The 50330-nt window shown below is 32.6% G+C and carries 48 protein-coding genes; 36 read left to right on the top strand and 12 right to left on the bottom strand.

Annotated features, from left to right (window positions below):
* The 13 genes from eno to J6D32_RS06815 all read left to right on the top strand — a co-directional run.
* A partial coding sequence (gene eno / locus J6D32_RS06755; RefSeq protein ID WP_503004035.1) for a phosphopyruvate hydratase occupies positions 1-579 on the top strand: 579 nt, incomplete at its 5' end.
* Positions 580-1065: 486 nt separating this feature from the next.
* Positions 1066-2178 (top strand): AI-2E family transporter, encoded by a 1113-nt coding sequence (locus J6D32_RS06760; protein WP_006785197.1) that lies wholly within the window; start codon positions 1066-1068, stop codon positions 2176-2178.
* A 227-nt stretch (positions 2179-2405) separates the two neighbouring features.
* Complete coding sequence (locus J6D32_RS06765) at positions 2406-3380, top strand: sodium:calcium antiporter (protein ID WP_006785198.1); 975 nt, start codon at positions 2406-2408, stop codon at positions 3378-3380.
* A gap of 58 nt (positions 3381-3438) precedes the next feature.
* A complete protein-coding gene (secG, locus tag J6D32_RS06770; RefSeq protein ID WP_009606382.1) occupies positions 3439-3669 on the top strand; it encodes a preprotein translocase subunit SecG in 231 nt (76 codons plus the stop codon).
* A gap of 192 nt (positions 3670-3861) precedes the next feature.
* Complete coding sequence (gene rnr, locus J6D32_RS06775) at positions 3862-6207, top strand: ribonuclease R (protein ID WP_006785200.1); 2346 nt, start codon at positions 3862-3864, stop codon at positions 6205-6207.
* 36 nt (positions 6208-6243) lie between these two features.
* Positions 6244-7734 carry a CapA family protein gene (locus J6D32_RS06780; protein ID WP_006785201.1) on the top strand — a complete coding sequence of 497 codons (1491 nt, stop codon included), beginning with the start codon at positions 6244-6246 and terminating at the stop codon, positions 7732-7734.
* Between the two features lie 26 nt (positions 7735-7760).
* Positions 7761-8228 carry an SsrA-binding protein SmpB gene (gene smpB, locus J6D32_RS06785; RefSeq protein ID WP_006785202.1) on the top strand — a complete coding sequence of 156 codons (468 nt, stop codon included), beginning with the start codon at positions 7761-7763 and terminating at the stop codon, positions 8226-8228.
* A gap of 99 nt (positions 8229-8327) precedes the next feature.
* Entirely contained in the window at positions 8328-9779 is a 1452-nt protein-coding gene (locus tag J6D32_RS06790) for a phytoene desaturase family protein (protein WP_006785203.1), read from the top strand.
* A 116-nt stretch (positions 9780-9895) separates the two neighbouring features.
* Positions 9896-10297 carry a hypothetical protein gene (locus J6D32_RS06795; protein WP_006785204.1) on the top strand — a complete coding sequence of 134 codons (402 nt, stop codon included), beginning with the start codon at positions 9896-9898 and terminating at the stop codon, positions 10295-10297.
* 171 nt (positions 10298-10468) lie between these two features.
* Positions 10469-10996 (top strand): DUF4358 domain-containing protein, encoded by a 528-nt coding sequence (locus tag J6D32_RS06800; protein ID WP_006785205.1) that lies wholly within the window; start codon positions 10469-10471, stop codon positions 10994-10996.
* A gap of 73 nt (positions 10997-11069) precedes the next feature.
* Positions 11070-12485, top strand: coding sequence for an MBOAT family O-acyltransferase (locus tag J6D32_RS06805; RefSeq protein ID WP_129821672.1), 1416 nt, complete (start codon positions 11070-11072; stop codon positions 12483-12485).
* Between the two features lie 12 nt (positions 12486-12497).
* A complete protein-coding gene (locus J6D32_RS06810) occupies positions 12498-13625 on the top strand; it encodes a DHHW family protein (protein WP_287467446.1) in 1128 nt (375 codons plus the stop codon).
* Positions 13626-13642: 17 nt separating this feature from the next.
* The gene (locus J6D32_RS06815; RefSeq protein WP_229040187.1) at positions 13643-14026 is read left to right on the top strand and encodes a hypothetical protein; all 384 of its coding nucleotides are present in this window, start codon (positions 13643-13645) and stop codon (positions 14024-14026) included.
* Positions 14027-14057: 31 nt separating this feature from the next.
* On the opposite strand, the gene J6D32_RS06820 is transcribed toward J6D32_RS06815, so the two are convergent.
* The 3 genes from J6D32_RS06820 to J6D32_RS06830 all read right to left on the bottom strand — a co-directional run bounded on the left by J6D32_RS06820 (position 14058) and on the right by J6D32_RS06830 (position 16759).
* Complete coding sequence (locus J6D32_RS06820; RefSeq protein ID WP_006785209.1) at positions 14058-14876, bottom strand: ABC transporter permease; 819 nt, start codon at positions 14874-14876, stop codon at positions 14058-14060.
* Positions 14860-15618, bottom strand: a complete 759-nt coding sequence (locus J6D32_RS06825) for an ABC transporter ATP-binding protein (protein ID WP_287467447.1) — start codon at positions 15616-15618, stop codon at positions 14860-14862. The genes J6D32_RS06820 and J6D32_RS06825 overlap by 17 nt, the downstream gene beginning before the upstream one ends.
* A gap of 115 nt (positions 15619-15733) precedes the next feature.
* Positions 15734-16759 (bottom strand): ABC transporter substrate-binding protein, encoded by a 1026-nt coding sequence (locus J6D32_RS06830; RefSeq protein WP_006785211.1) that lies wholly within the window; start codon positions 16757-16759, stop codon positions 15734-15736.
* Positions 16760-17106: 347 nt separating this feature from the next.
* Between J6D32_RS06830 and J6D32_RS06835 the strand changes: the two genes are divergently transcribed.
* The 6 genes from J6D32_RS06835 to surE all read left to right on the top strand — a co-directional run bounded on the left by J6D32_RS06835 (position 17107) and on the right by surE (position 23145).
* Entirely contained in the window at positions 17107-18150 is a 1044-nt protein-coding gene (locus tag J6D32_RS06835) for an ABC transporter ATP-binding protein (protein ID WP_006785212.1), read from the top strand.
* A 9-nt stretch (positions 18151-18159) separates the two neighbouring features.
* A complete protein-coding gene (locus tag J6D32_RS06840; protein ID WP_009606689.1) occupies positions 18160-19071 on the top strand; it encodes a carbohydrate ABC transporter permease in 912 nt (303 codons plus the stop codon).
* A gap of 12 nt (positions 19072-19083) precedes the next feature.
* On the top strand, positions 19084-19926 hold the full coding sequence (locus J6D32_RS06845; protein ID WP_006785214.1) for a carbohydrate ABC transporter permease: 843 nt from the start codon (positions 19084-19086) through the stop codon (positions 19924-19926).
* A gap of 111 nt (positions 19927-20037) precedes the next feature.
* Complete coding sequence (locus tag J6D32_RS06850; RefSeq protein WP_006785215.1) at positions 20038-21357, top strand: ABC transporter substrate-binding protein; 1320 nt, start codon at positions 20038-20040, stop codon at positions 21355-21357.
* Positions 21358-21474: 117 nt separating this feature from the next.
* Positions 21475-22416, top strand: a complete 942-nt coding sequence (locus J6D32_RS06855) for a DHH family phosphoesterase (protein WP_006785216.1) — start codon at positions 21475-21477, stop codon at positions 22414-22416.
* 12 nt (positions 22417-22428) lie between these two features.
* Entirely contained in the window at positions 22429-23145 is a 717-nt protein-coding gene (gene surE / locus J6D32_RS06860; protein WP_006785217.1) for a 5'/3'-nucleotidase SurE, read from the top strand.
* A gap of 38 nt (positions 23146-23183) precedes the next feature.
* Here surE and J6D32_RS06865 read toward each other — a convergent pair whose 3' ends face one another.
* On the bottom strand, positions 23184-24434 hold the full coding sequence (locus J6D32_RS06865) for an HD domain-containing phosphohydrolase (protein WP_006785218.1): 1251 nt from the start codon (positions 24432-24434) through the stop codon (positions 23184-23186).
* Between the two features lie 158 nt (positions 24435-24592).
* Between J6D32_RS06865 and J6D32_RS06870 the strand changes: the two genes are divergently transcribed.
* On the top strand, positions 24593-24991 hold the full coding sequence (locus tag J6D32_RS06870; RefSeq protein ID WP_006785219.1) for a GtrA family protein: 399 nt from the start codon (positions 24593-24595) through the stop codon (positions 24989-24991).
* A gap of 304 nt (positions 24992-25295) precedes the next feature.
* On the opposite strand, the gene pdxR is transcribed toward J6D32_RS06870, so the two are convergent.
* Positions 25296-26768 (bottom strand): MocR-like pyridoxine biosynthesis transcription factor PdxR, encoded by a 1473-nt coding sequence (gene pdxR / locus J6D32_RS06875; RefSeq protein WP_006785220.1) that lies wholly within the window; start codon positions 26766-26768, stop codon positions 25296-25298.
* 141 nt (positions 26769-26909) lie between these two features.
* On the opposite strand from pdxR, the gene pdxS reads away from it, so the two are divergent.
* The 3 genes from pdxS to J6D32_RS06890 all read left to right on the top strand — a co-directional run bounded on the left by pdxS (position 26910) and on the right by J6D32_RS06890 (position 28849).
* The gene (gene pdxS, locus J6D32_RS06880; protein WP_006785221.1) at positions 26910-27788 is read left to right on the top strand and encodes a pyridoxal 5'-phosphate synthase lyase subunit PdxS; all 879 of its coding nucleotides are present in this window, start codon (positions 26910-26912) and stop codon (positions 27786-27788) included.
* A 1-nt stretch (position 27789) separates the two neighbouring features.
* Complete coding sequence (gene pdxT, locus J6D32_RS06885; RefSeq protein WP_006785222.1) at positions 27790-28365, top strand: pyridoxal 5'-phosphate synthase glutaminase subunit PdxT; 576 nt, start codon at positions 27790-27792, stop codon at positions 28363-28365.
* Positions 28366-28450: 85 nt separating this feature from the next.
* Positions 28451-28849, top strand: coding sequence for a rhodanese-like domain-containing protein (locus tag J6D32_RS06890; RefSeq protein ID WP_006785223.1), 399 nt, complete (start codon positions 28451-28453; stop codon positions 28847-28849).
* 21 nt (positions 28850-28870) lie between these two features.
* Here J6D32_RS06890 and J6D32_RS06895 read toward each other — a convergent pair whose 3' ends face one another.
* Positions 28871-29779 carry a helix-turn-helix domain-containing protein gene (locus J6D32_RS06895; RefSeq protein WP_006785224.1) on the bottom strand — a complete coding sequence of 303 codons (909 nt, stop codon included), beginning with the start codon at positions 29777-29779 and terminating at the stop codon, positions 28871-28873.
* Between the two features lie 150 nt (positions 29780-29929).
* Here J6D32_RS06895 and J6D32_RS06900 point away from each other — a divergent pair, with 150 nt between their 5' ends.
* From J6D32_RS06900 to J6D32_RS06910, 3 genes are all read left to right on the top strand, one after another.
* Positions 29930-30061 (top strand): hypothetical protein, encoded by a 132-nt coding sequence (locus tag J6D32_RS06900; RefSeq protein ID WP_006785225.1) that lies wholly within the window; start codon positions 29930-29932, stop codon positions 30059-30061.
* A 223-nt stretch (positions 30062-30284) separates the two neighbouring features.
* A complete protein-coding gene (locus J6D32_RS06905) occupies positions 30285-30545 on the top strand; it encodes a hypothetical protein (protein WP_055164601.1) in 261 nt (86 codons plus the stop codon).
* Positions 30546-30595: 50 nt separating this feature from the next.
* Complete coding sequence (locus J6D32_RS06910; RefSeq protein WP_009606697.1) at positions 30596-31276, top strand: hypothetical protein; 681 nt, start codon at positions 30596-30598, stop codon at positions 31274-31276.
* 101 nt (positions 31277-31377) lie between these two features.
* On the opposite strand, the gene trhA is transcribed toward J6D32_RS06910, so the two are convergent.
* Entirely contained in the window at positions 31378-32025 is a 648-nt protein-coding gene (gene trhA / locus J6D32_RS06915) for a PAQR family membrane homeostasis protein TrhA (RefSeq protein WP_006784804.1), read from the bottom strand.
* 167 nt (positions 32026-32192) lie between these two features.
* On the opposite strand from trhA, the gene J6D32_RS06920 reads away from it, so the two are divergent.
* The 3 genes from J6D32_RS06920 to J6D32_RS06930 all read left to right on the top strand — a co-directional run bounded on the left by J6D32_RS06920 (position 32193) and on the right by J6D32_RS06930 (position 35878).
* Entirely contained in the window at positions 32193-32768 is a 576-nt protein-coding gene (locus J6D32_RS06920; RefSeq protein WP_006784805.1) for a DUF1836 domain-containing protein, read from the top strand.
* Positions 32769-33091: 323 nt separating this feature from the next.
* Positions 33092-34372, top strand: a complete 1281-nt coding sequence (locus tag J6D32_RS06925; RefSeq protein ID WP_006784806.1) for an L-cysteine desulfidase family protein — start codon at positions 33092-33094, stop codon at positions 34370-34372.
* A gap of 99 nt (positions 34373-34471) precedes the next feature.
* The gene (locus J6D32_RS06930) at positions 34472-35878 is read left to right on the top strand and encodes a flotillin family protein (RefSeq protein ID WP_006784807.1); all 1407 of its coding nucleotides are present in this window, start codon (positions 34472-34474) and stop codon (positions 35876-35878) included.
* A 27-nt stretch (positions 35879-35905) separates the two neighbouring features.
* Here J6D32_RS06930 and J6D32_RS06935 read toward each other — a convergent pair whose 3' ends face one another.
* The 4 genes from J6D32_RS06935 to J6D32_RS06950 form a co-directional block, all read right to left on the bottom strand.
* A complete protein-coding gene (locus J6D32_RS06935; protein ID WP_229040185.1) occupies positions 35906-36478 on the bottom strand; it encodes a lipofamily protein in 573 nt (190 codons plus the stop codon).
* 112 nt (positions 36479-36590) lie between these two features.
* Positions 36591-37454, bottom strand: coding sequence for a class II fructose-1,6-bisphosphate aldolase (gene fba / locus J6D32_RS06940; RefSeq protein WP_006784809.1), 864 nt, complete (start codon positions 37452-37454; stop codon positions 36591-36593).
* A gap of 208 nt (positions 37455-37662) precedes the next feature.
* A complete protein-coding gene (locus J6D32_RS06945) occupies positions 37663-38823 on the bottom strand; it encodes an AI-2E family transporter (protein ID WP_006784810.1) in 1161 nt (386 codons plus the stop codon).
* Positions 38824-39037: 214 nt separating this feature from the next.
* Positions 39038-40378, bottom strand: coding sequence for an MATE family efflux transporter (locus tag J6D32_RS06950; RefSeq protein ID WP_055164592.1), 1341 nt, complete (start codon positions 40376-40378; stop codon positions 39038-39040).
* 92 nt (positions 40379-40470) lie between these two features.
* Between J6D32_RS06950 and J6D32_RS06955 the strand changes: the two genes are divergently transcribed.
* From J6D32_RS06955 to J6D32_RS06985, 7 genes are all read left to right on the top strand, one after another.
* On the top strand, positions 40471-41109 hold the full coding sequence (locus tag J6D32_RS06955; protein WP_006784812.1) for a Crp/Fnr family transcriptional regulator: 639 nt from the start codon (positions 40471-40473) through the stop codon (positions 41107-41109).
* A gap of 111 nt (positions 41110-41220) precedes the next feature.
* The gene (locus J6D32_RS06960; protein WP_006784813.1) at positions 41221-43656 is read left to right on the top strand and encodes a heavy metal translocating P-type ATPase; all 2436 of its coding nucleotides are present in this window, start codon (positions 41221-41223) and stop codon (positions 43654-43656) included.
* Positions 43657-44233: 577 nt separating this feature from the next.
* The gene (locus J6D32_RS06965) at positions 44234-44932 is read left to right on the top strand and encodes a response regulator transcription factor (RefSeq protein WP_006784814.1); all 699 of its coding nucleotides are present in this window, start codon (positions 44234-44236) and stop codon (positions 44930-44932) included.
* On the top strand, positions 44907-47126 hold the full coding sequence (locus J6D32_RS06970) for a sensor histidine kinase (RefSeq protein WP_009606652.1): 2220 nt from the start codon (positions 44907-44909) through the stop codon (positions 47124-47126). Before J6D32_RS06965 ends, J6D32_RS06970 begins: the two co-directional genes overlap by 26 nt.
* Positions 47127-47209: 83 nt before the next feature.
* A complete protein-coding gene (locus J6D32_RS06975) occupies positions 47210-48334 on the top strand; it encodes a VanZ family protein (RefSeq protein WP_006784816.1) in 1125 nt (374 codons plus the stop codon).
* On the top strand, positions 48331-49209 hold the full coding sequence (locus J6D32_RS06980) for a ribokinase (RefSeq protein ID WP_006784817.1): 879 nt from the start codon (positions 48331-48333) through the stop codon (positions 49207-49209). Before J6D32_RS06975 ends, J6D32_RS06980 begins: the two co-directional genes overlap by 4 nt.
* Positions 49210-49221: 12 nt before the next feature.
* Positions 49222-49704, top strand: a complete 483-nt coding sequence (locus J6D32_RS06985) for a VanZ family protein (RefSeq protein WP_006784818.1) — start codon at positions 49222-49224, stop codon at positions 49702-49704.
* 9 nt (positions 49705-49713) lie between these two features.
* On the opposite strand, the gene J6D32_RS06990 is transcribed toward J6D32_RS06985, so the two are convergent.
* On the bottom strand, positions 49714-50330 hold a 617-nt coding region (locus J6D32_RS06990; protein WP_287467453.1), incomplete at its 5' end, for a LysR family transcriptional regulator substrate-binding protein.

Consider the following 50330-nt stretch of genomic DNA (forward strand, 5'->3'; position numbering starts at 1 on the left):
ATGATCGCTATGGACGTTGCTTCTTCTGAGTTCTACAAAGATGGAAAATACGTTTTAGCTGGTGAAGGTGGAAAAGTATTCACATCTGAAGAATTATGTGACTTCTACGCTGAATTATGTGAAAAATATCCAATCATCTCAATCGAAGACGGTTTAGACCAAGACGACTGGGCTGGATGGGATTATTTAACTAAAAAAATCGGAGATAAAGTTCAATTAGTTGGAGACGATTTCTTCGTAACTAACACTGAGCGTTTAGCTGAAGGTATCGAGAAAAACGTGGCTAACTCAATCTTAATCAAAGTTAACCAAATCGGTACATTAACTGAAACTTTCGAAGCTATCGAAATGGCTAAGAAAGCTGGATACACTGCAGTTGTATCTCACCGTTCAGGAGAAACTGAAGATGCTACAATCGCTGACATCGCAGTTGCTACAAATGCTGGACAAATCAAAACAGGTTCTATGTCTCGTACAGACCGTATTGCAAAATACAACCAATTATTACGTATCGAAGATGAATTAGGACAACAAGCTGTTTACAACGGAGTTAAATCTTTCTATAACTTAAAAAAATAATTTAATTTATTAAATTAAATCGCACACGATTGTTTTTAAGTTAGGGATTTATAACCTAATTAATCATGCACATATATTGAAGCCCATCTAGGTTTAGGTAACTAAATCTAGATGGGCTTTTTTTGACAAAAAAACATTTTCAAAATAATTGTGGATTTAACAAAATATGCTAAACTATACTTATATATAAGTCTTCTATACTTAGAAAAAATGCGACCTATTAGTAGAAGATACCTTTTAAATGGGAGAGATTCCATTTGATTTTATTACACCTTTGGTGAATTAACCTTTAGACAATAGAATACTGCTTTAATAAAAATTACCATAGGATGGAATTAATCTATATAATATAGGTTCGCTAGTATTTGGTGTGAAAAACAATCCGCAACTGATAGGAAGAAATTTTTATTTCAATATACAGTTCTAGAGTGTTTAACCAGTTTAAAATTGTTAAAAATATATGACATGATTGAAAGGATGAGACAAATGAAAAAATCAGAAGAAACTTTGAATTTTAAATTGATTAATCGAGTTGTCTTATTAATTGGGATCTTAGTTGGGGTTCAGGTTATTAAAATATGTTTTCCGATTATTAAACCTGTTATTTCAGCATTAAATTTAATTATTAGCCCATTTATTATTGCGATTTCTCTAGCATATTTACTCAATCCATTAGTCGATTTCTTCTGTCGCTTACATTTTAAACGTTCATACGCGATACTTGTAACCTTTGTTTCAATTGTCGGTGGGTTATTTTATGCTATCTTTAGCTTAATTCCGTATTTAATTGTTAATATTCAAGAAGTACTTAATAGTATGCCAATGTTGATTGAAAAAGTGGAGCTTCTTATTTCTAATTTAAATCTAGATTATATTGATATTTATAAGTTTGATTTTAGTTCTCTGTTTAGTGAAAATTCAAAATTCTTTACCCTTTTTTCATCATTTTTATCACGAGCAGGTAGTTGGTTATCAAGTGCAAGTAGTAGTTTTACGATGATTATAGGGATGTTATTCCTAGTTCCTATTTTGTTATACTATATTTTAAATAACTTCTATGAACTGCGTAATCGAATTAAAAACTATTTAATAACTCACCGTCATATTCAATTTTTTAATATTTTAAAAGAATCGGAAGAAGTTGTGAGGGGATATGTGTCAGGAACATTAGCAGTATCACTTGCTTTATCGATAATTGCATCTATTTATTTTGCCTTAATTGGATTAGATAACGCGGTTGTATTTGGTGTTTTAATTGGATTTTTAAATATTATTCCTTATGTGGGACAAATTATTGGTACGATTCCAGCTGCTCTTTTTGGTTTAACAGTTTCGATTTGGACGCCAGTGTATGTCATTATCGGAGTATTAGCACTTAATTTTATTGAAGGAAACTTTATTAAACCACTTGTGTTCTCTAAAGCAGTAGACTTTCATCCAATTATTTTGTTAACACTTATTATTATTGGAGGACAAATTTTTGGGGTAATTGGGATGATTTTCATTATTCCGATTGCAGGTATTATAAAAATTATCTTACGTTATAGTAAAGACGTCTATTTTGAATACCGTAGTAAAAAAAATAATGAATTGAATTAGTTTAAAGGTCATTTCATAATCATGGAATGACCTTTTCTATATTAAAACAAAAATATATTTCACCATTATAAATGAGTCTCGGGCCTTATATATGCAAAAATAATCAAACTTCAAAAAATCATGTCTTTTCTACATATAATTGTTTAGTTAATCATAGAGTTTATAGATAAGAAATCTACTTTACCTTATGTAAATAATGAAGTAATGATTGTAGGAGGAGTTGTTAGATGGGATTGTTATTATTGCAGTATGTGGGATTATCGTTTTTAGTCGTCTTTTCATCAATTAAAATTTCAGAATGTGTAGATGAACTTGATCAGAGAACTAAACTCGGGGGAGCTTTAATAGGAGGAATTTTATTAGCTGGGGTTACATCCTTACCAGAATTGATTACAAGTATTTCATCAACAATGATGTTAAATAACCCAGATTTAGCATTCGGAAACATTCTTGGAAGTAATGCTTTTAATGTTTTTATTTTAGCGGTTGGAAATATTGTTTTTATTAAGCACATGTTATTTAATAACATAGGACGCTCTAACACGATGACAAATGTTATTAACTGTAGTATTTATATTATTATTTTATTTACGTTTTTTAGTCCAACGATTACACAGGTGGGACATGTTGGAACAGCATCTATTTCTATTGCGGTGTTATATTATTTAAATTTAAAATTAGCTTCTAATTTAGAGTCTAACGACAATCAAAGTAGCGATTTGCCAAATCCATCAGAATCAATGCTTAACTTAATTTTACGCTTCGTATTCTTTGCAATTGTTATTGTGATCAGTAGTTTATTAGTTTCAATTACGACAGATAACATTGCAAGGGAGACTGGTGTTGGTTCATCTTTTGTGGGAGCAATCTTTTTAGGGGTGGCAACATCATTACCTGAGATGACTAGTTTAATTAGTTTAATTAGAATGCGTAACTATGATATTGCAGTTGGGAATATTGTTGGAAGTAACTTGTTTAATTTTGGAATTATTGCTTTGACAGATGTTTTATATTTCTCGGGTAATATCTTTGAAATTGCCGATATCTCCAATTCATTGTTAGTTTTTGTTGGCTTGGCAGAATCTATTGTATTAGCTTTTGTGTTATTTGGTATTAAGATTAAAAATAAATTTTTATACGCAATTCCTTCTGTTTTGATTATTCTAGTTTATTGTTACTATATTACGACATCCTTGAAATAATGGTTGAAATTGTATAATAGATGTGATACAGTTTTGATATATACAAGGAGGGTTTAGGATGTTTAGTTTAGGTGTTGTAGACGTATTATTTATGATTGTTTCAGTAATCCTAATTGTCTTAGTTGCATTACAAAGTTCTAAACAGGGATTAAGCGATTCATTAACAGGTGGAAATAGTGAGTTATTCAAGAATCAAAAAGAACGTGGAGCAGAAGCTTATATTGTTCGTGCAACTTATATTTGTTCAATTATTTTTATCGTTTTAGGACTAATTATTTTTATGAAATAATATACTAGCTCATATTCGAAGAATATGAGTTTTTTTAATGTCAAAATACGTAGTAGCAATAAATTATATAATATTGGTACAAACTAAACATAGGTCAAATACAAGAGAACTTTGTATTCTCGGATTCTAAAAAATGGTTAAATATTTAACCGAGTATGATAGAATAGTAGTTATGAGTTGGAGGTGTGCTATTTGCGCAATACAGTATTAGAGTTATTAGGATCAAGTCATTATGAAGCAATGACAATTGATGAGTTAGTAGATTATTTACAAATTGAAGGAACAGAAGCTTTTAAAGAATTCGTTAAATTAATGGTAGCCCTTGAAGATGAAGGGGTTGTCGTACGTTCAAAAAATGATCGTTATGATTTAGCACGTGAATTAGGTTTTTATAAAGGAATTATTTCTATTCATCCAAAAGGATTTGGGTTTGTTGAAATAGATGATATGGATGACGTTTATATTCGTAATGAAGATTTAAATGGAGCCTTACATAAAGATACGGTTTTAGTTAAAATCTTACCATCTTCTAAAGGTGATAGTTTAGAAGGAGAAATCGTTCAAGTTTTAGAACGTGGAATGAAAGAGTTTATTGGGACTTACTATGAAATTAAACAAGTAGGTTATGTTAAACCAGACAACTCACGTTATCATGCTGTTGTAGCAATTCCTAAAAATAAAAGTAAAGGGGCTGTTCGCGACCATAAAGTCCGTGTTAAGATTGTTGACTACTTAGAAAATAATGTTGTTAAAGCAGAAGTTTTAGAAATTCTTGGACATAAAAACGATCCAGGTATTGATATTTTATCTGTTGTTTATAAATATGACATTGTACCTGAATTTTCAAAGGATGCATTAGAACAAGCTGCTGCTATTCCTACGGAATTAGATGCAGACAGCTATAAAGGTCGTCGTGATTTACGTGGTGAAACCATTGTTACAATTGATGGCGATGATGCTAAAGACTTAGATGACGCTGTTCATGTAAAAATGCTTGATAATGGAAACTATTTATTAGGTGTTTCAATTGCAGACGTTTCGTATTATGTAACCGAAGGGTCTCCATTAGATCGTGATGCGTATTTTAGAGGGACTAGTGTGTATTTAGTTGACCGCGTTATCCCAATGATTCCACATCGTTTATCAAATGGAATTTGTTCATTAAATCCTCAAGTTGATCGTTTGACGATTACTTGTGAAATGGAGATTTCACCTAAAGGTGAAGTGGTTAACCATGAAATCTTCCCTTCTGTAATTAATACAACAGAACGTATGACTTATCACAATGTGAATTTGATTTTACAGGGTGAGGATCAAGAGGTTTTAAATCGTTATGAAGCGTTAGTACCAAATTTCCATCTAATGTATGAGTTATCTCAAATTCTACGTAAAGCTCGTCATGATCGTGGATCAATTGATTTTGATTTAGATGAAGCAAAAATTATTGTAGATGAGTATGGTTTTCCAACAGGTGTTGAACTTCGTGACCGTGGGATCGCAGAGCGCATTATTGAAGATTTTATGTTAGCAGCTAATGAAACAGTTGCTGAACATTTCCATTGGATGGATGTTCCATTTATTTATCGAGTTCATGAACATCCAAAACCTGAAAAATTAGAGCGTTTCTATAAGCTAGCTCGTGCTTTAGGTTATGAGATTAAAGGAACAAGAGAACATGTTCATCCAAAAGCATTGCAAATGATTACGGAAGCCGTACAAGGAAAACCTGAGCATGCTGCAATTAATACAATGATGCTTCGTTCATTACAAAAAGCAAAATATAGTGAAGAAAGTTTAGGACATTTTGGATTGGCTGCAGAGTTCTATACTCACTTTACATCACCGATTCGTCGTTACCCGGACTTAATTGTTCATCGATTAATTCGTCGATATTTGTTCGAACAGGACTTATCAAATGAGACTTTAACATATTATAATACTATTATGCCTGAAATTGGTCTTCAAACTTCAAAACGTGAGCGTGATGCAATCGATGCAGAACGTGAAGTGGAGGATATGAAAAAGGCAGAGTATATGACACAATTTATTGACGAAGAGTTTGAAGGTGTTATTTCATCTGTTACGAAATGGGGAATGTATGTCGAACTACCAAATACGGTAGAAGGGCTAGTTCATGTAAATGATTTAACAGATGATTATTATGAATTTGATGAAGATAATTTAGCATTAATTGGACGTCGTACGAAAACCATGTACAAACTTGGGGATGTTGTAAAAGTTGTTGTAGTAGCTGCAAGTAAAGAGGAAAGAACTATTGACTTCCAATTAGTTGGTATGAGTAAGAGCCGTCCTAAACGTTCATTTAAACGTATTGATACACGAGGTGCATCAGGAGCAAATGATCGAAGAAGAGATGGCAAACCTAAAACATCTTCATCATCAAATTCGAGAAATAATCGTAATAAAAAATCATCTGATCGTTTCAATGATAATAAGAAACCAAAAAGAAAAAATAATAAAGGTTCAAAAAACTTTTCGAATCAAAAAAGTAATAGTCAAAAAAAATCTAATAAATAATAGTTTGGCTAATTAGTGAAAGGGTGCAGGTAAATCATGATGAAGAAGTTAAAAGGTATTAAGTGGTTCAATGTCATTTTGTTCCTATTCGTCATGGTTGGTTTATTAGTTTTAGCTCAATTTTTTGTTCGTCCTAATATGGAAGGATGGGATGTTGAGCGTGTTTTACATTATGAAGCTGCTAATGATATAAATATTATTTATGATTATATTTATTCAGACGAAGTGGATTATGGGATCGTTGTTGATCAACAAAAATGTGAAAATGAGGAGACTTGTGATGTTAAATTAACGATATCAAAAGGAAGAGATGTCTCAAAAAACACAGAAACAGAAATTAGAGCCTACCTAGATGAATTGATTGCTACGGGATTAATTACAGCAAATGAAGTCAATTATCATGACTCAATGTACTCAAATGATGTAAAGCCTGGATTTGCAGTTTATTATGAACCAGATCCTATTAAACAGCGTATTGATATTAGCTTTTCTTTAGGACCCGAAATACGTGTCTATAAAGCTTCTATGGTTGCTGTAGGTGATATTTTACTACATGATACCGTATTTAATGATTTTAGATTAGAAGGAGATTTGTTTGATTTTTCTCCATTACTTGAAAATGTAAAATCATATATTGAACCAGCAGACTTTGCTTTTGCAAATCAAGAGTCAAATATTGGAGGTATAGAGATTGGATTATCTTCATATCCAAACTTTAATAGTCCATATGAAATTGTTCGAGATCTTGTTGGCATTGGATTCAATATGTTTTCAAGAGCTAATAATCACACATTAGATAAGGGAGAAAATGGCGTGATTTTGGCTGAATCATACTGGCAAACCTTAAATGGAATTATTTCAGCTGGATCAACTGATTCACAAGAAAAACGTGATCAAATCCCTGTGATTGAACAAAATGGAATTAGATTAGCATTACTAGCATATTCTTACGGATTTAATGGATATAGGGTTCCAGAAGATAAACCTTATTTAGCTAATGAGTTCAGTTATGAACAAGCGGAACAAGATATTCAAAAAGCTAAAGAAGTTGCAGATGTTATCGTGGTTTCAATGCATTGGGGTACTGAATATCAAGATACACCAAATGAAACACAGTTAGAACAAGCCAAGTGGCTAGCAGATCAAGGTGTAAATGTTATTTTAGGTGAACATCCTCATGTTTTACAACCTGTTGATATCTTGGTTGGACGTGATGGAAATGAAACATTAGTTGCGTATTCATTAGGTAACTTTATTTCAGGTCAAACAGGACTTGCTAAATTAGTAGGTGGAATTTTAAAGTTTGATATTATTAAAACAACGATTGGTGATGAAGTGAAAATTGAAATTTCGCAACCTCAATTAATGCCAACCTATAACTATGCTGAAAATGGAACAGTTAATTATCAATTAGTTCCATTAGTTGAATCTGATCAACGTGATTATTTTGAAACGGTTCAAGCTTTAATGGAAAATTACTCGAATGTAGTTGATGTTGTAGATTACATTACTTACGATGAAAATTAGTTGGAGAGCTTAAAGGTGGTGTAAGAATGCCAAAAGGTGTGGGATCAACGCTTGCGCAAAATAAAAAAGCAGGACATGATTATTTTATTGAAGAAACATTTGAAGCGGGAATTGTGCTGCAAGGAACTGAAATCAAATCGATTCGTGCCGGTAAAGTCAATTTAAGAGATTCATTTGTTCGTATTGATCGTAATGAAGCTTTTGTACATAATATGCACATTTCTCATTATGAACAAGGAAATCGATTTAATCATGATCCATTACGTACAAGAAAACTATTATTACACAAACGTGAAATAGCAAAATTAATTGGAACACAAAAAATGGGTGGTTATTCACTTATTCCATTAAAGTTATACATTAAAGATGGATATGCGAAATTATTATTTGGTATTGCAAAAGGGAAGAAAAATTACGATAAACGTCAAGATTTAAAGGCCAAAGATGCAAATCGTCAAATTGAAAAAGCATTGAAAGACCGTCAAAAGTATTAATTGAAAAAGACCTTGAGCTTAAGCTTGGGGTCTTTTTTGCATGATTTTTAAAAATTAACAAATAAATATAATAACAATAAACTGAGAGGCGGTTTACAGATGATTGAAGCACAAAAAAAAGTTATTATTGTTGGTGCTGGAATAGGAGGATTAGCCAGCGCTTTAAGGTTGTTAAGCAAAGGTTATGAAGTCGTCATATACGAAAAAAATGAAAGAGTCGGCGGGGTTGTAAATCAGTTTTATCAAGATGGATACACATTCGATTTGACAGCTTCTTTATCTCTAATTCCTCAAAATTTCTCGCAACTTTTTGACGATTTAAATTTAAAAAACGAGCTTGAAATGCTTTCGCCTAAGCTTTTGTATCGAGTCTTTAGCGCTAAGGGGGAAAAATTAGATTTTAGTACTAATTTGATACAGTTGACTCAAACATTAGAATCTATCTCTAAAAAAGATAGCATCGGCTATTTGAATTTGATGACAGATATTTATCAGAAATATCAACTGATTGAAGAGAATTTTTTGACTCAATCTTTTGAAAAAAAGAAAGAATTTTTTAATTTAGAAAATATGAAAAATATCTTTAAAATTCATCCTCTTCAAACGACTGAAGATTATGTCTCTCAATTTATTGAAAGTGAGATTCTTCAAAACTATTTATATTTTCAGGCAATGTATATTGGGTCATCTCCATTCGATAGTTCAAGTACATATAGCTTACTTCCAGGCGTTACTCAACTGTATGGGTTACCATACTTTAAAGGGGGAATGTACGCCTTTGTACAAAGGTTAGAGTCTTTAATTTTAAAACTGGGTGGTAAAATTTATTGTAGCCAGGAAGTAACGGAGTTAGTGACGGAAGGTAAACATGTGAAAGGGGTTAAAATAGGAGAAAAATTAGATAAAGCTGATCTTTTTTTAGTCAATTGTAATGGTTTTGAATTAAAAGATAAGTTGTTAGAAAATAAAGATAAGTTATCTTGTTCAGCCTTTATTTTATATCTTGGTATTAAAAAAGAATTACCTCAACTAAATGTTCATAATATTTATATAGGCGATGAATTTAAGAAAAATATTGAGACAGTATTCAAGGGGAATTTACCTGATAAACCATCTGTCTATATTTATTGCCCAAGTCGATTGGATTCTTCAATGGCCCCTAAAGGATGTGAATCGTTGAATATTATGATGAGGGTTCCTAATTTAACGTCACATATTTCTTGGAATGATGAAATCGTAATCCTGTTAAAACAAAAAATTTATCATATTTTAGAAGAGGTTTTAAATTGTGAGAATCTACAGCAATGGATTGAAGTGGAACAATTTTTGACGCCGAAAGATTTAGAAGAAAAGTTTGGTGAGGTTAAGGGATGTGCTTTTGGACTAGGGCATCATCTATTACAAACTAATTATTTTAGACCTCATTATCGAAGTGAAAAGTATGATAATTTATTTTTTGTTGGTGCTTCTAATCATCCTGGAACAGGGATTTCATTAGTTTTAAATAGTGCTAAGCTTGTCGTAGAAGAAATTGATAAGCATATCTTATAATTTAAAACATATAATTTTTGATGTAGACGAAATCAAGCACCAACGAGTGGTAAACTATGTTATAATAAATTAATGCCAAACCTAAAAGCATTATAAAACGGTTAAGGGGGGATTGTATGTTAAAAAGTGAAACTCTTAAAATCATCGAATTTGCTAAAGGTGAAATAAAAAAACCAGTATTGATTCGATATACGATAACAGTTGATTTAAACAGTCCAAAAGTATACGATGAAGATGCACTTAAGCTAATAGGCTCTGTCAAAACATTACCAGATAACATCTATTTAGCTGAATTTGTTTACGAAGTAACTGATTCACGTTTAACTCATCTTAACCGCCAAAAAATTACAATTAAAATAAACGAAAAAAATTATTTTACACTTGTACTAGATGATGATTTAGATATCTTCTTCTCATTGTTGAGATTATACAAAAATTATGAAGCTGAAGTAGAGGCTTATGAACAAACAATCACTCAAGGCATGTTGTTAAAAGTTTTAGAAACATATTATTCTTAATCAAAAAGAGATGAGTATTCATCTCTTTTTTTGTTAATTATTAATAATTATTTAAAATTATAATAAATAAGCTATAACTTTTGGAACAAAATAGGCAATAGGGTCGTCTAATTTAATGTAAAGAGCTAAATTTGGAATTCTATTTGAATCAAAATATTAGGAGGAACAATTATGAAAAAATTAAAGATGATGTTAATGGCTTTATTAGTAACAGTTGTAGCGGTAGGATGTAGTAATTCAAAAGAAGGAGAATCAGCTAGTAATACGTCCGCGACACCTGAAGAAATCATGAATAAAATTCAAGAAACATTAGCAAGTGATTACGATATGCAACTTCAAGATGGTGTATTACCAGGATTTCAAGTGATTGATATGACAGATTCATTACAGTTAGGAATGTATGCGGATCATTTTAATACGGCAGATATTGAATCTGGATATATGTTATTACCAATGATGAATGTTAAATCTTCTTTAATTATGGTTGTAAAAGCTAAAGATGAGAAAGCATCAGAAAGTGTTAAAGATGGGTTTGAAAAAGTATTATCTGATCAAGAAGCAACATGGTCAATGTACTTACCAGATCAATATGAATTAGTTCAAGAAAACCAAATTAAACAACAAGGAAACTATTTATTATATGTAACAAGCGATGTAGCAGACAAAATTGTAAAAGTATTTGAAGAGTCAGTAAAATAATTTCTTTGAAAAAAAGATTGTTGATTGCTAAATGCTTCAACAGTCTTTTTTCTTCTTTGGGTGGTGATGAAGGATGGTTTTTAGTAGTCTTGTCTTTTTATTTATTTTTTTACCAATTACGTTGTTGTTATATTTTATCGTTCCAAGACGTGTCCGTAATTTTATTTTACTACTAGTGAGCTTAGTTTTTTACGCATGGGGAGAACCTATTTATGTTGTTTTAATGATATTCTCAACCATTGTTGATTTTATTCATGGGTTACTTGTAGAAAAATATCAAGATCAACCTAAAAAGGCAAAGCGTGTGGTATTATCCTCAGTAATTATTAATTTAGGATTACTAACATTTTTTAAGTATTCGGGGTTTATCATTACAAATATTAATACGATTTTTGGAACAACTTTTTCAACTCCAGACATTGCTCTTCCAATTGGGATTTCATTCTATACGTTCCAAACAATGTCTTACACGATTGATATCTTTAGATGTGATGCTCGTGCACAACGGAATATCGTTGATTTAGGAGCTTATGTTGCAATGTTTCCACAACTTATTGCAGGACCCATTGTTCGTTACCGTACCGTGGCTGAACAATTAAATCATAGACAAGAAACAATCGAACGTTTTGCGGATGGAGTCAGACGATTTATTATTGGACTTGGGAAAAAAGTTTTATTAGCAAATAATATTGGTTTGCTTTGGGATAGCATTTCAACAACTGAAGTCACAAATTTAACAGTTTTATCTGCCTGGTTGGGGGTTATGGCCTTCGGACTTCAAATTTATTTCGACTTCAGTGGATATTCAGACATGGCTATTGGACTTGGTAAAATGCTTGGATTTGAATTGTTAGAAAACTTTAATTATCCATATATCTCACAAAGTATCACAGAGTTTTGGAGACGTTGGCATATCTCACTCGGTTCTTGGTTTAGAGATTATGTTTATATTCCACTTGGCGGGAATCGTAAAGGAAAGTATCGTACCTATTTAAATGTTTTTATTGTTTGGTTTTTAACAGGCCTTTGGCATGGGGCGAGTTGGAATTTCGTGTTTTGGGGACTTTATTTTGGAAGCATTATTTCAATTGAGAAGGCCTTTTTAATGAAGTGGTTAAATAGAGGTCCAGCTTTTATTCGTCATTTCTATACCATCTTCTTATTATTAATCGGATGGGGATTATTCGCTTTTGATAATTTTGAACATTTATTGAATTACTTCAAAGTTATGTTTGGAATGCAAGGAGAAGGTCTTTATAATCAGATGACGTTGTTTTACTTAGCTTCTAATGCCATTACCCTCATTGTGTTAATTATCGCTTCTACGCCTTTAATGAAGCTAATTTATGGTTATGCCACACGCACGTCTAAATTCAAATGGCTTTTTGAACTAATCATTATGCCATTAATCTACTTTTCGATTTTATTTATTTCAACAGCTTACTTAGTTGATTCGTCTTATAATCCGTTCTTGTACTTTAGATTTTAGGAGGTGAGGATGATGGATAAAGTTAAGAATTTAGTTTATAGTTTGATGTTTTTAATTTTTATTTTTGGAATAAGTTTATGGAATATGATAACGCCAGATAAAAGTATTTCTGAAAGTGAAAATCGTCCTTTACAGCAATTTCCTAAGTTTACATGGGAAAGACTTGCATCAGGAAAATTTACGAGTGGATTTGATGAGTACATGACGGATCAATTTGTATTTAAGGATGATTGGGTAGGGGTAAAATCTGATGTCGAGCGTTTACTTTTAAAGGGGAAAAATAATGGAGTTTATTTTGGAAAACAAGGCTATTTACTAGAAGAATTTTTGACGCCCGGAAAATACTTTATAAGAAACTTAGATTCAATAAATGCCTTTCATAAAAAGTTGCCCTATTTGAATACAGAAGTCATGCTCATTCCAACGGCAGTTGAAATTTATAAAGAGTTATTGCCACGATATGCACCAACATATGATCAAAATCTGATGCTTAAACAAGCAAGTGCTACATTATCAGTTGATTTAATTGATGTGTATTCGGTTCTAGAAGCACATAAATCTGAATATATTTTCTATAAAACCGATCATCATTGGACGACACTTGGGGCTTTTTATGCTTATCAAAGTCTAATGGGTGCAATAGGTGAACAAGCTTATCATTTAGAGGATTTTAATATTAAACAAGTCAGTGATTCATTTTATGGAACATATTATTCAAAGGCAAATAACCACCATTTACAACCTGATTCGATGGATATCTTTATTCCAAAAACTGACGTGAGTTTTTCTGTGAGTTTGAATGGAGAAGAAGTTAGTTTAGATGGTTTATACGATTATAATTACCTTAATCAAAAAGATAAATACTCAATGTTTTTAGGAGGAAATCAGCCTTTAACCATTGTAAAAAGTAGTATAAATAACGGTAGAAAACTTGTTGTGTTTAAAGATTCATATGCTCACAGTTTAGTACCATTTTTAGCGTTACATTTTGAAGAAATTCACTTAATTGATTTAAGATATTTCAATATGAATCCATATGAATATATTAGAGATGAATCATTTGATCAGGCATTGTTTTTATATAATTTATCAACATTTGGATCAGAACCTAACTTAATAAAATTACAGTCTTATAACTAAGTGGGGGGGAACATTTAGTGAGGAAAATATATCTGTCATGTTTAAGTTGTTTAGTGGGATTCATGGGCTTAAGATATTATTTTGGGTTAACATCATTAAATGGGCCATTTTTTAAGGGATATGGATTAGTCTGTTTAATCATTGCAGTTTTATTACTGAGTTGCTATTTTAAAGATTTACCTCAAAAGTTAGTAAGGCGTCTAACAATAATTAATTTGATTGCTTTATTTGGCGTTCAATTAATCCCACTTTCAACATTTGTTTTTACTTTTGAATGGAATGTTGAACTCATCTTGCCAACGTTAATTGTATTATTTGAAGTAATGGGATTTTTTTATAGGGCATTAACATCATTAATTGGTTATATTTCACTCAAAAGAGCACGATTAAAAGTTAAATAAGGTGATTCTAGCACATAGAATCACCTTATTTTTATTTATTAGCTCCTTGGCGTTTTTTAAGTTTTTTTTCATAGTAGCCTAGAAGTTGATACATTAAAAGTGTACAGATTGCAAGGACTAAGATTCCCATCATAACAAGGCTTAAGTTAAATACTTGGCCACCATATACGATTAAATATCCAAGTCCAGCACGAGAAGCGATAAATTCCCCAACGATAACCCCGACCCAGACCATACCAATATTGATTTTTAACAGGTTAATCATATTACTTGTATTTGATGGTAAGACGAGTTTCGTTAAAATTTGAAACTTACTAGCTCCGAAACTTTTCATAAGTTTAATCTTATCCTCATCAACTGTTGAAAAATAGTTATAGGCAGATAAAATAGTGACAGCAATAGAGGTAATAATCGAGATGACGACAATCCCTTTTACTCCAGTTCCGACCCAAACGATTAAAATGGGCGCAAGAGCTGTTTTTGGCAAAGCATTTAGTACGACAAGAAATGGATCGAAAATTTTGGCAAGTTTTTCTGACCACCATAAGCAAATAGCAATAAATAATCCAGAGCAGGTCCCGATAATTAAACCAACAATTGTTTCATATAATGAAATACCAAGATGTTTGAAGATTTCTCCATTTGAAACATATTTGACGAGAATATTCCAAACAGCTGATGGTTTGCTAAATAAGAAATCATCAATAAATCCTAGTTGAGCGCCGACTTCCCAAAAAATTAGGAAAGCGACGAGTAGAAAAATTTGAAGAAAGTGAATATTGAATGCCTCTTTTTTACGGTCTTTTAAGTATTTTTGATAGCCAGGAGTTCCATTAATTTGTTTCTTCATCATTTTGCAACTCCTTCCAGAATAAATCAAAGTAATCTTTAAACTCAGGAGCAGTTCGGGAGCTTAAAGGTGTTTTTTCAGGATCAAGTGTCAAGTTGATCGGACGCATGCTTTTTATTGTCGTTGGACGATGACTTAAGACAGCAACATGGTCTGCTACTGAAATAGCTTCAGAGATGTCATGGGTTACTAAAATTGCTGTTTTATTTTCACTTTTAATAATTTTATAAATATCATCGGTAACGATTAATCTTGTTTGATAATCAAGTCCTGAAAAGGGTTCGTCTAGTAATAAAATATCAGGGTTTAATGCCAGTGTTCTAATTAGGGCAGCACGTTGCTTCATCCCACCAGAAAGCTCCCGAGGATAATTATTTCTAAAATCCCATAAATCATAAATTTGTAGTAATCGCTTAATTTCTTCCATTGCTTCATCTGTCAATTTGTTTTGAATTTCTAGGCCTAAGGTGATATTTTTCATAATAGTTCGCCACTCAAATAGATGATCCTTTTGAAACATATATCCGATTTTTTTGTTATAGGTATTAATCTCTCCACTTGTGGGTTCTAGTAAGCCAGAAATCATGTTTAAAATTGTAGATTTTCCACATCCTGAAGGTCCGAGTAAGACTAAAATTTCACCTTCTTCAACTGAAAAGGTGATATCATTTATAATATTTCGCTCTTCTTCAACTGAGTAAAAATCTTTATAAACATGGCTCACATCTAGAATTTTTGACATATAAGGTCACCTCCATTTTCTCATATGTCCTACTTTATAATATTAGGTAAAAGAATAAAGGGTACCTAATATCAAAAAAGATTTACTCCCTATTTTGATTAGGGAGTAAATCTTTTTATTTGATATTATTAATTGCATTTTCAGCATAGCTTGTATCGACGATTGTTTCATAAGGCGCACGATTATCAAGTTGTCCTGCTAATTCCATAACATCCATTAGGTTATTTAAGCTATCTTCTTTTAAAACAGGATCAGTTGCCCAGGCATCAATAGATTGATAACGTTCAACAACTGTTACTAAGTCCTCAATTTCCATATCAGGGAAAAATTGATGAATTGATTGTGCAATTTCTTCACTTGTATGTGTTGAAACCCATAACTGCGCTTTATAAATAGCATTTGTAAATGATTGGATGACATCACTATTTTCTTTTAAGTATGATTCGGTTGTTTGGTAGCAAGTATAAGGAATGTCACCACCTAGTTCACCAATTGATGCAACGATGTAACCTTTACCTTCTTTTTCCATAGTTGTTGCTAATGGTTCGAAAAGTGTTACATATTCAGCGTCAAGTCCTGTAAAAGCTCCTGCCATGGCATCAAATGAGATATCAGTACGCACATTAACTTCTGCTGTTTTATCGTCTGGACGAGCATCAAGACCTTGTGATTTTAAGACATATTCAAGTGTCATTTCAGGCACTCCACCTTTACGACCACCGATGACTTCAGTTCCTTTCATTTCATCAAAAGAAAAGTTTTCATGAGGATTTTTAGCCACTAAGAAACTACCATCACGTTGAGTGATTTGTGCAAAATTTATGGCAAGGTCTTTTCCACCTTCGTTGTAGACATAAATAGAAGCTTCAGGTCCCATAAATCCAATTTGCACATCGCCTGATAGTAAAGAGGCCATTGCTTTATCAGCACCTCCAGCATTAATTAATTCAACTTCTAATCCTTCTTCTTCTAGGAATCCTTCACTAATGGCAACGTAGTGTGGTGCATAAAAAACAGAGTGAGTTACCTCAGCAACTTTGATTTGAGTTAATTCATCAGATGACTTGTTACATCCAACTAATGTAGCTGTTGCAAGTGCCATCAATCCTAAAAACGAAGTAACACGTTTAATTGATTTCATATTAGCCCTCCTATTTGCCGAAATTTTAACTCTCGGTCTAATACATCATATTTTAACTTGGGCGAATGTGTGCACACGAAGTATTAAAAATTTTTTGAGTTAAGTAATAAAGTCTGCTTGATTGGGCATAATTGTAAGAGGAAAAAGAATAAAATAAAGTAATTTCGACAAGAATAGATAAAATTAATTAGAAATTAACATAAATTCCATTGACTTGTGATACTAAAATTCATTAGAATACTGTTTGGATGTTATTTTTCTAATAGAAATAGTAAATGAGAATTTTTACAAAGTATCCATATAAAAACAAGTCGCAAAACGGATGCATAATTTTGGAGGTTAGTTCGATGGAAGTAAGATTAGAGGGCATTACCAAAAGCTTTGGAGATTTTACGGCAGTTAACAATTTAAACGTAACAATTGAAGATGGAACACTTGCTGGTCTTTTAGGACCATCTGGATGTGGAAAATCTACAACACTTTATATGATTGCTGGATTAGAAAAACCAACAAGTGGTCGTATTTATTTCGGTGACGAAGATGTAACGGATTTACCACCAGAAAAACGTGGAATTGGATTAGTATTCCAAAACTATGCTTTATATCCACATATGACGGTACGCCAAAATATCATGTTCCCACTTGAAAATGCTAAAGTACCAAAAGCAGAAGCATTAAAAATTGCTCAAGAAATGGCTGATTTAGTTCAAATTGGACACTTAATGGATCGTAAACCTGGAGAATTATCAGGTGGTCAGCAACAACGTGTAGCAATCGCACGTGCTATTGCGAAAAAACCTCGCGTTTTATTATTAGATGAGCCGTTATCAAACTTAGATGCTCGTTTACGTTTAGAAACTCGTGAAGAAATTCGTCGTATTCAACAAGAAACTGGTATTACAACAATTTTCGTAACACACGATCAAGAAGAAGCAATGAGTATCACAGATGCAATTGTTTTAATGAAAGATGGAGTGTTACAACAAAAAGAAGCACCTCAAGAAATGTATCGTAAACCAGCTAATCAGTTCGTTGCCTCATTCATGGGAACACCACCAATGAGCTTTATGAATGGACGTATTGAAAATGGAAAAGTAATGGTTGGTGGATCTGTATTAGGAGATGCAACTGGTTTAAATAATACAGATGCAATTGTTGGAGTTCGTCCTGAGTCATGGCGCCTTGCACAAGAAAATGGTGTTGATGCAACAGTTGTTATGGTTGAAGTAATTGGACGTGACAAATTAATGACAGTAACAATCGATGGACAAAAAGTTCGCTGCTTAATTGATTCAGAAAATGAAGTTAATGTTTCAGATATCGTTAAATTAACGGTAAAACAACAAAATATTCATTTATTCGATGCAACGAACGGTCACCGTTTAGCGTAGGGGGCAACTATGAATAAAAAACTATCAAATGCTACCCGAACAACCATCAAACACAATTTTTTAGGTTATTTGTATTTATTACCAACATTAATCATTACAGCTGTTTTCGTAGTTTATCCATTAATTATGTCATTCCGTATGGGATTCTATGAAAAATATAATTATTATACAGATGAAGGAAGTGGATTCGGTTTAGCAACGTTTAAATTCGTCTTAACAGATCCTAGTTTCCATCAAGCATTAAAAAATACATTTTTAATTGTAGTAATCGCGGTTCCGGTTTCAATGATTATTGCATTAGCAATTGCATTGTTATTAAATACTGGAATTAAGGCAAGTAAGTTTTTCCAAGCGATTTATTTCTTGCCATATGTAACTTCAGTTATTGCCATTGGGATTGTATGGAGTTGGTTATTCCATAGTGACTTTGGATATATTAATCAGTTTTTAGGAATGTTTGGTGTTGATCCAATTCAATGGCTAAATGATCCAAAAATGGCAATTTGGGCATTAATCATCTTCAATATTTGGAGTGGACTAGCCTTTAAGATTGTTATTTTCTTATCAGGATTACAAAATATTGATCCACAATATTACAAGGCAGCGCAAATCGATGGAACACCTAAATGGAAAGTATTCTCTCGTATTACATTACCTTTATTATCGCCAACTGTATTTTTCTTAACAATGACTTCAGTCATCGGAAGTTTTAAGGTGTATAATGAAGTATTTGCGTTATTTGGTGGAAAGCCAGGACCTGCAAATAGTTGTATGACGGTTGTATACTACATTTATGATATGTTCTATGGTTCATCACAAGTACATAAAGCTGCAGCAGCTTCAATTATTTTATTCGTTATTATTTTAGCTGTAACGCTTGTACAAATGGTATTAAGTAAGAAGTTAGTTCATTACAAATAGGGAGTGTGCTCAATGGAAAGTAATACAAAAAAAGTTACCTCAACATGGGCTAAAGTATTGATTTACATTGCGTTATCACTTGGAGCAATTATCATGCTTTTCCCATTCATCTTCATGATTTTAACATCATTTAAAACATATTCAGAATCTATTGCTGTTCCACCAAAATTATTACCTGAAATTTTCCAATTTGAAAATTATAAAACAGCAATGGAAATGGCACCTTTTGATGTTTATTTTAAAAATACTGTTATTTCAGCAGTTGGAAATACAGTATTAACCATTTTCGTAACAATTTTTGCAGCATTTGCGTTTACACGTTATAAATTTTTCGGAAGTAACACAATTTTCACTTTATTATTAGCAACGATGATGGTTCCAGGTGAAATGTTAATTATCCAAAACTATCAAACTGTATCAGCATTAGGATGGATTGATTCATTCAAAGGATTAATTCTTCCATATATTGCGAATGTCTTCTATATCTTCTTATTAAGACAATACTTTATGCAAATTCCAGAACAATTATATAAAGCAGCAAAAATTGATGGATGTAGCGATTGGAAATACTTATGGAAAATCATTATTCCAAATACGATTAGTGCTGTCGCAACAATTGGTATTTTAAACTTTATCGCAAGCTGGAATGCATTCTTATGGCCATTATTAATTACAAATAAAGATAGTATGCGTGTTTTAACAATCGGGTTAACTCACTTTACAAATGAATCAGGATCACAAGTTCATTTACAAATGGCTGCTGCAACAATCATTATTGTTCCAGTTGTGATTATTTACTTATTCTTACAGAAATACATTATCAGTGGGGTAACTCGTGGAGGATTAAAAGGATAGTCCTTGTATACTAAATTATTATGAAGTAGGTATTAAATGGGGTATTAAAGGAGATAATCCTTTTATACATAGATAAATAACTCAATGAATTGTGAGTAGGAGGACTACAAAGTGAAAAAATTATTTACATCATTATCACTTTTAGCTGGTGTAACAACTTTAGTAGCTTGTTCAAGTGGGAAAGACACAGGAACAACTAATGAATCTACAGCTGAATTAGTGACTACAATTGAATCACCTGTAACAATCGAATTCTGGCATGCAATGTCAGGAACAAATCAAGAAGCAGTAGATGCATTAGTAGAGCAATTCAATACGACAGTTGGGGCTGAAAAAGGAATTACTGTAAAATCAGTTTATCAAGGTGCTTACAATGATTTAAAAACTAAAACAACAGCTGCTTTAAAATCTGGTTCAGCTCCAGCAATTTCACAAGCATATCCTGATTGGGTTGCAGAATATTTACAATCAGGTGCAGTTGTAGCATTAGATGATTATATTAATGATAAAGAAGTTGGAATTTCTGATTTTGATGATATTATTGAAGCTTATCGTGCAGAAAATAGCCAATATGAAGGTGGAAAATTCTATTCTTTACCTTTCAACAAATCAACAGAAGTTTTATACTATAACAAAACATTCTTCGAAGAAAATGGATTAGAAGTTCCAACAACTTGGGAAGAAGTTGAAGCTGTTTCAGCTAAAATTACTGAATTAACTGGTAAACCAGCATTCGGTCATGATTCATCACAAAACTACTTCATTACAATGGTTCAGCAATTTGGTGGAGAATATACAAATTCTAAAGGTGACATTTTATTCTCAGAAGATAATGCACAAGCAGCTATTGAAGCTTTAACATTAATGCAACGTAATACTGATGCTGGATACTGGCGTTTAGCTGGAGAAGATAAATACATGTCTGGTCCATTCATGAGTAATTTAGTTCAAATGTATATTGGTTCTTCTGCTGGTTATTCTCATATTGCTTCAGCTGAATTCGAAGTTGGGGTAGCACCAATTCCTCAAGTTTCTAAAGAAACTGAAGCTGTTATTCAACAAGGAACTAACGTTGTAGTATTTAACCAAAATAAAACTCCTGAAGAAGTTTATGCAGCATATGAATTTGCAAAATACTTATCTTCATATGAAGGAAATTTATACTTCGCAACTCATACTTCTTACTTACCAATCCGCCAATCAGTTATTGATTCAGCAGATTATCAAGCATATGTAACAGAGTCTAATGATCAAACGAAAATTGTAGGACCATCTCAAGATAGTGCTTTCTTCTATGATCCATCATTCTTCACTGATACATTCTCTTCTTACAATGTACGTACAGCAGTTGGTCAAGCTGTTGAGCAAGTTGTATTAAATGGAGTATCTCCTGAACAAGCAGTTCAAGATGCCTTAAATCAATTAAAATAATTTGATTATGAATAGAGGTAGAATTTCTACCTCTATTTTTTCTTTATAATTTGATAGAGTGTCATAATTTGACGTATAATTAAAGTAGGTAATCATTTTTATATTAGGAGGTTCAATATGTCAATTCAACAAGAGATTTTAAAGAAAATTGAAGAATTTGAAACAATTATTATTCACCGTCACGTCATTCCAGATGGAGATGCATATGGTTCATCATTTGGATTAGCTGAAATCATTCGTGAAAGTTTTGAGGGGAAGAAAGTTTACCTTGTAGGCGAGGAAGTAGCTTATTTAAATTACATTGGTCATACAGAAGAAATTGAAGATGAACTATATAACAATGCTTTAGTTATCATTACAGATACATCGAACGCAGCACGTATTTCAGATGAACGTTGGAAATTAGGTGCTTTCAAAATTAAAATCGATCATCATCCATTTAGCGATGAATATGCAGATATTGAGTGGATTGATACAAGTTATACATCAACTTGTGAAATGATTACAGATTTATTAGTTAAGAATAATTTAAAAACAAATGATAACGGTGCTCGTTGCTTATTCAATGGAATTGTATCAGATACAGGACGCTTCTTATTCCGTGGAGTAAGTGAGCAAACATTCCGTTATGCATCAGAATTATTAAAATATAATTTTGATATGGTAGAGTTATACTCAAAAATGTATACACAATCTAAAGAATTAGCACGTTTTAAAGGTTATGCGGTTTGTAACTTTGAAGAAACGGCTCATGGTGTTGGGTATTTAAAATTAACAGATGAATTATTACAATCTTTAAACGTAAATGAATTAGCAGCTTCAGCTAACGTTAATACGTTGGCAAACATTGAAGGAATTAAAATTTGGGCATTTTTTGTTGAAAATGCTGAAGGAAATGATATTCGCGTTAATTTACGTTCAAGTGGGGCAGCCGTTAATGAAATTGCTAAAAAATATGGCGGAGGTGGTCATGTGCAAGCAGCAGGTGCTCGTGTAATGGATTGGGAAACTGTTGATGCGATGATTGCTGACTTGGATGAATTAGCTCAAAATAACTAAGGAGATGATGTCATGAAAATTTTAATTACAAATGATGATGGAATAAAAGCGCCAGGAATTGCAGCCTTAGCTGAAATTGCATCAAAATTTGGTGATATTTATGTGATTGCTCCTCATCAAAATAATAGTGCAGTAGGACATGGAATTACAATGCGCCGTCCCTTAAAAGCTTATATTGAATCAATTCCTTATACCAAACTGGCTTATGGAATTGATGGGACACCAGCTGATTGCGTGAAATATGCCCTTGGTCATTTGAAGATTCAACCCGATTTGGTTTTATCAGGTATTAATGATGAACGTAATGTTGGGACTGATGTTTTATATTCAGGAACAGTATCGGGTGCGCTTGAAGCAAATCTTTGTGGATATCCTTCTATTGCTGTATCAACAACAGAGTCAAACTTTGAGGTAGTAAAAAAATATTTGCCTCAACTATTTGAAAAGCTATTTTCTCAAAAATTAGAATCAAATATTACATTTAATATTAATTTCCCTTCATTAACGGAACCTAAAGGAATTAAAGTTGCAAGTTTAGGAGTTACACGTTATGATGAAGTTTATGTTGAAGAAGATGGTGGCCATAAATTATCAGGTCCATTTATCGATATTGAACAATCTGAGGATACAGATGTAAAATCTATTCAAAAAGGTTATATTACTATTACTCCGTTAAAAATTAAGCTAGATGATGATGATAAAATAAAAGAATTACAAAAATTATTTTAATTTAATATAAAAAATCCTGAGATTTTTTCTCAGGATTTTTAACATGCTATTTTTTGTTTAAATAAAGCTTGATATTCTTTTTTTAAATCTGTATAGCGGTCCAGATAAGGTTTAGAATCAATACTTAATTCGTAAACTAAAGTATCGTAATGAGTAACGATAAATTCTACAATATCAGCATCAATTTTATAGTCACGTGCTAAGTTCTCTAAAATATTGATAATTTTCTCTTTTGGAAATTCTTGTTTATAGCTTCTCACGCCAAGGAGAGCACTCATAATATCAGCAATACTAATAATGCGAACCGGAATTGAAAGTTGATGATCTTTTAAACCAAAAGGATAACCGCTACCATCTAATTTCTCATGATGATAAGCTGCCATTTCAACGATATCTTTAGAACAGATACAATTTAAAATGTCATATGTAATCGTAACATGTTGTTTCATAATTTCCATCTCACTAGAAGTAAGTTTTGTTGGTTTTTCTAAAATTTCGATGGGAGTAGCGATTTTTCCAATATCATGCATCGTCGCTGCAAATGCAAGATTCGTTACCACTTCATCATCAAGTCCTAGTTTTATTGCGATAATCTTTGATAAACTAGTCACTGTTATAGTATGGATGAGCGTACTCTCACTTCTAAAATCAATCATATACATCATCATTCTAACGTATTCCATCGTTGTTTCTTTAGAGGGCTCGAAATGATTTAAAAAATGATATAATTCCTTTAAATATCGCCCATCTATTACTTTGCTTATTAATTCTTCTGATTGATTAACTTCTTTAAAATAGTCGAGAAGGGAAGAGTTTAGAGGAGAATGTAAAATCTTTTTCAAGGCTTCATCTGTGATATATGATTTACGATGAATAAATAATGATATCTTATCTAGGAGATTTAAGAGAATAGTCTCATCTTTATAAGGAAAATCTAGTTTTTCATATTCTATTATAGAATCGTGATGATGGAGGATAATATCTGATAAATGAGATAAAGGTGAAAAATATTTAATAAATAAAGAACCACAGATTGAATGCAGATGTGGATTTGGTGAAGTATTATAAAGAAATTCACTAAAATCTTTTGTTTTATAAGTACCAATATCATGGAATAAAGCAATGAGAGTAAGGTTAACGAGCTCTTCCTCAGTATATTTTCCTGTATGTTGAAGAGTTTTCCAGTAAAGAAAAGCTACTTGTTCACAGTGTCGGTCTAATCTAGTATCAATGTAGTTAAAACATTTTTGAAAAACTAACATAATGTCTTTAAATGTAAAGTTGTTCATCTGTATCCTCCGCGTCTATTCATGTAAATATTTTATCATAATTTGTATTTTAAATGTAAAAAAATGTATAGTATGCAGATAAGGGGATTTTTCTTTCTTTTCAAATTTAAAATTAACGTGTAAAATTATTATGAAATGATAAGCAGGAGGAAATTATAATGAAAACTGTATTAGATAAGTTACAACAAAATGAAAAGATTTTTCAATTTATTAAGTTTGTAATCGTTGGTGGTTTTGCAACAGTTATTCATTACGGAGTGTATTTAGCACTTGAATATGGAATTTCTGTAAATGCCAATATTGCCTTTACAATAGGATATATTATCAGCTTTATCTTTAACTACTTTGCTTCAACAGCCTTTACATTCAAAACAGAAGCAAGTGCATCAAATGGAATCAAATTTGCTGGCGCACATTTAATCAACTATTTTGTTCAAATGATCTTACTAAACATATTCCTTGCAATCGGAATCAACCAATCATTTGCACCAATTCTCGTATTCCCAATCGCCATGATCATCAACTTCTTCATGGTACGATTCGCACTTAAGAAGTAGGGACCCGGCTACGTAGTAAGCCTCAGGCGAGCTCGTAGCTATCCTCAACTGGTGGGCAGGGAGTCCTCGGGGGAGCGAACAATCCACCGCTGCTGAGTCTATAAAGGATTATAGCCTGATACAAATAACTTTTAAAAATGCGAAGTTAGGTGTCCATAATTGATGGGGGATAATAAGTAATAGCTCTTTTCTATTTCTAAATATAATGAAACAATAAAAAAAGTCTCTATCTTTGCATTTAAGATAGGGACTTTTTTATTAATCGATAAGTCGACGTAAATTTTTTTGTATTAAGGTGACTCTTTTAAATTAATGGCGAAATATAGGTAGACTGTTTTTTCTTATTGTTCATTAGATGAAGACACTGTTTTAAAATATCAATTCCTTTGATGATGTCCGCTTCTGTACATGCTGCAAAACTTAAACGCATATATTGATTTAGATGAGTATCTTCCGTTGGACTGAATAGTTTTCCTGGGGTCGTAATTAGTGAATGAGATAAACAAAGATCATAAAGTTCATTAGCATTAAGATGTGGCGGCAGTTGAATCCAAAAATGAAGGCCACCATGTGGAATATGAAATTTGACATCATATGCTTTTAATTTATTTAATTCTTGAACCATGATATCGTATTTTTTCTTATAAATAATTCGCATTTGATTAATATGTTCATCCCATTGACCTTCACGTAAATATAAATCTACTGTACGTTGGATTAATCCAGATGATGAAATATCTGTATGATGTTTGGCATTCATAATATCTGTAGAGAGGGGAGAGGGAACAAGGATAAATCCAATACGAAGACCAGGCATCATAATTTTAGAGAAACTTTTTATATAAATAACACGTTCATTTTGATCTAGACTTTTGAAACTGATATTGCTAGCATCAGGTTCATAATTTAGCTCAGACATTGAATCATCCTCAACAATATAGAAGTCGTATAGTTGCGCGAGTTCTATTAAACGTTTCATTTTTTTTAAGGAATAAGTCACGGTACTAGGGTTTTGATATTTAGTCATGACATATAAAAGTTTTGGTCGAACAGTTAGTAGTGCTGCTTCTAATTCAGAAAGATTAAGGCCATCCTCTTCTAAGCTGATTCCTTTAATTAAAACATCTCGAGATTTGAAAACAGCTAAAGCTCCTGTATAGGTTGGGTCTTCAACGAATACACAGTCACCGCTTCCAAGAAGTGTTTTACCAATAATATCAATTCCTTGTTGGGCACCTGATACAATTTGAATTGAGTTAGGTGAAACCTCAAGTTTTTGATGGCGTTTTAGGTATTGGCATAAACTTTCACGAAGAGGTTCATATCCATTACTTTCTTGATATCCAAAGGCGTATCCCTGATCTCGATCGAGAACATAATTTAGATAATGTTTAAATGAGGCAATTGGAAAGATGCTTGGTTCAGGTGTGGCACTCGCAAAGTTAATTTGGTTGTGTTCTAAATGCAGATGCTGACTTGTAATTTGTTGCATTGATAATTTAGGTGAGGGAATTGAGGGAGGAATGATTTGTTTTTCTTTAACGTAATAACCGCTCCCTTTTTTTGCAATGACAAGTCCAAGTGTTTCAAGGTGTTTATACGCAGAAACAATCGTTACATTATTAACTTCGAGTAGAGTAGCTAATTTTCGAATAGAAGGAAGAGAGCGACCACCTTCTAATTGTTGGTGTTGAATCATAGTTGCTACTTGATTAGCGATTTGTAAATACATGGCTTCAGATTTATTCTTATCTAATTGTATGGGTACAGGTAACATTGTATTACTCCTTTTAAGTAATTGTATTGATTTATTAGGGATTATTTGGTATAAAATAATTGTTAGAAATCATTTTAATAATAATTGTTTCGATACAATTATTATATTGAAGATGAGTAAAAATGTAAAGGAGTGAGGAAAATGAGTGAACGTTATGAATTAAATAAGAATCTAGCTCAAATGCTAAAAGGTGGCGTTATTATGGACGTCGTAAATGTTGAGGAAGCTAAAATTGCAGAAGCTGCGGGGGCAGTTGCTGTTATGGCACTTGAACGAGTACCGTCTGATATTCGTGCGAAAGGCGGAGTAGCTCGTATGTCTGATCCTAAAATGATTAAAGAAATTCAAGAAGCAGTTAGTATCCCAGTAATGGCTAAAGTGCGCATTGGTCATTTAGTAGAAGCTCAAGTGCTTGAAGCACTTGAAATTGATTATATTGATGAAAGTGAAGTATTAACTCCAGCTGATGATGAATTCCATATTGATAAAACAGAGTTTAACGTACCATTTGTATGTGGGGCTAAAAACTTAGGGGAAGCACTTCGTCGTATTGGAGAAGGAGCCTCAATGATTCGTACGAAAGGAGAAGCGGGAACAGGAAATGTTGTAGAGGCAGTTCGCCATATGCGTACGATGAATAAAGAAATTCGTGAAATCCAAGCAGCAAGCAAACAAGAGTTAATGACAATAGCGAAAAATATGGGAGCTCCATATGACTTAGTGTGCTATGTTCATGAGCATGGAAAATTACCAGTTGTAAACTTTGCTGCAGGTGGAATTGCGACACCAGCTGATGCTGCCTTAATGATGCAACTTGGATGTGATGGGGTATTCGTAGGATCTGGAATTTTTAAATCAGATAATCCACAAAAACGTGCTGAAGCAATCGTTAAAGCTACTACTTATTATAATGATCCAAACATCATTGCACAGGTTTCAGAAGGATTAGGAGAAGCGATGAGTGGAATTGACATTCGTCAATTACCTGAAAATGAACAATACGCAAAACGAGGATGGTAGTATGAAAAACATTGGAGTCTTAGCTGTCCAAGGTGCCGTACAAGAGCATATGAACCTTTTAAGCCAACTAGACGATGTAAATCCACTTCTAGTAAAATATGAAGATGAGTTGGAAAAAATCGATGGTTTAATTATTCCAGGAGGAGAAAGTACCGCTATCGGACGGCTATTACGTGATTTTAATTTATTAAAACCACTGCGGAAAAAAATTAAAGATGGTTTACCTGTTTGGGGGACATGTGCTGGAATGATTATCCTGGCTAAAGAACTTGCTAAAGATTCAACAGTTCATTTAGGATTAATGGATATTGAAGTTGAGCGTAATGCTTATGGGCGACAATTAGGAAGTTTTAAAACGGAAGTGGAAATTGAGACAGTATCGTCCTCTAAAATTCCATTAGTGTTCATAAGAGCGCCATATGTTACTAAGGTAGGACCAGAGGTTTCAGTCATACTAGAACTTAATAATCATATCGTAGCATGTAAACAAGATAATATGCTTGTTACTTCATTTCATCCTGAATTAACGAACGATTTAAGTTTTCATCAGTATTTTTTAAATATGATTGATAAATAAAAAAAATGACCATTTCGGTCATTTTTTTATTTAGATAGAGAATACTAAAAGAAAATAAAAATATTTTAAAAGAGAAGGAATCAACATGAGAAAAGCAATCGGAAAATTATTATTTTGTTTAGTTTTTATATTTTTAATGACAGTAGCTATTTTAGATTATGAATCAACTCAATCTGCTGCTTTGATGCAACAGACTAGTCCCCAAATTATTCAAAGAGAGTCGGCAGAAGAGCTAATGGATAATACAAAAGAAATCCTTATTATTGATGTCCGTGATGCAGATGAATACGAGAAAGGTCATATTCGCAATGCCATAAACATACCATATAATCAATTAGAGCAACATCTTGATGAACTTATGGCCTATCAAGATACACCGATTATTATTTACTGTCAAAGTGGTAACCGTAGTAAGATAGCTGGTGAAAAATTAGAGGAACTTGGATTTACTAAAGTTTATGTGATAGAAGATAAAATGGATTAAAAAAAACCTACAATAGTAGGTTTAAGCAATATCAATTCCAAGTGCTTTATATTGTTCAATAACGCGCTCAATTTGATTACGTTTCCCTTGCATTTCATATAAAGTCACGAAAAATTTAGCACATGTTGTTGCTTCTTCCATTAAACCTTGATCCGCTAGAATGCTTCCCTTGCACATAAATAAATCGGCAACAACCGCAAAAGAACGTTCCTGTAAACAAGTTTTAATTCCTATTTCACAGACTTCAAGTGCTTTATCATAGTAATCTAGTCGATAATAAACATTGGCTAGGTTATAATACATACGGCCTAGTAAATTAATATCGTATTTATGATAATATTTTAAATAGTTCTCAATGATTAAGGGTAATAATTGAGAAGCTTCAACTAATTTATTATTGATAATATAGAATAGAATAATAATAGTATGAATAATATTTAATTCATTTAGGGTACGGAATCCCACACAAGCTTCTTCTAAATTTGTAAAGTTCATAGTTAGTTTTAACAAATCAATGTAGTATTCAATAGTTGGACTTTCATATTGGGGAAGATGAAATTTAGCAGCACCTTCATACCATCCTAAATATTGTTGAAAGTCTACTGGTGGATTAGGATGAAGAGAACGGTATTGATCGATTAATTCCATTAACGGAACAAAGTCTTTCTCGTAGAAATAATAATCTAATTGTTGCTTTAATTCAATGACTTCCATCGGATTTTCGTGGTTGGCAAAAAGCAGAAAAGGTTCTAGGTTCTCATTTAATTTTTTTGATAATGCACTGAGTAAAAATCCCGTTGGTAAATTCTCATTTTGCTCAATTCGAATAAGCTGGCGCTTTGTACAAATACCATCAGCTAACTTTTCTTGACTCAATTGTTTTTTTAATCTTAACTCTTTCAATACATTTCCGAAATAAATTTCGTTCATGAGCGTCCTCCTAACCCCCAGTATTTATTATTCTTATAATAAATAAACATCATGTGCTAAAAAGTAGAAAGTGAAAAAATAGTCACTTTACGTCTTATTTAATTTATTATATCATGAAAATAGCAAAAGTTGAGAGGAGAGACAAAGACAATGAAAAAAAATTTAAAACAATTAGTTGTTGCATTTGTATTAGGATTAGTATTAGTTCAAGGAGTTACTACAGTACAAGGTAGTCAACAACCTTCAACTCGTGCATCAATCGAACTTCCTTGGTGGTTATAATCAATAATTAAAAATTAAATTGGGGATATGAGATAGAGGGGAAAAGATGTGAATCATGATTCACATCTTTTTTTTATATTTAATTAAAAAATATAAACTCTTTAGAGGAATAGAATAGGTTAAAAATCAATAATAATACCCCAAATTTGTGTGATTTACATGACCAAAAATCCTTCCGTTTAATATATTATAGTGTAGCTCGAATTTGAAGGGGGGGATAGAAATGACTATTAAACGTTCTTATTACCCTCAAGATACGGATAATCCAGTTAAATTATTTGAGCCAACGACGCAAACATTTACATTTGATAAACGAGATTTTAAAGAATTTTGTTCATTGGATAATATTTCTGTTATCGTCACAAACGTTGAAAATCACCATTATGAACATGAATACATTTATGAATATATAGACGTAAAAGAGTTACATTGTTATCATCATGGAAAGCGAGATGGTAATAGTTATAATTTGAATGACGAGTAGAAATAGTGATGTAATTTTTATAATTATTCAAGTTAAAGGAGATAGAGCTTATGAAACAATATCCACGTTGTCAGGCTAAACACCAACAAGAAAGTAAACCATCTTTGTTTGATGAAGAAAAATTTTTCTCAGATGAAAAATTATTTGGGAGAGATGAATTAGAAAGAACATCTAACGCTAAATGGTATCCTGCGGATGTTAAAGGTGGTAAACATAATCTTTGGGACGACAATGCCGAAACTATTGAGTCACACCATTTTTGGGAAGGGGAAGAAGATAAAGCAGAACCTCTTTGGCCAGGTAGGGATGAAGAAATGGAGTTAGAACATCTTTGGGAAAATGAAAGTCAATGTAGTGAAGAAGATCAAAGTGCTGTAACAGATTCTCTTTGGGAAGGTCAAGAGGATGAAGAACATGAAATGTTGAATGAAGAGAAAGGATGTGAAGGTAAAAAACATCCGGAACCTTGTCATCATCATGAAGATTGCAAAGTCATTCGAGAAAAACCTGTTTATTGTAAAGAAGAAAAAAATTATTATCATAAAGTAAAACATATTATTCCTGTTATTTGTAAAAAAGTCGAAAACCATCACTATAATCATGAATATATTATCAAAAAAGAAGTTATCAAAAAAGAACATCATTATGATCATGGAAAACGTGATGAAGATTGGTGTAAAGTTGCCGGATGCTGCAACAATCATAAAGATGATTGCGGTTGCGAAGAATAAAATAGGTTATGAAGTGATGAGGTTAAGATTGAGTCAATCTTAGCCTTTTTATATAAAAAAGGTATCTTTACTTTTAAGATACCTTTTAATGTATATCGAACTTATATAACAAATAAATAAATGCATAAAAAATGACAAAGACTACCGAGTAAGATAAAAATATGAAAGATTTCATGGAACCCAAGGTATTTAAATTCCAAGCATTTGGGTTTAAGCGCATAAATAATTCCACCAACAGTGTAAAGAATCCCTCCAGCAATTAATAAGCTAAGACCGGTTGCACTTAAAGACGCTAAAAGTGGTTTAAAGACGAAAATGGCCATCCACCCCATAATGATGTAAATAGATGTAGAAAGAATGCGAGGACAATTGAACCAGGCCATTTTAAAGGTAATTCCGCAAATAGCAATAGCTATAATGACAAAGAATAATACCCATCCAGACCATCCATTAAGTGCGATCAAACAAAACGGTGTATAAGATCCTGCAATAAGAATGAAAATCATACTATGATCGAGACGTTGTAAAAAGTTAATGACGCGATCAGATGAAATGATCATGTGATAAGTGGCTGAGGTAGCATATAACAAGATCATACTGATTCCAAAAATAATCACTGCTGTGATGCCAATAGCATTTGGATTTTCGCAAGCTACTTTGATAATCATAGCAATAAGAGCAATAAATGATAGAATGGCACCAATTAGGTGAGTTATTGCATTAATAGGTTCGCGCATATAATTACTCATTTTTTATCCTCCTTACTTCGTTATGTGGTTTTTGAAACTACATCTACGTTTGTCTATATTATATGGTTATTAAGTAATGTTGTCAACATTTACATTATGTGAAACTATGATATAATTCATGTATATAATAAAAAGTAGTTTTAGATACTATATAACAGGTGATAAAAATGAATTTTGATGAGAAAATTAAGCAACTTCATTTAGAAAGACAGTTGAAATTAGAAGATTTACCTCAAGTCGATTTATATATGGATCAAGTTATTCAATTATTTCAAAATGTTTACGGTGAAACACTTCGAAATGACTCAGAAAAAGTTTTGACAAAAACAATGATTAATAATTACTCTAAGGGAAAATTATTATTTCCAATTCAAAATAAAAAATACACTAATGAACATTTAATTTTAATGAGTTTTATTTATCAACTAAAAGGCGGTTTATCAATCAGTGATATTAAGACATCTTTAGATGAAATTAATGAAAAAGTTATTGAACAATATGAATTTCCATTAACATCAATTTATGAAACATATTTGAAGTTGGTAGACAAGAATGTCGAAATATTCAAACAGAATGTTTTACAGAGCGTAGATGAAGTTTCACATGAGATTAATCAATTAGAGGGAATTCATCTAGAATCAATGGAAAAATTTCTACTATTATCTTCTCTTGTGAATATGAGTAATATGTACAGACGGTTAGCTGAATCATTAATTGATGATATGAAAAAGGAAGAAAATTAGCTATCGTATACTAGGGATTGTGTGGATAGAATAGATAAATCCAGATAAGTTTTTTATGATTTAAAAAAATCCACTTTATCTAATGGTGAAAGAAAACTACGAATCCACAAACTTATGATGTGGGATAGGTAACTAGTTTTAAAAAGTTCTATGAATTCAGACAGATTCTGAAGATTTGGGTTCTCTAGTTTTTTCATATAAGTCCATCTTCAACTGCTAGGTAAAAACATTTCTGATTCATATGGATGGTTATTGAAGTCTTAATTTGATAGAATGTGAGAGTAAGATTTTGAGAAAATTTAATTAGTAGGGAGAGGGCGACTATGTCTTTAACTAAACAATCGTATCATGCATTTCTTGCTATTTTAAAAGAAGAACTTGTACCTGCTCTTGGATGTACAGAACCAATTGCCATTGCTTATGCAGCAGCTAAAGCACGTGAGGTATTGGGGATATTTCCTGAAAAAATTATAGTTAGATGCAGTGGAAATATTATTAAAAATGCTAAATCGGTTGTAGTCCCTAATACAGGCAACTTAACAGGAATTGAGGCAAGTGCTATTACTGGTGCAATTGCAGGTGATTCAAGTAAAGGTCTTGAAGTGATTGAATGTGTAAATGAAAGTCAAATTCAAGAGGTAGGGAAGCAACTGCGCCAAAATTTATGTATAGTTGAACTAATCGAGAATGATGCAAATTTACATATTATTATGGAGATGGTTGCCGGTGATCAATCTTCGTTAGTAGAATTAATTCATACGCATACAAATGTGTGCCGTATTGAAAAAAATGGTGAAGTTTTATTATCTAAACAATTTAACAAAGATGACTTTAATTCTGCGTTAGCCGATCGTTCGGTTTTAAATGTAGCGGATATTTATGAGTTTGCCAATACAGTGGATTTATCTGATTTGAATGAAATGCTTGCTAAGCAAGTTAAATATAATTTAAGTATTGCCAAAGAAGGTTTATCTAATCAGTATGGTGTTAATGTTGGGAAAATGATTTTAGAATGTTATGGTGATGATGTTAAAACCAAAATGAAAGCTTATGCGGCAGCGGGATCTGATGCTCGTATGTGTGGATGTAGCTTACCAGTTATGACGACATCTGGAAGTGGAAATCAAGGAATGACGGCATCATTACCTATTATTATTTACGCTCGTGAAAAAGGATTAACAGAAGAACAAATGTATCGTGGATTAATTTTGGCGAGTCTTGTGACCATTCATCAAAAAACGTTTATTGGACGTTTATCAGCTTACTGTGGTGCTGTAAGTGCAGCCTGCGGTAGTGGTGCAGCCTTAACGTATTTAAAAGGTGGAACTCTTGAACAAATTGAAATGACGATTACAAATACATTAGCTAATATTGCAGGAATTGTTTGTGACGGAGCTAAAGCATCATGTGCGGCTAAAATTGCGTCAAGTTTAGATGCGGCTATTATGGCACATTATTTAGCTTTAAGAGGCGTGGCATTTGATGAAACATGTGGAATGGTGCAATCTAATATCGAAAGTACAATTGAAGCTTACGGACGTCTAGGCCGTGAAGGAATGAAACAAACGGATATTGAAGTTTTAAATATTATGTTAGCAAAATAAGTGAAAAGGGCTCAAAATCTTATATTTTGGGCCCTTTTGTTCTATTTAATAGGGATTATTAATATGGTTATAACAGAGTAAGTGTGAGGGGGATGAGGGATGTTAGAATCGATAATGCCAATGTTAAAGTGGGTTATTTTAATTGTGGTAATTTTAATTCTTTTATGCATGGTTTGGAAAAAGGCACCGCAGGATAAGGCAATTGTTGTAACAGGGTTAAAACGTCGTGTTATTAGTGGTAGTGGTGGAATTGTGATTCCTTATTTAGAACAAATTTCACGAATTTCACTTGAAAATATGAAAGTGGAAGTTAAGACCCATGAATCATTAGATAGTAATGGAGTTCCAATTGATACAGATGGAGTTGCAATTATTAAGGTTAATTCAGATCCTAAGTGTGTTTTACTTGCAATGGAACAATTTAATACGGGTCGTGAAAAAGAAACGATTAATGTTATTAAAGAAACTGTCCAAGATGTTCTTGAAGGAAAGTTACGTGAAATTGTTTCTAAGATGTCGATTGAGGAAATTTATAGAGATCGAGAAATGTTTGCAAATGAAGTTGAGAATGTGGCAAAAGATGATTTAGAAAAGATGGGGCTTGAAATTAAAACATTTACAATTCGAGATATTGATGATACAAAAGGCTATTTAACTGCACTTGGAGCGAAACAAATTGCGGAAGTAAAAAAGAATGCAGCGATTGCAGAAGCGGAAGCTGAGCGTGATCAAATGCAAAAAACTTCAGAAGCTAAACGCTTAGGAACGGAAGCACAGTTAAGGGCTGAAACTGAAATTGCTCGTGCAAAGAAAGAAAAAGAATTACAAATTCAGTCTTTTAAAGAAGAAGAACAAAAAGCGCAAGCAAAAGCCGATTTTGCTTATGAAGTAGAACAAAATATTGTAAAGAAAAATGTGATTGAAGCATTAAAAAATACTCAGTTATTTGAAGAGCAACGTCAGACTGAGATTGCAATGCAACAAGCTTTAAAACAAGAAAAAGAATTAGAGGCAACCGTTAAAAAGGTAGCGGAAGCACAGAAGTATAAAGCAGAACAAGAGGCCGAAGCAGAGCGTTATAAGTTGATTAAAAAGGCAGAGGCTGAAGCAGAGTCAATTCGGATAAAGGGAGCTGCAGAAGCGGAAGCAACACGTGTTAAAGGACAGGCATTAGCAGATGCGATGAAAGCAGAGGCGGAGGCGATGCGTGAAAAAGCTGAAGCTTATAAACAATACGGCGAAGCTGCGGTGATTCAAATGGTAGTAGAAAGGCTACCAGAAATTGCGCAACATATTTCAGCTCCGCTCGCACAAACTGAAAAAATGGTTATCATTGATAATGGTGGTGGCGGTGGGGCTGCAAAAGTCTCACAAAATGTAACGAAGATGATTGCTGAGGTTCCAGAAGTTGTGGAATCTTTAACGGGAATCAATTTAATTGACTTAATTTCTTCTATTCAACATAAATCTGAAAGTGATGAAACGGAAGAATTAAATGAAGCATAAGAAAAAGAGCCAATAGGCTCTTTTTCTTTATTTTTGAAGTTCCATAGCACCTGTCACTTTTGAAGTATCATCCATTTTAAAGCTATCTTTAGCTGCTTGGTCTTTGAAATAAATATTTCCATTAACTGTTGCATCAACTAATTCAAAGTTGTTACAGTCAACGTAAATATCACCCGCTACAGTCCCACCTTTAATACGAGAACCATCTTCTTTGAATGTCATTTTAGGTGCAGTTAGAGTATAGCTTGCTGTTTTATTACGGTTTTCATCTTGATTATACAGAGCTAATAAACGAGGTGTTTCAACGCCATCTTTTTTTAATCCACCTTCAAATGTTAAATCTTTTGTTGTATTCATATCTTTAGTAATGATAACAATCCAACTTTCTTTAACAGCTTTTTCTAGTGTTGCTTCATCTGTTACCCAAGAAGGTCCAGTTGTTGCATCTGCTAGCTCACCTGTATTTGGATTTGTTGTTGGAGATTGAGTGGTAGAATTATTAGTTGTCTCATTAGTATTAGTGTTATCTGCTTTACTACCACATCCACTTATTAAAGTGGCTAACGTGAATAAGGATAAAATAACTGTTTTCTTTTTCATATAAATCGTCCCAATCATTTAAAATTTAAATCCAATATTAATGTATCCAGATTCATGAGAAATATAAAAAAAACATCCACAAAAGTGGATGTTTTTTAGATGAAAGTTAAAATTATGCTTTGTTAACTGATCCGAATAATTCCATTTTTTCTTTAACGCAAGCTTTAATAGCTTCGAATCCTGGGTTTAATAATTTACGAGGGTCGAATCCTTTACCTTCTAAATCTTTTCCAGCTTCGATGTATTTACGTGTAGCTTCTTGGAATGCTAATTGGCATTCAGTATTAACGTTGATTTTAGCAACTCCTAAAGAGATCGCTTTTTTAATCATTTCTTCGTTAATTCCTGTTCCACCGTGTAATACTAATGGAGTGTTTCCAGTTGCAGCATTGATTTCTTCTAAAGCATCGAATGCTAATCCAGCCCAGTTTTCTGGGTATTTACCATGGATGTTTCCGATTCCAGCAGCTAACATAGTTACTCCTAAGTCAGCGATTAATTTACATTCAGCTGGGTCAGCAACTTCACCTTTACCAACTACACCGTCTTCTTCTCCACCGATTGATCCAACTTCAGCTTCTAAAGATAATCCTTTTTCAGCAGTTAATTTAACCATTTCAGTTGTTTTAGCGATGTTTTCTTCGATTGAGTAATGAGAACCATCGAACATGATTGAAGAGAATCCAGCTTCCATAGCGTCTAAAGCACCTTGGTAGCTTCCGTGGTCTAAGTGTAATGCTACAGGAACAGTGATGTTTAATGTTTTCATCATTCCTTCAACCATACCTACGATTGTATTATAACCGCACATATATTTTGCAGCACCTTCAGATACACCTAAGATAACTGGTGAGTTATTTTCTTGAGCAGTTAATAAAATAGCTTTAGTCCACTCTAAGTTGTTGATGTTGAATTGACCAACAGCGTATTTACCTTCATAGGCTTTTTGTAACATATCTTTAGCAGAAACTAACATGTTGTAACCTCCATCGATTCAATTATTATTGGATTGAGATTTTACTTTTTTCTCGTCCTAAAAGTTATTATAACGGAATTTGTGAAAAAAATAAATAAAAATGTTTTACTTTCACTTTGATGAATTTGAACGGAAAATATGGTTTAAAGTCGAATATTAAGTAAGAAATAATAAAAAGGCTATCATTCGATAGCCTCGTTTCATAGCATTAAGCACGCGTTTCTAATTTTTGAAATCTACGATCAATGTATACTTTGCATAAAGCGGCAATTGGAACAGAAAGAATCATACCAAGAGCTCCTAAATAATTCCCACCAATTAAAATGGCAATAAAAATCCAAACGGGTGCAAGACCGACGCTATCTCCTAATATTTTAGGTTGAATAAAGTATCCGTCTATTTGCTGATAGGCAATTAATAAGATAAATCCTAAAATACCAAGTTTAACACTTGTAAATAACCCAAGAATTAAAGCAAGTGCAGCACCGATGATAGGCCCAACATAAGGGATGATATTAGTAACCCCGGCGATTAATCCAATTAATAAAGCAAACGGATGACCGATAATGAGTAATAAAAGACTAGATGCAACGCCAACAATAGCGGCATCAATTAATTGTCCAACAATAAAATTACCAAAGACCTCATGTAAGTCATGTAAGAAATGTTTAATTTTTGCTTTTATCTGTGGCTTAAAAATAACAGTTCCTAATTTATCAATACCTGCAAAAATCGTTTCTTTATCTTTAAGGAAGTAGAAGGTTAAGATGATAGTCGCTAATGTATTGATTACCAGTCCTGTTAAATTTGTTACAACACCTGTTCCAATATTTAAAGCATTTGTTAATAAACCTTTTAAAAGGTTTGTTAAGAATAACGTAAACTCTTGAATTTGTTCGTTAGTAATAGAAACTGCTTTAATATATGGCGTTAAATTATTAATCCATTCCGTAATAATGGTTTGGAAGTTAGGAAGTGATTGCATAACGGTATCGATATTTTCAATGAGAGGAGGAAAGATTGAATTAATCAACGTATAGATAGCGAAGAAGACAAGGATAGCTAGTAATAAAATACTGATGGTGCGTGCCATTCCATTTGAAATCCCTTTTTTACTTATCTTTTTAAATCCTTTTTTAAAATTACGCTCAATAAACATGAGAGGGCGATATAAAATATATGAAATAACAAAGGCATATAAAATAGGTGAGATGACGGATAAAAAATTGGTTAAAAAACTTTTTGTCCAAAGAACGATATCCGATGATTTTAAAGATAATTGATAAACGAATAATAAAATGATTCCGATGACTAACGTAATCATGGCAATATTCAAATATTTTTTGCTAATTTTAACTTTATCAAACAAAATAATCCCTACTTTCTCTTGATGTCGTTTATTATGTCATATTTTAGTTTGAAAATCAAATAAATAATAGTGAATAGATAGGCTAGATAAGTTTTGTAAAAAAATTCTAACAACTAAGATTAGGTTAACATGATTGAAAATAGTTCTGTTTCAATAGAGATATACCGTTAGTATAATCCATTTTGCCATAAAAATTCCTATAGGAAACTCTTGGTTAATTGACAGAAGATAGTCGTTTAAACTCTTTTTTTATTAAGAAGAAACAGAGTAATGAAACACTTAAATCTGTGATTGGCTGAGCTAGCCAGACTCCATTCAGTCCTATTAATCTAGGAAGAATGATGAGAGCGGGAATCAAAATAATCATCTGACGAATAATCACAAGCCAAATAGAGAGTTTTGAATTCCCAATTGATTGGAAGAAGTTTGGGGCAGTTAAAGATAAAGCACATAATGGAAGACTGAAGGCGTAGAGTTTAAGTTCAGTTACAGTTGTGTTAATGAAGGTTTTATCTGGATTAAAAAAGCTCACAAGCGGCGTGGGAAGAATATAGATAAGTAAAAATCCGAGTGTGAAAATAATAGTTGAAGCAATAGTTCCTTGTAAAAATGTTTTTTTGACGCGGGTATAGTTTCGTTGACCAAAGTTATACCCAATAATTGGAATCATTCCTTGATTAATTCCGACGACCGGCATCATGACGAGATTATAAATAGTGCTAATGGTTGTGAAAGATCCGATGGATAGAGCGGTTCCATAGTGTTTTAGAGACTGATTTAATAAAATTTGAACGAAAGCAGAAATGAGCTGGATAAGCGCTGTGGATAATCCAAAGGTAATGATAGGTTTTACTAAATGATGTTGAATTTTTAATTTTTTAAAATCAAGTTTTAGGTTAGAGGCACCTCGTGTGTAATAGTACACAACATAAAGAAAGACAGTGGCCTGCGATAAGATGGTAGCAAGTGCAGCTCCGCTAATCCCGAGATTAAGTCCAAAAATAAAGAGCGGATCCAAAATAATATTAATGAGACAGCTTGCCATTAAAATTAAAGCCGCTCGTTTTGGATCTCCTTCAGAGCGGATAATTCCCATTAAAGAAAAGCCCATAATATAAAATGGAATACCGATTGTTAAAATATTGAGATAATCTTTGGCATAGCCAATCGTATCTGATGTAGCTCCGAATAGGTAAAGAAGGGGTTCATTAAATAGATAGAAGACAATCATTAAGAAAATGCTAATTATGAGTCCAAGAAGCGGAACTTGATTCAAAAAATCCTCTGCTTCTTCCTTCTTTTGTTCGCCAAGTCTTAGTGAGAGGTTAGCGATAGCTCCGTACGTAATTAAAAGTTCACAGGCTAATATAATCGTTGTAAAAGGAATTAAGGTTCCAAGTCCAGTTAAAGCTAAGGAACCGGCACCTTGAATATGACCAATAAAGATACGATCAACGGCATTGTATAAGGAAACGGTCATCATACTAATGATAGCTGGGATACAATATTTGAGTAGTAATTTAGAAATGTTTGTGGTTTGTAGTGAGTGATGCAATAGATACTCCTCCTTGTTCAAGTTGAAATTGTAGCTTATAATATCAAAAGATTTTTAGAAATTCGAGGACATTTGTCCATAGGGAGAAAGATATGAATTGGTTAACATCACGAATTGAGAATGGAAGTCAAAGTTTAAAAGATGGCATAGTTATGAAAAGATACGAAAAAGGGATGACAATTTTATCTGCAGAAGATGAAATTAAGGGTGTTTTAATTGTCAAAAAGGGAAAAGCTAAAGTATATTCTCTTGCTGAAAATGGATCGACTCATATGATTAAAATTTATGAAGCGGGAGAATTGCTAGGTGAGATGGAAATTCTCACTGGAAGAACTGTCTTTCATTATGTGGAGGCATTAGAAACGTGTGAGATGATGTGGATTTCACAGTCTTTATTTTTTGATTGGATAAAAGAGGATTCGGATGTTTCACTTTATATCATGAAGCAATTAGCAGAAAAATTATATCGTAGTGCAACCGTGATGAAGTCAGTTGTTTTATATCCACTTAAATATCAAGTGTTGTTTTTTATCTGGCGGCATATTTGTGAAACCAAGGAAATGGTCATAAAGAAAGAACTTGTTGTTGAGGCTTTAGGTTCTAACACAAGAAGCATCAATCGTATTATTAAAGAATTAGATGAGGATGGTATTTTAGATAATTTAAGTGGCGAAATTATCGTTCATGAATTTTCAAAAGTGGTTCAATTAGTTAGTCAATATGAATCATAAAATTTTAGAAAGCTAAGTTCATTTGGTTGACTTTTACGGAGGTTGTGCATATACTAATTACATGAACATATGAATAATTATTCATATGACAAAGTTTAGGAGGTCATTCCTATGGGGAAATCAAATCCATTTAAATTAATGTTAGAAGGATTAAATTGTGCGAATTGTGCTAATAAAATTGAAGAGCGTGTGAATCGATTAGAATTGGTAGAGGAGGCTAATTTAAACTTTTCCACAAGTCAATTAATTGTGAAATTATATGATGAGTCAATGAAATCACAAGCTATTGAAGAGATTAAAAGTATTGTGAAACAATTAGAGCCTGATGTAGTAGTATCAGAAAAAACTCAATTAGTTACACAAGTGAAACAGTCACAAAATAAAGAGATTAAACTTTTATTAGAAGGGTTGAACTGTGCAAACTGTGCAAATAAAATTGAAGACCGTGTTAATCAATTAGCGTCAGTTGAAAGTGCTAATTTGAATTTTTCCACAAGCCAATTAAGTGTTACACTCGAGGATGGAGCAATCAAACAAGAAACACTCGTTGAGATAAAAAGTATTATTAATAAATTAGAGCCTGATGTAGTGGTATCAGAAAAAGTATCAACTGTTACTGGTAAAATCAGTTCATGCCAAGATAGTTCTTGTTCAACACACGATCATGATACACATGAGCATAGTCACGAACATTTTGATGCCGAGTCAGGGTTTAAAGGCTTTATTAAGGAAAATATCGCCTTGCTACTTGGAGTTATTGTGTTCATTATCACGAGTGTTGGTAATTGGCCAGCTGAAGTGCTGTTATATGCGATTAGTTATTTATTAATCGGAGGAAATGTGTTGACGACAGCATTTAAAAATATAATGCGTGGTGAATTTTTTGATGAAAACTTCTTGATGATGGTTGCCACTGTTGGAGCTTTTGCCATTGGAGAATACCCTGAGGCCATCGCCGTTATGTTATTTTATGAAATTGGTGAATTGTTCCAAGGGTATGCGGTCAATCGTTCACGTAAATCAATTAGTTCTTTACTTGATATTCGTGCAGATCATGCTAATTTAGTGACAACTGAGGGGGTAAAGGAAGTTTCGCCGGAAGAGGTATCGATTGATGACGTGATTATCGTAAAACCTGGTGAACGTGTACCACTAGATGGAATCGTGGTTGAGGGTGAAAGTTACTTAGATACATCGGCTTTAACAGGCGAGTCAGTGCCACGTCTTGTGCATGTGGGGGAGGAGATTTTAGCTGGATGTATTAATACGAATGCTTTAGTACGTGTTCGCGTCAGCGCAACTTATGGTGACTCAACGGTTGCTCGTATTTTGGAGCTAGTTGAAAATGCGTCATCTAAAAAAGCTCAAACTGAAAAATTTATTACGAAATTTGCTCGTGTTTATACACCAATAGTTGTGTTATTGGCAGTGGCGATTGCGATTATTCCAAGTTTAATTTTTGGGGCAGATTTTTCAACATGGCTATATCGTGCGTTAGTGTTCTTAGTTGTTTCATGTCCTTGTGCTTTAGTTGTTTCGATTCCGTTAGGATTCTTTGCAGGACTTGGTGGTGCTTCAAGTCTTGGTGTTCTTATTAAAGGAGGAAACTATTTAGAAGCATTAAATCATGTGGAGACAGTCGTTTTTGATAAAACAGGAACGTTAACAAAAGGTGTTTTTAAAGTAACACAGATTCACTCAGTCAACATGACTGAAGAAGATTTTATTCAAGTTGCTGCTCATGCTGAAAGTCATTCAACTCATCCGATTGCAAAATCGATTGTAGTTGCATATGGGAAAGAGTTAAGCACAGATCGTTTAACCAATTATGAAGATATCGCAGGTCAGGGGATTAAAGTTAAAGTTGATGATCAACAAGTTTTAATTGGAAATGCGACTTTAATGCAAAGTGCTAATTTAGAAGTTTCAGAAGTCGATGCAATTGGAACCATTATTCACATGGCGATTAATGGTGAGTACAAAGGATACATGGTTATTGCAGATGAGATTAAGGAAAGTTCTAAAGCGGCTATTGCAGAACTAAAAAAACGTGGTGTTTCTAAAGTTGTGATGTTAACAGGTGATCACAAATCAGTGGCTGATAAAGTAGCTAAAGAATTAGGGATTGATGAAGTTTATTCACAATTATTACCTCATCAAAAAGTAGAACATGTTGAAGCATTGCTCGCTAAAAAATCATCAGATCAAAATTTAGTCTTTGTTGGAGATGGAATGAATGACGCACCTGTTCTTGCTCGTGCTGATATCGGAGTTGCAATGGGGGGAATTGGATCTGATGCAGCCATTGAAGCAGCAGATGTGGTCCTAATGAAAGATGATCCAATGGCATTGGTTGATGCGATTGTTAAAGCAAAACAAACAAGCCGTATTTTATATCAAAATATTATCTTTGCTTTAGGTGTTAAAATTCTAGTTATGATACTTGGAGCTTTGGGATTTGCAACGATGTGGGCAGCTGTGTTTGCAGATGTTGGGGTTACTATTCTCGCTGTTATGAATAGTACACGCGCTTTAAAAAGAAAATAATAATTAAAAGGTATCTCATCATTTGGAGATACCTTTTAATTTATTTATAGTAATGGTTGATTGTTTGATAACGCTCACTTCTTACGTTTTAAATTTTCAATGTTGGTTTCTAATGTTAACAACGAAATAGTAAAAAGAAAATTAGGTTTCTAAAATTGCAATAATATGCCTATATAAAAAGATACATTATTGGATATATTTTTGTATCTAATTTTATATTTATAGAGTTTTAATTGTGAGTTGTTTGAATATCTTTAGAATTTCTTAAGTTTTATATAAGGTATTTCTTTATTTATTATTGTTAAGATATAAGTGTCTTAAAGATGTAGGAATAGTCAATCTTTAATTAGGTATTATCCTAGCAATTGAGGATGGTATAACTTACTGGCGGAAGAAAGCTACGATCTCACTTTTTAAGTGAGCCACGTAGCGTAGGGAACCTACATAGCTCACAGCCGGGGTCCCCATTCTTAAGTTATTGTTGATAGGATAAGTTTTTAAATTAATAAAGTGAGGTGAGAAGTTTTCTAAGTTTGTTATATAATAATGGAAACACATGCTTAGAAAGAGGGTTTTTATGAGTCAGTCACATATTTTAATTGTTGAGGATGAAAAAGATATTGCATTAGCAATTGAAGCTTATTTAACAAATCAAGGATATAAGGTTAGTATTGCAGGTAATGGAATTGAAGCATTAGAAATTGTGGAAGCAACGCCAATTGATTTAGCCATTGTTGATGTCATGATGCCTAAAATGGATGGTATTACGTTTACGATGAAATTACGTGAACATCATCATTTTCCAGTGATTATGCTCTCAGCAAAATCGGAAGAGGTCGATCAAATTATGGGATTAAATATGGGGGCTGATGATTATGTGACGAAGCCATTTCGTCCATTAGAATTACTGGCTCGTGTCAACTCTCAACTTCGTCGTTATAAAAGGTTTTCAAATCTTTTAAATGAAGAAAGTTCAAATGTTATTACGATTGGTGGACTTGAATTAAATACTGAAACAAAGGAATTTACTGTAGACGGAAATGCAGTTAAATTAACGCCTATTGAGTACAAAATTTTGAACTTGTTAATGAAACATCCAGGTCGTGTTTTTCCTACGGAAGAAATTTATGAGCGTATTTGGAATGAAACTGCCATAAATACCGATACGATTATGGTTCATATTCGAAACATTCGAGAAAAAATAGAAATAAATCCGAAAAATCCAAAATATTTAAAGGTGGTGTGGGGAGTTGGATACAAACTCGAAAAGCAGTAATAAAATAAGTAAATGGATTGTTGGCATCATCTCCGTTTTAATAATAGGAATGATTTCAGGTTGGCTTTATTCACAGTATGAGAACATGGGGAAAATCGCTAAACAACAATCTGGAACTATATACACTGATCATGAGTTTTATACATATTTATCTGAATTAAGTTATACCTTATACTTTGATACCTTAAAACAGGAAAATAAAGAAATTAGTAATGAGGAATTAATTCAGATAACGACAAATGATTTAGAGTATTTATATGATAGGTACTATCATGAAACATCGATAGAAAATGTAGATTTTTATTATTTATCAACAGATGAGCAATATAAAGTTCTGATGAAATCTATCGGCTCATACGTTAAAAATAACTTAATTGATTCTAACTGGATTTTTAATCAGCTACAAAATATGGAGTACTTAGTCATTGATCAAACAGAGGGTTCGAACTATAAATATGGGAATCTTAATCTTGAAACATTGAACAATGCAAATTTAACTGCTTCACAATTAGAAAATTTAAAGAATCAATATCAGTCATTTGTTGTTTTAAATTATGATGCAAATGGAAATTTAACCGTGATAAATAACTATGAATTCGATTCTTCGACTAACGTGTATAATCACTTTGAGTATCAAGATGGCTATAAATTAGCTCCCATTAAAAACATGACGATTGTTTATGGGGTCCCTAAAATCTTAACCTATACAGATTATATCTGGCAGATGAATTATAGATATGATTGGTGGAGTATACAATCTGTTGTAGGCTATTTTAGTTGGATTGCGATTGCCTTAACAGCGATAACAGCTATTATTTTACCCATTAACGCTTTTAAACAAAGTAAGTTATTTACATGGATATTAAAAATTCCGTTTGAAATCATGCTCTTTTTATCCATCTTTTTGTTTCCGATTTTTATTGAGGCAATACCAAGTCTAGTTCAATCTACACTTGAAGAGATGGAGTTTATGAATACTAGTTATTTAATCTTCCCTGAGAGTGTCCATCATTTAATTGCTCCAACATTTAATATCGTGATGTGGACTATCGTTTTATACTGGTTTTTCCTAGATTGTGTCTATCTTAAAAATCTATTTAAAATAGGATGGAAAGCAACAATAAAAACAAAATTTATCAGTATTAATCTCATGAGAGGGTTTGTAAGAAAAGGACGATTAATTTATCAAAATTTAGCTAATATTGATTTGAAAAATGCTAATACCAAAAAGTTAGCACTATTTTTAGGAATTCAATTTGTTATGATTAGTATCATGTGTTTAACTTGGTTTTTTGGTTTATTTATTGCTATCATTTACACAGGTTTCCTATTTGTTTACTTAAATAAAAAGATTAAAAAAATAGAATCAGATTATTCAAGGTTATTTGAAGTCACAAATGAAGTTGCAGAAGGAAACCTAGATGTGGTCATTGATGAAGACTTAGGAATTTTTAATTCATTTAAAGATGAAGTTGTTAATATTCAAAGTGGATTAAAAAAGGCAGTTCAAAATGAAGTGAAGAGTCAGCGCATGAAAACAGATTTAATAGCGAATGTTTCACATGATTTAAAAACACCTCTGACGTCAATTATTACATATGTTGATTTACTTAAAGATGAAAATTTAACTCATGAAAAACGAACACAGTACCTTGAAACATTAGACCAAAAATCGCAGCGACTAAAAATTTTAATTGAAGATTTATTTGAGATGAGTAAGGCAAGTAGTGGTAATATCACAATGAATTTACAGATGGTGGACGTGGTTTCTTTAATGAAACAAACGTTGCTTGAAACAGAGGATAAAATTGAAGAAGCGGGACTTATGATTCGCCGTCAATTTCCAGAACATAAGGTAATGATATCACTTGATAGTGAGCGTACATTCCGTGTGTTTGAAAACTTAATTTCAAATATGACAAAGTATGCAATGGCTAGAACACGTGCTTATATTGATATTGTGGATGATGAAGAAATAGTTCAAATTATTTTTAAAAATATGTCGGCTGAGGAAATCAATGTTAATGTCGATGAACTAGTGGAACGATTTGTAAGAGGAGATCAATCTCGTCATACAGAGGGATCAGGTCTTGGACTTGCGATTGCAAAAAGTTTTGTGGAATTACAAGGTGGACAATTTGTGGTTCAGGTCGATGGAGACTTGTTTAAAGTCATCATCACGTTTAGTAAATAACTAAAGGCATCGAGATTCTTCTCGGTGCTTTTTAATGTGAATTATGATAGAATTTGTTTTGTTAACGGAAGTGGGGAATTAGGGTGATTTTAGGAATATTATTTATCTTTGGATTTTTAGTTTATCGAATTAGTTGTAGTTTGAAATTTAAGACATTTAATGTATGGCGTGAAGTAGCGATCTGGATATTTTTTATTTACTTGGTTGTTGTAGCGAATTTAACTTTGTTTAAGCACGGCGTTTTTGAGTATCCAATTTCTATACAGCAGTTGATAGATAGGGTGAATTTGGTTCCACTTGTAGAAACTTATAAAATGTTAACTGATGGTTGGATTGTGGCGTATTCTTGGTACCAAGTGATTGCGAATATTTTAGTATTAATACCGCTGGGCTTTTTAACGCCAATCTTATTTAAATCGTTAACTAAGTGGTGGCATATTTTAATTGTTGGATGTAGTACCTCATTATTAATCGAAGTATTCCAAATCTTAACGCCTCAAAATGTTGTAGATGTGGATGATTTAATTTTTAATACATTGGGAGCTATGATTGGATACGGTGTGTATCTACTATTTATAAAGCTAGTTAAGTATTTCAAGTTGATGAATGTTGTGGAAAAGTTTGAGGTTCCGTTGAAAAAGCCTATTATTAGAGTCGCGAGTGTTCCAATTAGTATTATGGTTTTGATCTCCTGTTTGGCATCGATATTGGCTTATTATGAATCTACACTGTGTGCTAGTTTAAGTGATGAAGAACTAGTAACAGCCCATTTATCTTATGAGGGTGAAATTATTTCAACATCTTTGGAGGATTATCGTCTAATTTTAAAGGATGATGGTGAGTATTTAGACTTAGATATTTATCAAGAGCTACCGCTTAATCGTGTCCGCATGATTGGTGGGAGTCAGTGGCATCCTGAATATAATGAAATGAATTATGAATTTATGTTTTTGACTGATGATTTTAGAGTCGATGATGAAGCAATCTTTGTGATATTTGGAAAAAATGAAGCAGCAACTCAGATTAAAATCACGTATTTAGAAGAAGAATATATAGAAGAACTTTCGCCTGGAAATTTCTTAGTTGTTTATCCAAAAATTATTTTAATGGATGACGATAGCTTGTATCAGTTGTATGACAGTAAAGAGTCGAAAAATTTTGAAGTTGAATTTTTAAGTGAAAATGGAGAAGTGGTGAATAGTTTATGAAAGTATTAAATATGGGTTCATGTAACATTGATTATATTTATGAAGTTGACCATATGGTTAAACCCGGTGAAACGCAGTCTGTAAGTTCACTGCAAGTTGTTAGTGGTGGTAAAGGATTAAATCAATCGATTGCTCTTGCTAAGGCAGGCGTTAATGTTTATCATGCCGGATTAATTGGAGCAGACGGTGGAATTTTAAAAGAAGCATTAACATCTCACGGAGCCAATTGTGAGTATTTAAAAGAAGTGGATGAGAAGTCGGGACATGCGATTATTCAAATTGATCGTCGTGGAGAAAACTGTATCTTAGTTTATCCGGGAGCTAATCATTGTTTTACAGAAGCAAAAGTTGATGAGATTTTATCAGATTTTAATGAAGGTGATTTATTACTGTTACAAAATGAGATTAATTTAATGGATTATATCGTCAAATCAGCTCATGAACGTGGTTTGAAAATCGCACTTAATCCCGCTCCATTTAACGATAAAGTGAAAGCAATTGATTTATCTTTGATTGATTATCTTGTCGTTAATGAAATAGAGGGATGTGATTTGGCAAATGAGGAAGATGAGTCAAAGGTAATAGATACTTTAAAATCCATGTATCCACAGACACATATTTTATTAACACTTGGAAGTAAGGGGTGCCTTTATACACAGGGAGAAATGGTTATTAAACAAGAAGCATACAAAGTAGAAGCTGTGGATACAACAGCAGCGGGAGATACGTTCATTGGATATTTTATTGCTGGATTAGTTGAAGGATATGAGATTAAAGAGTGTTTAGAATTAGCAGCTCGTGCTTCTTCAATAACGGTGACGAGAAAAGGATCATCCTCTTCTATTCCAACAATAGAGGAAGTGAGACAGTTATAAAGGGGAGTATGGATGAGAAGAAAGTTAGCAGTGATTGTTTGTTTGCTTTGGATGGCATTTATTTTTTATCAATCTTCACAAACTTCACAACAATCAAATGAACTGAGTCATGAAATTGTCAATTATATTGGTAGCCAACAAAAAGAAGAAACGAAAGTTGAAACACCTGAATCAATGGTGATACAGGAAAGTAAATGGAGCTTCGAACAAGTTAACGTGTTTATTCGCAAAAGTGCCCACGCGTTTGAGTTTTTTATTTTAGCTATTTTATTAGCTTGGGTTTTGATAGAATATCATATTTCAGGATGGAAAGTTACTGTTATGACACTACTAGCTGTGTTGCTTTATGCAATAAGTGATGAATTTCATCAGTTATTTGTTGAAGGAAGAAGTGCTAGGATTTTTGATGTCACGGTAGATTTTGTTGGTGGGGTTATTGGAATTTCATTCGTTCAACTTATATTAAAAATAAGGCAAATAAAAAGCAGGAGATAATCCTGCTTTTTATTTGGAGTTTGATAAGAAGTGTATTAGTTCTTTTTGATTTCTGCGTAGAGGAGATTTTTTATATCGAATGATTCCAAGTTCACTTTTAATTGTTGGTTTAATCGGGATAACAACAATTCCATGTTGATTAAAACTATTTAACTGTTGGCTCATTAGTAAACTAATCATGTCCCCATTGATGACGGAACTTAAAATGGTTTCAATTCGTGCTGTTTGAAGTATTTTAGGGTAAAATCCTGCATCTTGGCAAGATTTTAAACAGAGTGTATAAATTCCCGTATGTTTATTCATAAAAATAAATGATTCATCTTTTAAATCCGTTAAAGAAATTTCTGTGGTATTAGAAAATGGATGATGGATAGGTAATAGAGCGACCAGTTCATCTTCTGCAATTTTATAAAAGTCAAATTCCTTCTCATCTATATATTCTTTTCTAATAATTCCAAGATCATAGACTCGATGTTTTAGGCCTGTAATAATTGCTTCTTCTTCAAGTTCTTGAATAGAGAGATTCAGATTTGGATACTGATTTTTAAACTTTTGTAGAGGTGCCAATAGATGATAGGGTGCTAAAACGGGTAAAGTGGCTAATTTAATGCTTCCACGTCCATTCA

This window comes from Turicibacter sp. (assembly GCF_017941855.1).
GTDB classification, from domain to species: domain Bacteria; phylum Bacillota_I; class Bacilli_A; order MOL361; family Turicibacteraceae; genus Turicibacter; species Turicibacter sanguinis.

What these genes read in the sequence shown, in the direction of transcription:
- J6D32_RS06760 (WP_006785197.1), top strand. Translation starts at nt 1,066, where the DNA reads ATGAAAAAATCAGAAGAAACTTTGAATTTTAAATTGATTAATCGAGTT.
- J6D32_RS06765 (WP_006785198.1), top strand. Translation starts at nt 2,406, where the DNA reads ATGGGATTGTTATTATTGCAGTATGTGGGATTATCGTTTTTAGTCGTC.
- secG (WP_009606382.1), top strand. Translation starts at nt 3,439, where the DNA reads ATGTTTAGTTTAGGTGTTGTAGACGTATTATTTATGATTGTTTCAGTA.
- J6D32_RS06780 (WP_006785201.1), top strand. Translation starts at nt 6,244, where the DNA reads ATGATGAAGAAGTTAAAAGGTATTAAGTGGTTCAATGTCATTTTGTTC.
- smpB (WP_006785202.1), top strand. Translation starts at nt 7,761, where the DNA reads ATGCCAAAAGGTGTGGGATCAACGCTTGCGCAAAATAAAAAAGCAGGA.
- J6D32_RS06790 (WP_006785203.1), top strand. Translation starts at nt 8,328, where the DNA reads ATGATTGAAGCACAAAAAAAAGTTATTATTGTTGGTGCTGGAATAGGA.
- J6D32_RS06795 (WP_006785204.1), top strand. Translation starts at nt 9,896, where the DNA reads ATGTTAAAAAGTGAAACTCTTAAAATCATCGAATTTGCTAAAGGTGAA.
- J6D32_RS06800 (WP_006785205.1), top strand. Translation starts at nt 10,469, where the DNA reads ATGAAAAAATTAAAGATGATGTTAATGGCTTTATTAGTAACAGTTGTA.
- J6D32_RS06805 (WP_129821672.1), top strand. Translation starts at nt 11,070, where the DNA reads ATGGTTTTTAGTAGTCTTGTCTTTTTATTTATTTTTTTACCAATTACG.
- J6D32_RS06810 (WP_287467446.1), top strand. Translation starts at nt 12,498, where the DNA reads ATGGATAAAGTTAAGAATTTAGTTTATAGTTTGATGTTTTTAATTTTT.
- J6D32_RS06820 (WP_006785209.1), bottom strand. Translation starts at nt 14,876, where the DNA reads ATGAAGAAACAAATTAATGGAACTCCTGGCTATCAAAAATACTTAAAA.
- J6D32_RS06825 (WP_287467447.1), bottom strand. Translation starts at nt 15,618, where the DNA reads ATGTCAAAAATTCTAGATGTGAGCCATGTTTATAAAGATTTTTACTCA.
- J6D32_RS06830 (WP_006785211.1), bottom strand. Translation starts at nt 16,759, where the DNA reads ATGAAATCAATTAAACGTGTTACTTCGTTTTTAGGATTGATGGCACTT.
- J6D32_RS06835 (WP_006785212.1), top strand. Translation starts at nt 17,107, where the DNA reads ATGGAAGTAAGATTAGAGGGCATTACCAAAAGCTTTGGAGATTTTACG.
- J6D32_RS06840 (WP_009606689.1), top strand. Translation starts at nt 18,160, where the DNA reads ATGAATAAAAAACTATCAAATGCTACCCGAACAACCATCAAACACAAT.
- J6D32_RS06845 (WP_006785214.1), top strand. Translation starts at nt 19,084, where the DNA reads ATGGAAAGTAATACAAAAAAAGTTACCTCAACATGGGCTAAAGTATTG.
- J6D32_RS06855 (WP_006785216.1), top strand. Translation starts at nt 21,475, where the DNA reads ATGTCAATTCAACAAGAGATTTTAAAGAAAATTGAAGAATTTGAAACA.
- surE (WP_006785217.1), top strand. Translation starts at nt 22,429, where the DNA reads ATGAAAATTTTAATTACAAATGATGATGGAATAAAAGCGCCAGGAATT.
- J6D32_RS06865 (WP_006785218.1), bottom strand. Translation starts at nt 24,434, where the DNA reads ATGAACAACTTTACATTTAAAGACATTATGTTAGTTTTTCAAAAATGT.
- J6D32_RS06870 (WP_006785219.1), top strand. Translation starts at nt 24,593, where the DNA reads ATGAAAACTGTATTAGATAAGTTACAACAAAATGAAAAGATTTTTCAA.
- pdxR (WP_006785220.1), bottom strand. Translation starts at nt 26,768, where the DNA reads ATGTTACCTGTACCCATACAATTAGATAAGAATAAATCTGAAGCCATG.
- pdxS (WP_006785221.1), top strand. Translation starts at nt 26,910, where the DNA reads ATGAGTGAACGTTATGAATTAAATAAGAATCTAGCTCAAATGCTAAAA.
- pdxT (WP_006785222.1), top strand. Translation starts at nt 27,790, where the DNA reads ATGAAAAACATTGGAGTCTTAGCTGTCCAAGGTGCCGTACAAGAGCAT.
- J6D32_RS06890 (WP_006785223.1), top strand. Translation starts at nt 28,451, where the DNA reads ATGAGAAAAGCAATCGGAAAATTATTATTTTGTTTAGTTTTTATATTT.
- J6D32_RS06895 (WP_006785224.1), bottom strand. Translation starts at nt 29,779, where the DNA reads ATGAACGAAATTTATTTCGGAAATGTATTGAAAGAGTTAAGATTAAAA.
- J6D32_RS06900 (WP_006785225.1), top strand. Translation starts at nt 29,930, where the DNA reads ATGAAAAAAAATTTAAAACAATTAGTTGTTGCATTTGTATTAGGATTA.
- J6D32_RS06905 (WP_055164601.1), top strand. Translation starts at nt 30,285, where the DNA reads ATGACTATTAAACGTTCTTATTACCCTCAAGATACGGATAATCCAGTT.
- J6D32_RS06910 (WP_009606697.1), top strand. Translation starts at nt 30,596, where the DNA reads ATGAAACAATATCCACGTTGTCAGGCTAAACACCAACAAGAAAGTAAA.
- trhA (WP_006784804.1), bottom strand. Translation starts at nt 32,025, where the DNA reads ATGAGTAATTATATGCGCGAACCTATTAATGCAATAACTCACCTAATT.
- J6D32_RS06920 (WP_006784805.1), top strand. Translation starts at nt 32,193, where the DNA reads ATGAATTTTGATGAGAAAATTAAGCAACTTCATTTAGAAAGACAGTTG.
- J6D32_RS06925 (WP_006784806.1), top strand. Translation starts at nt 33,092, where the DNA reads ATGTCTTTAACTAAACAATCGTATCATGCATTTCTTGCTATTTTAAAA.
- J6D32_RS06930 (WP_006784807.1), top strand. Translation starts at nt 34,472, where the DNA reads ATGTTAGAATCGATAATGCCAATGTTAAAGTGGGTTATTTTAATTGTG.
- J6D32_RS06935 (WP_229040185.1), bottom strand. Translation starts at nt 36,478, where the DNA reads ATGAAAAAGAAAACAGTTATTTTATCCTTATTCACGTTAGCCACTTTA.
- fba (WP_006784809.1), bottom strand. Translation starts at nt 37,454, where the DNA reads ATGTTAGTTTCTGCTAAAGATATGTTACAAAAAGCCTATGAAGGTAAA.
- J6D32_RS06955 (WP_006784812.1), top strand. Translation starts at nt 40,471, where the DNA reads ATGAATTGGTTAACATCACGAATTGAGAATGGAAGTCAAAGTTTAAAA.
- J6D32_RS06960 (WP_006784813.1), top strand. Translation starts at nt 41,221, where the DNA reads ATGGGGAAATCAAATCCATTTAAATTAATGTTAGAAGGATTAAATTGT.
- J6D32_RS06965 (WP_006784814.1), top strand. Translation starts at nt 44,234, where the DNA reads ATGAGTCAGTCACATATTTTAATTGTTGAGGATGAAAAAGATATTGCA.
- J6D32_RS06980 (WP_006784817.1), top strand. Translation starts at nt 48,331, where the DNA reads ATGAAAGTATTAAATATGGGTTCATGTAACATTGATTATATTTATGAA.
- J6D32_RS06985 (WP_006784818.1), top strand. Translation starts at nt 49,222, where the DNA reads ATGAGAAGAAAGTTAGCAGTGATTGTTTGTTTGCTTTGGATGGCATTT.